Below are 57,671 nucleotides of genomic sequence, written 5' to 3' on the forward strand. Positions count from 1 at the left end.
TACGCAGATGTAGAAGATTCCAAATCGTTTGGTTGCAATCCGCTCACATTGTATGTGTCTAGGACTTGTTGTTGCAATTCTGCTGTTTTCTTAGGATCTGCTTTCAACGCCTCTACTGGGCTTACCCAGTCAAGAGCATGCAAGTGATAGAAATGCACAATATGATCATGTACATCTAAACAACTATGCATCATATTACGGATATAGTTGGCATTTTTAGGAATTTGAATACCCAATGCATCTTCTACAGCACGAAGAGCTGCCAAAGCATGCGTAGAAGTACATACGCCACAAATACGTTGCACAAAGGCCCATACATCACGAGGATCACGATTTTTAGCTACTAATTCAATGCCACGCCAAGCTGTACCACTGGATAGGGCATCTTGTACTTGACCTGTTGCTTCATCAACACTAACTTCTACACGTAAGTGACCTTCAATACGGGTCACTGGATCTACTACAACTCGTTTCATTATTGGTCACTACCTTTCTCGTCAGATTCTTTTTGTTTTGCTTCTTGTTCAGCTAAATATTTTTTCTCTTCTTGGATGGAATCATATTTATGTTTCGCTAACGTAATACCACCGTGAGCGATAACTGCACCAAAGGCGCCAAATCCTGCTACTGTACCTAATGTATCCACATCAGTGATGGTATTTGGTGTATGAATATGAGGTAATCGTTGGTAAAAGTTGTCATTGTCCCAGAATCCCTTTTCAGAGCAACCAATACAACCATGTCCAGATTGAATTGGATAGGACAACCCATTCCACCAACGTAAATTACCACAGGAGTTATATGTTTCTGGTCCACGGCAACCTACTTTATATAGACACCAGCCAGCTTTCGATGCATCATCATCGAAGTGTTCCACGAATAAACCAGAATCAAAGAAAGGACGGCGGTAGCAAGTATCATGGATGCGATTTCCATAGAATTGTTTTGGTCTTCCTTCTACGTCAAGAGGTGGAATTTCACCAAATAAAGCATAATGCATAATCACGCCAGTCATCACCTCTGGAATCGGAGGGCATCCTGGTACTTTAATGATTTTTTTGCCTTTTACGATAGAAGAAACAGATACTGTATTCGTTGGGTTTGGCTTTGCTGCTTGAATACCACCCCAAGCTGCACAAGAGCCATATTCGATGATGAACGCAGCCCCTTCAGCGCATTCTTTCAATACATCTACAAATGGACGTCCACCAACTTGGCAGTACGAGCCATTTTCATCCAATGGCACACCACCTTCAACAGCCAATACATACTTACCTTTTTTACTTTCTAACAAGTGATGTAAATGATGTTCAAATGGTTCCCCTGCTGCGGCAGCCAAGGTATCATCATACTCTAAGGCAATCATATTTAAAATCACATCAGATGCGAAAGGCGATGTGGATCGAATGAAAGACTCGTCACATCCTGTACATTCATGACCATGCAACCAAATCACCGTAGGTAATTCTTTTGTTTCTGCCGCTGCCACGACTTTGTTTGTCAATGCTGGCGGCAACCCTAAAATAGCAGTTAAAGCTACACAGGATTTCATAAAAGTACGTCGGCTTAATTTACGTTCTTGGAATAATTTCCAAAGACTATTCAATGATTCTTTCACAAAAAAGCCCCTTTCTTGCAATAACTTTATAGCATCTCTACAAATTAATATACTATCCATAGTATATCATGAAAGATATTCCTTCTATAGAACATTAATCACTAATTTGTAAAAATATTTTTATATCCTCTATTTATAGTTTCAATAATTTACGTACAGAAGCTGCCTTCTTATAGCCTCCTACGCGATCTTTCTCTTTTCCTTTTTTATAGCAGATAATTGTTGGTACACCTTGCACATCTTCTTTTAAAGCAATCTCTTTAGCTACGTCAATATCAATAGCAATCATGCGTGCTACACCTTGCAATTCATCATGTAACACATCCAGTTCTTCTTTCATAGATTGACAAGGAGAACACCATTCTGCTGTAAAGCAAGCTAAGACGATTTCATCCTCACCTTTTACAACAGCTTTAAAATCTTCATAGTTGTTAATCGATTCTAGTTTCATCACAATACCTCCTACAATAACAAAACCGCTCCGAAGAGCGGTTTTGAGCAAGCAATCAATAAGCCGAGTTCTGTCCTGCTTTCGCAGTGGCGATTATCTTTCTAGGCGCATAGTTGCCTATACGCTCAAGCGGCACAACCCGAAAGGTAGGCGGGCAACCCTTAACCCTTTCCTATTCGGCCTTGCTCCGGATGGGGTTTACCGAGCATACATGTTACCATGTACCTGGTGCGCTCTTACCGCGACCGTTCCACCCTTACCACCCAAAGGTGGCGGTTTACTTTTCTGTGGCACTATTCCCTATGGTCACCCACGCCGGCCGTTAGCCGGCATCCTGCCCTATGGAGCTCGGACTTTCCTCAAGTCAAGTAGACTTGCAATCGCCTTTCATACTTACTGTTTAAGTCTAGCATAGACCACCGAGAGGGTCAATACCTCTCTTATACATTATAAACCGAAAGTGCTTAGACTTCAAAGAAAAAATCTCTTTGCACTTTACTTTCTATGACCTCTACTTCTTGAGTTGTGAAAATTCTTTCTATCATTCGTTTCAATACTGTTTGGCTCATGTATTCTGTACCATAATGGCCCGCATCAACAACTGTGATTCCTAATTCTTTTGCTAGTTGCATATCATGGTATTTGACATCCCCAGTAATATACACATCTGCTTTTTGCTTAGCTGCTATCTTAATGAACTCCGCTCCACTACCCGTGCATAGACCTACACGTTGAATGGATGATTGCTTAGCTCCACCCCAACGCAATGTACTATGAGGGAATGCAGATTGTAATACTTCTTTGAACTCCTCTATCGATAGTGGTTGCGGTAAATTCCCAATGCGACCAATATAGTGTGCATCATACGCATTCTCTAAGGCTACTATATCGTAGGCAATTTCTTCATACGGGTGGGCTTCTTTCATAGCCGCTAACACCTGACCCAATAGATTTTTAGGCACTACCGTTTCCACACGTTCTTCTGGCACAGTTTCAATCACCCCTACCTGACCAATGAAAGGGTTCGTCCCTTCTAAGGGCAAAAATCTCCCTTCTCCAGCAACAGAAAAACTGCAATGACTGTACGCGCCGATATGACCTGCCCCCGCGTTGCCCATAGCTTGGCGAACTTGTTCACTGTGCGTAATAGGTACATAGACAGCCACTTTATAAGCCACGTCACGTCCCGTTTCTTCTAACCCTTGTATATCTTGTAACCCTAGTCGTATAGCCACTTCGTCATTAAGCCCGCCAGCTGTAACATCCAAATTCGTATGCGCACTATACACATTAATCGTATGGCATAATAGATCTCTAATCATCTTACCTTGTATCGTATCCGTGTTGATAGATTTGATACCTTTAAAAATCATCGGATGATGTGTCACAATCGCATCTACCTGTTGCTCTATCGCTTCTGCTACTACTTCTGACGTCACATCTAATGCCGTTAACACACGTTGCACGGTTGAACTCATAGATCCCACTTGTAATCCGCAATTATCCCAAGACTCTTGCAACTGCAATGGCGCTTGACTTTCAATGGCTCGAGCAATATCTTTCATAGTTACCATATATACCTCCTATCCACCATCTCAAGGTATGATGTAACGTTCCATACTCATCAATGGTTATACTTTTTTAATGGTGAAAGTTTCACCTGTACCTATTGTAAAATACCTTGTAATGCCTTCATTTCTTGTTCCATCACCTGAATAGCATCACTAGATTTCGCTGTATCACGCATATGCTGTAGGATAGATTGCAACGTTTCAATTCTACGTTGTATGTGCTGCGTCCAAACTTCAGATTGTTCTTGTTGTAACAAAGCACCATATTCCCATAACATCGAATCTCTAGGTAGCTCATTATACACGGAAGTAGCGCCTCGTTGTACTAACCACATGTCATAATATTGGTTACCCTCTACTAAGCATGCTTCTTGGACAATACCATACCCTTGATCTACTAAAAATTGTTTCAACTCTCGTCGATGGCTTTGTGGTTGTAATACATAGGTATATAACAATTCAGGACCTACCGTAATGATGTGTTGCATCAATTCTCCGCCCATGCCGCAGATGACTGCGCAGTCTACTTCTCCTTCTTTTGTGACAGCTAATCCATCGCCTAATCTACATGTAATATAATGTTCTAATTTCCGTTCTTTTACCAATTCTTTAGCAGATTCCAAAGGGCCTTGATTCACATCAATAGCGATAACTTGTGTAGCCACTTTTTCTTCTATGCAAGCCACTGCTAAATACCCATGATCGGTACCCACATCTGCCACCGTTTGACATTGTGGAATCATATGTAATACTTGTTCTAATCGTTTTGAAAGTGCCATATCTGTAATCTTCTCTTTCATTATACAATGAACATCTATAGATAACAAAAACCATCTCACAATGTGAGATGGTTTCTTATGGTGGGCCCACCTGGATTTGAACCAGGGACCGACCGGTTATGAGCCGGTTGCTCTACCCCTGAGCTATAGGCCCTCGTTTGGTGCGGATGATGGGACTTGAACCCATACGAGCGTACGCTCACCACCCCCTCAAGATGGCGTGTCTGCCATTCCACCACATCCGCATGAGGATATGTATATGGTGCCTCAGGGCAGAATCGAACTGCCGACACACGGATTTTCAGTCCGTTGCTCTACCGACTGAGCTACCGAGGCAAATATATAAATCGATATATTTGCTTAAAAATAGGTAAAAAAAATGGCGACCCCGATCGGATTTGAACCGACGATCTTCGCCGTGACAGGGCGACATGTTAACCGCTACACCACGGGGCCGTGTACTGAGTACTTATATACTATACCATAGGTATTACATCTTGGCAATACCTATGGTCAATTATATATATTCCTAAAATGCATACTAATTCTATTAATAACAATTTGGTTTTCTATCACGAAACACATTAATTTTAGAGCGAATCTGGTCTACAATGTCTAAATCAATAGTTACTATATGAGTTTGTGGCTTTTCATCACATTCTAATAACACTTCACCCCAAGGGTCTACTACCATCGAGTGACCTGCCATTGGTAATTTACCAATAGTTCCACAACCATTAACACTACAGAAAAACATTTGATTCTCTATAGCCCTAGCTTGATTTAATATTTGCCAATGATGTAAACGTAACAATGGCCATTGAGCTGGCAAAAAGAATAATTCTATCCCTTGTAATGCTGATTTACGAATTAGTTCGGGAAAGCGAATATCATAACATGTGGCACTGGAACAAAGCACACCATCTAATGTAAAGTTATGAATCGAATTTCCACCTGTGAAATATTTATTTTCTTTGGCAGGACTGAATCCATGCATCTTATCATACGTAGATAGCACTTCCCCTTTACGGTTGTATACATAGGTTCTATTGTAGATAGAGTCTCCTTCTTTAACAGCCACTGATCCACCAAAGATATTCACATGTTCTGATTGCGCCAATTCACCCAACAAAGCTTGCGTCCGTTGACCTGATTCATCTGCCAATGCATGTAACTCTGGACCCGTCATAAAGCCCGTATTCCAAGTTTCTGGCAATACTACTACATCAGCCCCCTGCTTAGCCACAGCTCGCACCTTCTCCATTAGAGTCTCAAAATTTTTATCCACTTGTCCAATCTCTGTAGCCAATTGAACAATGCCTACTCGCAACTCTTTCATCATTCCTCCTAAATGTGCCAAGCCATATGATCAGTAAAGTCATTTGGCTCTAATGGCAACGCATGCCGTCGTGGTACATAGGATCCTTTGTCAAAACGATCTACTTTAGGGCGACGATATATAATATGCTCTGGTTCCGTTTCAAAAATGATCACATTCTTTGGTACATCTCGTTTAATGACCAGATTACAGCCTATTTTTGAACCTTTTCCTACCGTAATATCACCTAGCACTTTTGTGCCTGCACCGATAAGCACATCATCTTCCACCGTAGGATGACGTTTTATCTTACGAGAATCCATCCCTCCAAGAGTCACCCCATGAAACAGTGTCACATTATCTCCTACAATAGCAGTTTCACCAATGACAACCCCCATACCATGGTCAATAAATAAGCCTTTACCAATTTTCGCACCTGGGTGAATTTCTATGCCCGTTACTCGACGTGCATGTAATGCTACTCGCCGGGCCAAAGTAAACCAACCTTTTCGATATAGACGATGCGCAAAAAAATGCCAAAATAATGCTGTTATATGAGGATATGTCCACACTACCATATACCAAGAGGTAGCAGCTGGATCAGATTGTAATACACGCTGTATATTGTATCGAATAGAATTCCATACCTCTCTCATAAATTCCTCCCTATACACAGATAGCATGGCCTAGACCATGCTATCTTTTGTATCACAATCGATTAAGAATGAATCCAATCTACACTTTCAAATTGAATCATAGATAGATATTTTTCTACTCCATCTGGAGCTACCACGACAACGTCTACATCTGGGAATTTACGACCATATTGACGAGCCACAAAAATCGCAGCTGCTGATGAAATACCAATACCAATACCAGTTTCACGCATGAAGTTAGCTACTTCTTCGATGGCATCTTCATCGGTTACTGTTTGTACTTCATCCATCAAAGAAGAGTCGAAGTTTTCTGGAATAAATCCAGCTCCAATACCCTGAATTTTATGAACCCCACCAGTACCGCGAGAAATAACTGGAGAGCCTTCCGGTTCTACGGCCACCGCTTTAATATATGGGTGTTGCTCTTTTAAAGCTTTTGTTACACCTGTGAAGGTGCCACCTGTACCAATGCCAGCTACGAAGATACCTACGTTAGGCACATCGCGCAAAATTTCTTTCGCTGTTGTTTCATAATGTGCATGTGGATTTGCTGGGTTAACAAATTGCCCCAAAGTCACTGCATTAGGATAGTTATCAAGAATTTCTTGTGCCTTTCCAAGAGCACCTTTCATACCTAATTCTTTTGGAGTTAAAATTAATTGTGCTCCATAGGCTTTAATTAATTCACGACGTTCCTTACTCATACTTTCAGGCATAATAATGATTGTTTTAATGGACAACATAGCACCTAGCATAGCTAAAGCAATACCGGTATTACCACTTGTGGCTTCTACAATAATAGTATCGTTTTTAATTAAGCCTTTTTCTTGCGCATCTTGCAACATACCAAGAACAGCACGATCTTTTACACTGCCACCGGCATTGTATTTTTCTAATTTCACATATACATTAGTATCTGGAATTCGATAAATTGGTGTGTTTCCAATTAAGTCAATTGCATTTTTTACAACAGCCATACTTATTCTCCTCTACTTAGACTTCAATATAAAACACTTAATTTTATTCCTATTCTATAGATAGGATTTGATTTTGTCAACTACATTCTTCTCAAAATTTTACTTATTTTGATTGAAAGCCACCATGCCCCATACGAATGCAATCTTCTTTTGTGATTCGTACATCTGCTAATAAACGTGGCGTTATCACATCAAAAGCGCTCGGATTATTGTACAATACACCACCTGGTACCCCCAGTACTGGCGTACTATCTTCCAAATACGCAATGCACACCATCGAGCCTGGCAACACTGGTAGCCCATAAGTAACTACTTCTTTCGCACGACGTGCAATGGCACCTGGAGTTAAATCATCAGGATCTACACTCATACCACCCGTGCAGAATATAATCTCTGCCCCTTGGGACTTTACTTTGTCTATGGCCTCCACAATTTGATCTGTATTATCTGGCACAATTTCATGAGCTACCAGTTCCACACCATAATCCGCTACACGGTCTTGGATAACCGCTGTGAAAGCATCTTGAATGCGCCCTGCAAAGACTTCACTACCTGTAGTAACAATACCCATTTTTTTACGCACAAATGGATAGACTTGTAAGATAGGCTCCTTACCTTCACGTAATCGTTTCGCTTCTTCTAACTGCCATGCTTCTAATAATAATGGAATACATCGCATACCTGCTACCGGTTTCCCAGCTTTTACAGGTGTGCCGTGTAATCTTGTAACAATGGTCAACTCCCCAATACTATTGATCTCATGCAATCCTTCCACATCCACGGTCAATACACCATCATGATTTGCCAAGGCTTCAATTTTGCCTTGTTGTACTGGGGTAGGGCTGAGAGATGGATGTTCACAAAAACGATATAATTCTTCTGCTACTTGCTCCTCATGAACCAAATTATAGTCGGATTCTTCCATTACATAAATATGCTCTTTTCCTAATTGCAATAATAATTCCACATCTTCCGCTCTGATGATGTGTCCTCGTTTAAATGGTGTGTCTTTTACTTCTCCAATGACGATGCGCACAATATCGTGGCATAGTGCTTGACCCACTGCATCTTTTACATGTATTTCTTTCATTCTAGTATCCCCACATTCGTTTACCAATGGTGAAAGCTAGCCCGCACAGGCCATACCCAACCAATACCTGTCCACCCATGTAGGATAGCATATACCACAAACCTTTCTCTTGCAGCATATATCCTTCAAAGATAAAGGTAGAAAAGGTTGTCAGCCCACCTAAAAACCCTGTAATACATAACAGTTTAACCCAAGGTGACACATTAGGTTGTCCTTCAATATATGCCATGCTCAATCCAATAAACATGGAACCTATGATATTTACTAGCACCGTTCCCCAAGGATACAGTGTTCCTTTCGTGACCATATACTGTCCAATGCCATACCGCGTCATGGCACCAATAGCCCCACCAATAGCCACTGCTATATATACATTCATAATCAAACTCCTTTATTCCTTTATTATACACCACCCTAAGCGGATTATATACTAAACCGCGAATTTTTCTCTCTCGATTTATATATAAGTTGTTATAGTTACACCCTATATTAGAAGTACCCACTATTTTTTTCACTATATGTCGTACCAACATTGTACACACATGACATCTCTCATGTAGCATAAGCTAGTACGTATACTAGATTCATACACGCTCCATACCAATATAACTCCTACTACGTGTTACAGAGAGCTTATCTATAAGAGCTATACTAAAGAACGCCCACATAGACTACCTAGCTCAACTACTTTGATACAACAAAAAAGAACTGCCTATTTCTAAGCAGTTCCTTTATATACATTAGTTTCCAGGATTTTTTACTAAATCTTGACCCGCAATACCAGGGCGCGTCATTTCTTTCGGAGAAAGAATATAATCCATTTCTTCTTTCGTTAACAATCCTTGTTCTAGAATGATTTCCTTTACGCTACGGTCAGTTTCCAACGCTTCTTTTGCCAAAGCAGAGGCATTTTCATAACCAATATGCGGCAACAAAGCTGTTACGATACCAACAGAACGTTCTAACCAATATTCGCATTGTTCTTTATCCACTTCAAGGTCAACTAACAATTTATCTACAAATGTGTTGACCGCATTTTTTAAGTAGCACATAGAGTTGAACAAGTTATAAGCAATCACTGGTTCCATAACATTTAATTCGAATTGTCCATTTTCTACGCCAAGAGAAATTGTCAAATCATTACCGATAACTTGGTAACAAGTTTGGTTCAATACTTCCGCAATTACTGGATTTACTTTGCCTGGCATGATGGAAGAGCCCGGTTGACGTGGAGGTAATTTTAACTCACCAATACCACAACGAGGGCCAGATGCCATTAAACGGAAGTCATTAGCCATTTTAATTAATACTAGGGCTGTTACTTTCAATCCAGAAGAAATATCCGCAAATACATCTGTATTGTTTGTAGCATCAATTAAGTTGTCCGCCGTAATGAACGGTTCTCCTACCACACGGGATAATTCATCTACAACAGCTTTGATATACGTAGGCTCTGCATTCAAGCCTGTACCCACAGCAGTAGCTCCCATATTCACAGTATGTGCTTCTAACATAGCAGATTTGATACGACGAATACCACGGCGCACGCCAGATGCATAAGCACCCATTTCTTGACCTAATGTAATTGGCACCGCATCTTGTAAATGAGTACGACCCATTTTTAAAATTTCTTTATACTCTTCAGCTTTTTTATCTAGTTCATCTGCTAAACGACGAAGTGCCATTAATAAAGGCTTACTTTTCATAATCGCACATACTTTGATAGCTGTTGGGAAGGTATCATTTGTAGATTGTGCCATATTCACATGGTTATTCGGAGATACGATGTCATATTGACCTTTTTCATACCCTAAAATTTCCAAAGCACGGTTCGCTAATACTTCGTTCATATTCATATTAAAAGAAGTACCTGCTCCTCCTTGGATAGGATCTACAGGAAATTGATCATTGAAATTACCACGTACCACTTCATCTGCAGCACGACTAATCGCTTGACCTATTTTTTCATCTAAACGACCAGTACTCATATTCGCTAAAGCACAAGCTTTTTTTACCATAGCCATAGCTTTTACGAAATCTAAGTCAATTTGTTTACCTGTAATAAAAAAATTTTCAATACCACGTAATGTTTGTACCCCATAGTACAACTCATCGGCTAATTCTAATTCACCTAGAAAATCATGTTCTTTTCTCATAGTATACCTCATTTCATATAATATCATGTGTATCTACTGTATAAGCTTTGTGTATATGATATACCTGTATTATATCATGTATCTTGTATACAAAATAGGTGCATGCTTTCTAGTTCCGAATAATGCCTCCTTGTATATCTAATAAAATAACTAAAACTCATAGCAATCATTAATTTTATTCATTTTTATATATTTCTATAGACTATATAAGAATATATATGATATAAAATTTATGTTGTAAATACATCCAGTTCTATATGACAAGGACCCTCTGCTATATAGGAAACATATAAAAGGTAACTCCAACTACACTCCAGAAGAATAAATGTGGTTCCAACCGCACGCAAAAAAGCCTGAAAAGTGGTGCCAACCAGGAGCCAACGAACTCAAACTATACCCTTTTAAACCCCTTTTAGAAAACAAAAAACCCAGTAACTAAGTTAGCTACTGGGCTTATATTTGTATTGAATTATTCTGCTGTGAATGGCAACAACGCGATAGCACGAGCACGTTTAATTGCAAGTGTCAATTTACGTTGATGTTTAGCACAAACACCAGAAATACGACGTGGAAGAATTTTGCCACGTTCAGTCGTGAAACGACGAAGTTTAGCAATATCTTTGTAGTCGATTTGATCAGCATGGTCAACACAGAAGTTACATACTTTTCTTCTTGGTTTTCTGCCTCTATCTCTTCTCATTGAGAAACCTCCTTTGATATAGTTGTGGAGTTCTTAGCTTAGAACGGAATTTCTTCACCTGCGCCTGCACCGGAACCTGCACCAAAATCATCAAAATTGGATGCACCACCGTCAAAGGCATCAAATGATTGCGTATCTAAGGCTTGTCCCACGAAATTAGCAACTACTTCTGTTACATATCGTTTTGTACCATCTTGTGCTTCGTAAGAACGAGTCGCAATACGACCTTCTACAAAACAACGGCTGCCTTTACGCAAGTTTCCCGCAGCTTCTCCTAATTTTCCCCAAGCTACACAATTTACAAACGCTGTTTGTTCCTTAGTCTCGCCATTTTGATCCACATATGTATTGGATGCAGCTACTGTGAAAGTAGCAACAGCACGACCAGTTTTTGTGTAACGCACCTCAGGGTCACGAGCTAAATTCCCTAAAAGTTGTACAGAATTCATATCCTCAACCTCCTTAGGCTATTATTCTTCGTGTTTTACAATCAGGTGTCTAAGAACGTTATCGTCGATTTTAAGTACGCGGTCGATTTCTTTGATTTCGCCAGGAGCTGCTTCAAAGTTAATCAATACGTATACGCCATCAGTATGTTTATTTACTGCATACGCTAAACGGCGTTTACCCCAAACGTCAACTTTCTCAACTGTACCGCCAACACGAGCAATTAAAGCCTCAATTTTATCAAAAGTAGCTTTGTTTGTCTCTTCATCAGCTGGTTTCACAATCACCATGACTTCGTATTTGTTCATACAAAATCACCTCCTCTTTCGGACTAACGCCCCTATCTTACATAGGGGTAGGAAGATGCTTACCATCAATAAGCCTTATTATTGTACAACATTCTAGTCTGAATTGCAAGAAAAATATGAAAATAGACATAGTCCCCAAGGAGCCATGTCTATTTCATTAACATACTAATTATGTATATTATGCTTCTGCTTGTTTTGCTAATTTAGCGTAACTTTCAGCTTCTACTTCTTCTTGTGTTCTAAAATCTTGTGGTAATGTAGATAATCGAATCCAACTACGAATTGCCTCTACTAATACAACAAGAATCATAATAAACATAGCTACAGAGAAGGCCACTAAAATCCATTTACCAGCTGGAATATAGTTGAAGAATACGTTTTCAATATCAGCAGCGACTGCTACAATCGCCATAAGAATAGTTGGAACACCTGTTACCCAAGCATACCGTTTTTTCCCTAAACGCATGATGATTGTTGTACTTACTGCCAATGTCATCGTACCTAATAATTGGTTAGATACACCGAATAATGGCCAAATTGTGCCAATGTTGCCTTGTAATACTAGGTATCCCCACATGATACAAATCAATGCAGCACAACCATATACACCAGGAGCCCAATGTTGGTCATTGAATTTAGGCCAGTATAAGCCAAGTAATTCTTGTAATAAGTAACGACCTACACGAGTACCTGCATCAATCAAAGTCATGATGAACAAGGCTTCAAACATAATACAGAAGTGATACCAATAGCCCAATAAATGATCCATATTAGGTAGGCGAGAGAAGATATGTGCCATACCTACTGCTAAGGATACAGCGCCACCAGGACGATGCATCAAGTCTTCCCCTACTAGAGCTGATAACGCTGGTAATTCATGCACTTGAAGTCCCAAGGCTCTAAAAGATTCTGCCGTAGAGTTGATTGCAAAATAATCATCTGGATGCAGTGCAGTAGCTGCAATCATTGCCATCATAGAAATGAAAGATTCTGTTAACATACCACCATAACCGATAGGTAATACTTCTCTTTCATTTGTTAACATTTTAGGTGTTGTACCTGTTGCGATAACCGTATGGAACCCAGATAAAGCACCACAAGCAATGGTAATGAAAATATATGGGAATACAGAACCTTTCAATACAGGACCGCCACCCCAAATATATTCTGTCACTGCTGGCATTTGGATTTCAGGCATAACGATTAGAATACCAAGTGCTAAGGCTCCTATAGTACCAATTTTTAAATAGGTAGATAGGTAATCACGAGGAGCTAATAACAACCAAACTGGTAATGCTGCTGCGAAGAAGCCATAGACAGCTAACATAATTTCAATTGTTTTCAAATCATAAATAAACCAAGATGCATATTCGCTAGCCGCTACATTGGGACCATAGATAATAGCTGCAAAAATAAGACCAACCCCAATGATTGTTGCTTCTTGAATTTTTCCCGGACGCAACCATTGTAGATAAATACCAATAAAAATTGCAATAGGAATTGTTGCAAACACTGAGAAAAATGCCCAAGCAGAGCCGTGAAGCGCATTGGCTACTACTACTGCCATACCTGCTAATGTAATAACAAGCAAGAATAACGTCGCTAGCATAGCACCTAAACCTGCAATTTTGCTAATCTCTTCACGTGTAATATCCGCAATGGATTTACCATCATAACGAATAGATGCAAATAGAATAACCATATCATGGACTGCACCAGCAAATACGGAGCCGATAAGAATCCACAGAGTACCTGGCAAGTACCCAAATTGTGCTGCAATTACCGGTCCTACTAAAGGACCTGCCCCAGCAATTGCTGCAAAATGATGACCAAATGTGACCCATTTATTCGTAGGCACATAATCGTGTCCATCATTGTGAACCATAGCCGGCGTCATTCGATACTTGTCTAAAGTTAATACCTTCGCCGCTATGAATGCCCCATAAAAACGATATCCTAACATTAAGATACACGCTGAGGCAATAACTAAATAAATACCATTCATGACCATACATACACCCCCTAAATGTTGGATGAGTCACGCTATATATACCCATTCATTGCATGACATCACCCTATGATCTATGCAAAAAAGTAAATTGGTATTTCTGATTTAATTATAGTTACAAATATCATCCATGTCAATTTACTATTTCTCATAATGGTACTGATTTAGTCTTAAAGAAATCCCGTATTTACAATACATTCTAGGCTTATGAAGTTTCTTTATTCTCAATATAATAAGATTTCATGCCCTTTCAGAATGCACAAAACACCTTACATTGTATGCCCAGAACAGCTTTCCAAGTATGTTTTATAGTCATTTACAACGTTGATAAATGATTCCCGACCCATAGCTACATTCAAAGCATTTCTCCATCTTGCTGCCTCTGGCAATCCTTTGATATAAAAGCTAGCATGTGTTCGAATCTCACGAGTCGCCAAATCTACACCTTTGTAGTGGCACAACAAATCATAATGACGAATGAGCATAGCAATACGCTCCGAGCCTGTTGGATTCTGATTATACTGCCCTGTTTCTAAATAGTCTTTAATTTGACGGAACAACCACGGATTCCCCTGCGCCGCTCGCCCTACCAAGATCGCATCACAGCCGGTGTATTCCAACATCGCTTTCGCACTTTCTGGAGAGTTCACATCACCATTACCTATCACTGGAATCTGCAAAGCAGACTTCACCTCTTTAATGTAATCCCAATTGGCCTTACCACTATACATCTGTTCACGAGTACGACCATGCACAGCTACCGCAGCGACTCCTACGGATTCCATACGTTGTGCCATATCCACTACATTGATAGATGTATCATCCCATCCAAGGCGCAATTTAACAGTCACTGGAATATGTACTGCTTTCACAGCTGCCTCCGCCACCTTCATGGCTAACTTTGGAGTCTTCATTAACGCAGAGCCATCTCCAGAAGATACTACCTTTTTCACAGGGCAGCCCATATTAATATCTACTATAGGCGCTCCCGCTGCCTCTACTACTTTTGCTCCAATGGCTATGGCTTCTGGATCTGACCCAAAAATTTGCATAGAAACAGGCTGTTCTACCGCTTCCATATAGAGCAATTCTTTTGTATGTTCATTATTGTATTTAATCCCCATGGCACTCACCATTTCCGTACACACGAAAGAGGCTCCCATTTCTTTTGCTAATAAGCGATAGGACACATCGCTAAATCCAGCCATGGGTGCTAACCCAATACGGCCAGGAATTATGACATGTCCTATGTGCCAGGATGTATTATTGATTTCTTTCATAAATAAGTCGTAATCCTTCTAATGTCATCATTGGATCAATATGGTCAATCACATCAGTTTCAGCACTAATGAGAGGCGCTAAGCCTCCAGTGGCTACCACTTTAGTGTCCTCTGGCATTTCTCGTTTCATACGAGCTACAATGCCTTCCACTTGTCCAACATATCCAAATAATACGCCTGCCTGCATAGCACCAACTGTGTTGCGACCAATGACAGGACCAGGATTTTTAATTTCAATTCTTGGTAACTTAGCAGTGCGACCAAACAGGGCTTCTGCAGAGATGCCAATACCAGGAGATATAGCCCCACCTAAGTATATACCACCGTCTAATACAGCAGAATACGTCGTCGCTGTGCCAAAGTCAATGATAATTAAGTTTCCACCATACTTTTCATAAGCAGCCACCGCATCTACAATTAAATCGGCTCCTAGTTCACGAGGGTTTTCGTATTTAATAGAAATACCTGTTTTAATACCAGGGCCTACGAATAATGGTTTTTTGTGAAAATAGCGCAAACACACACGCTCTAACGTAGGGTTCAACGGAGGTACTACAGAAGAAATAATGACAGCTTCCACATCCTCTTTATTCACCTTTGGATCATGAAGAAATAAATTGCTCAACAACATGCCATATTCATCAGTAGTTCTCCCACGATCTGTAGAAATGCGCCAATGAGCCATAATTTCTTTTCCCTCATATACGCCTAATACGATATTCGTATTCCCTACGTCTACAACTAATAACATCTTAATATCCTCCTCCAGTGGAGCGTATAGACACATCTCCTGCTATGATACGTTCCTCTCGTCCATCCTCTAATTGAACGATCAAATTTCCATCTCTATCTAAATCTTTAGCATACCCTATATAATCTTTATCTGGCGCTTTTACTACTACTTCTTTATATAAAGTTACACTATACTCTTTCCATTCTTCCAAAGTAGAGTCAAAGCCTTCTTGACACACCTTTTCATACTGATCCTCTAAGGCTTTTAAAATTACAGCGAAGGCCTCTTTGCGATCTATCTCTATCCCAGCTATAGCAAAAGACATGACTTTATCTTTCAGATCCTCGCTAACTTCTTCTATCGTCGTATGCGTATTGATGCCAATCCCTAAGACAATATAGTTAATCTCTTCCATAGTGCCATTCATTTCTGTTAGAATACCCACCATTTTACGAGACCCTACCAATATATCATTCGGCCATTTGATGCCCGCCTCTGAAAGCCCCAAGGTGCGGAATGCTTTCACTAAGGCAACTCCTGCCATTAAAGTACATTTTGACGCTTCCATAGGTAAGAACTTGGGTCTTAGAATTAAGCTAAACCAAAGCCCTTTCCCATAGGGAGAATACCAACCTCTAGATAAGCGACCACGACCGGAAGATTGTTCTTCTGCACATACCACTGTACCTTCTGGAACTCCATCCATAGCCAAGGCCTTTGCGATACTATTTGTGGAATCTAACCGTTCTTCATATACATAATAACGGCCAAAGGATTTTGTTTGTAATACCCCTTCCATCTCTTCAGGACTAATCAGATTCGGCTCTTCTAGCAACCGATACCCTTTTTTTGTAAAAGATTCTATCACATAGCCTCGTTTACGTAGTACTTCTATATGCTTCCAAATCGCTGTACGTGACACCTGGCAAGCCTCTGACATCGCTTGTCCAGATACAAATTGATCTCTGTTTTCTTTTAAAAAGTCTAGTATTTCATCTCTCACGGCTTGTCGCCTCCTTACCTTTATCGAGGTTTACAATACGATTGTACAGAGGTCCTACATAAAAAGCAAGTCTTTTCTAAGCAATTCACCATCCATAGCTATGCCAATTTGGTACACCTACAAAAAGGGATCTCATAATACACCTTGATTAAATCTAATATGCACAAAAGGTACCTTCCCCTAGGGGAAGATACCTTCCTATTAGCATCTTAGATTATTCTTTTGATACATCAATTTTATCTGGCATCACGATACCTGCCACTTCTAGAGGAGTTTTCTTACTATTCTCTTCCTCTTCTGCTTTTGCTTGTACTTCTTCTGGACTTAGTAAAGTACCATAGCGATACAAGTTTTCCACTTGCTTAGCATCAATTGTTTCTTCTTCTAATAAAGCTTTCGCCATATTATGTAAGAAATCAATATTTTCTGTTAACAAGTTCATTACATCACCGTATGCTTCTGCTACAATGCGATGCATTTCATTGTCAATTTTTTCAGCTACTGCTTCACCATAATTACGTTCAGAGCCTAAGCTTTTACCTAAGAAGACTTGTTCTTGATGTTCACCAAATACCAATGGTCCTAGCTCATCACTCATACCCAAACGAGTAATCATTTCGCGAGCAATGTTCGTCACCATTTGTAAGTCTCCAGAAGCACCACTACTGATTTCTTTCAGTACAATCGCCTCTGCACAACGTCCACCTAAAGCCACGCGAATCTGTGCTAGCAATTGGGAACGTGTCATATAGTTTTTCTCTTCTTGTGGAAGCATCATAGTGTAACCACCTGCGCTACCACGAGGAATGATTGTTACCTTATGAACTGGATCTGCATTGGGCCATAAATGAGCTACAATGGCATGTCCAGATTCATGGTAGGCTGTCAATTCACGCTCTTTTTCACTTACCACATGACTTCTGCGCTCAGGACCATAGCTTACTTTCTCACTAGCCTCTTCTAAGTCATGCATGGAAATGGATTTGCGATCTTGACGAGCTGCTAACAACGCTGCTTCATTTAATAAATTGCTCAAATCAGCACCAGTAAAACCAGGTACTTTTTTCGCAATCGTTTTTAAATCCACATCTGGATCCAACGGTTTATTACGAGCATGAACTTGTAAAATTGCCTCACGACCACGAAGATCTGGACGACCCACTGTCACTTGGCGGTCAAAACGACCTGGACGTAATAAAGCTGGGTCTAAAATATCTGGGCGATTTGTAGCCGCAATGGTAATAATACCTTCATTGGCACCGAAACCATCCATTTCTACCAACAATTGGTTCAAGGTTTGCTCGCGTTCATCATGACCGCCACCAAGACCTGCACCACGTTGACGACCTACTGCATCAATTTCATCGATGAAAATAATGCATGGTGCATTTTTCTTAGCTTGACTGAATAAGTCCCGCACACGAGAAGCACCCACACCAACGAACATTTCTACAAAGTCAGATCCACTAATGGTAAAGAATGGAACTCCTGCTTCCCCTGCTACAGCACGTGCTAACAAGGTTTTACCTGTCCCTGGAGGGCCAAACAATAGGACCCCTTTAGGAATTTTAGCGCCGATCGCATTAAATTTACCAGGATTACGTAAGAATTCAACGACTTCTTCCAATTCTTGCTTAGCTTCATCTGCACCAGCCACATCTTTAAAGGTCACATTAACTTTACCTTCTCCCTGCATTTTAGCACGAGATTTGCCAAAGTTCATGACGCGACCAGATCCACCTTGTGTAGACTGCATCATAAAGAACCAGAATCCAATAATCAATACAATTGGTAAGGCAGATGTTAATAAGCTAACCCACCAAGCTGGTTGCTCAGGTGGTTGCGCCGTTACATCCACACCACCTTCAGACAGTTTTGCAAAAATACCTGCATCACTTGGTGCATAGGTAGCAAATTCTGTACCAGATTTTAATTTACCTGTAATAGAATGATCCCCTGTAATTGTGACACTCTCTACATTTTTTCGTTGCACCTCTTGTAGGAACGATGTATATGTAATTTCTGATTTATTTTTTGTACCTTCAGAAAAAGAGTTAATCGCTGCCACTGCTGCAACAATTATCAACAAATAGAGGAGTACGTTTTTTAAGCCTCGCTTCAAATTTTTCTCCTTTCTCATCTATAATCTAAATTGATACTTATTTATCATATCAAATTTTGTCGAATATATCAACGATTATTGATAGACTTCTTCTTTTAAAATGCCAATATACGGCAATTGACGATATTTTTCATCGTAATCTAAACCATATCCAATGACAAACTCATCTGGGATGACAAAACCTTCATAGTCTACATAAACATCTACTTTACGACGATCTGGTTTATTCAACAAGGAACAAAGACGAACACTAGCCGCTTTGCGAGATTGCAAGTTTTCTAGTAAATAGGACAAGGTTGTACCAGTATCTACTATATCTTCTACTACAATCACATGTTTTCCTTCTACAGGACGATCTAAATCCTTTAAAATACGAACTACCCCACTACTTACAGTACTACTACCGTAACTAGAGCAAGAAATAAAATCCATTTTTACATCGCCTTCAATATGACGTGCTAAATCTGTAAAGAATACAATGGCCCCTTTTAATACACCTACAAGGACAATTTCTTTACCTTTATAATCTTCTGTAATTTGACGACCTAATTCCGCCACTCTTTTTTGAATTTGTTCTTCCGAAAGCAATAATTCTTTCACTTCTGGTATCATAGTAACTCCTTATTAGTTAGCTCTATTTCTTTTCTATGTCACTACATAGAACAACCTTAATTGTATCATATGACGTCAAAACTTGCACCTGACGGAAACGAAATTCTTTTCCCTTTGGACCTTTGACTAAAGAACATAAATCATCTATAACTGCCTGATTCAATTGTTCTGGTTTCACATAAAGGCTTAATACTCGTTTCCATAGTCGGCTCACTAAGGCATCATGCTCACCCATCAGCCCTCGTTTATCCAACACTATGCCATTTTCATCATGACTGACATAGTCCGATTCTAACCGTGTCACCTCTTGCTCAAAATAAGAGGTATCACATTGCGCCAATGCACCTAATCGATACAAGGCATTTACTGTTTGTGGATACCTTTCCGTACAGGTAGGTATCAGGACTTGTCGAATCCAATTCCTATCATAGGTCGTATCTTGGTTAGACGCATCTTCTCCATGAAAACACTGCAACCACTTAGCATAGTCTTGTAATACCTGTTTAGGTAAAGATATACAAGGCCTCCACAGATTTTCTGTGATAGTTTTCATTCCTTGTAAACCCTCTAGACCAGTTCCACGTAACAAGTGAGCTAAGATTGTTTCCCCTTGGTCATCTAAATGATGGGCCGTCACAATATATTCATATCCCTTATCTTCTGCAATATCTTGCAGATGAGTATACCTCAATTGACGCCCCATCATCTCAAAGGATATACCTTCCTCTTTGGCCTTATCACCGACATGTTCATGCACTGTATAGCAGGGCATTCCAAATTGTAAGGCATACCATTCTACTAACTCCACTTCTTCTAAAGCCTCTACTCTAAGTCCATGGTCCATAGTAAATACGCCTACATTCGTGAATCCCTCTATATAAAAATAATGTAATAAGGCTATAGAATCTACCCCACCGGAACAGGCTAACAATAGAGGGGTATCTTTTGTTATTGAGTCCCCCATCGCTGCTGTCACTGCCTGCCGAAACCGCAATACAGTAGCCCACATATCTCCATATAAGGCTTTCTCTCGACTACGATTCATAGGGATAGTAGATTGATACATACGGTGTCGATACATATGATACTGATCAATACAATTCTCTCCATAGTATCTATTCAACACGGTACGACTGTTATCTACTTGCTCAGCCAATTCTTCCATCGTCAGCAAGGGCACAACCATCTCCACATATTTGCGTGTTTCATTGGCCTTTTCCACTTCTATACTGGTGTGCAAATCTCCTTGACTTTCATAGGCATCTAACAAACTAGTCACCAAAGGCGCCCAAGAATAATAGGATTTATTTTGCACCATATTGCGCTTGCCACCCTTCTAATCCATCAGCTTCACTGACCACAATCGATCCAATTTGATAGGTATCCATAAGAGATGTAATAATCTCGGCCCCTGGCACAATAATATCTACACGCCCTGGTTGCAAACCTTTCACTTCCAACCGTTCTTCACGACTCATATACCGAAGCTGTAATATCATAGCTTCAATAGTACCGCGGTCCATACGATGTCCCTGTATTCGTCTAGGATCGTAACGTTCCATTTGCAAATCTATCGCCGCCAAGGATGTTGCAGTGCCACCAATACCAATAAACTCGCCAAACATTCCTTCAATGGGTAGTTCATCCCACATGCGCACAGTTTCTTCCCATACACGTTGTGGTCCCTCCCTAGATATATCTTGCATACGCACAGCACCAGCAGGATAGGATTTTGTAAAGTACACATGGTTCGCATCACCCAAGGCAATTTCCGTACTTCCTCCCCCTACATCAATAGTAGCATAGTGAAAGTCTGGATTTTCATAAACCGTGGCCCCTATAAATCCATAGGTAGCCTCTTCTTCACCACTTAGTACACGGTACTCCATAGGACACACTTGCTTGGCTTTCTCTAAGAAGTCCTTGCCATTTCCTGATTCTCGAATGGCACTCGTAGCAAGACCAATGCGGATAGTAGCCCCATAGTGAGTAAGTACCTCTTCTATTTCTTTGAGAGCCTGAACACCACGCTCCATAGCTTCCTCTGTTAATAGTCCATTACTATGACGTTTACCTAATCGTGTAGTCCATAATTGCTTCGGTTCATTCTGCCACTGCGAACCATCATAGGTCCCCAACAATACCCGAAACGAGTTAGAACCTAAGTCCACAATTCCAATCCGGCTGCCTTGTTCTACTATACATTGTTCCATTTCTATCGCTCAACTTTCTATCCTTAGTTATTTATAATCATATCTATAGTCTATCCATGGTATACACAAAAAAAGTGATACTCTTGTATCACTTTCCCTTATCGAACATAGGGAACTTCCCCTGGCTTAACTAAGCCTAGTTCTTCCCGTGCTACACCTTCGATATGTTTATCATCTTCTAATAACTTTTTTTGTTCTGATAAATCTTCATTTTCTTTCTTTAATTCTTGCAACTGCTGTTCAAGTTGATGTTTTTCTTGATGTAAACTATAGATTGTATATACTTGCTGCACTACTACTATGGCAAACAAGATAAACAAGGCTAAGCGAACTTTGTCTAATTTTCTATTTACTTTTCTCTTTGCCGATCCTTTCGGTTTTCCATTTACATTTGCCATACCTATCACTCCTGTATTGTATCTATAATTGTATTATAGCATATGTAGGCATTTCCGTGTACACTTCCTATAAAAGAGTGCGACTACTACGATGCCTCCATGATATACAATAAAAAGCGACCCCACTAGGAGGTCGCTTTTTATATGTGAATGTAAGGATTAACTATTCACCTTTGTAGTTCAATACTTTTTGAGTTACAGGTGTTGCATGTTTTTCGAAGTATTGAAGAGCTACTTCTGGGAACATAGCGTATGTTAATACGTCTTCTTCTGTTACGCCAGTAAAGCCTTTAGCTTCAAGATCAGCACGCATTTTTTCCATTTCTGGAGCTACGTCATCAGCTGGACGATGAGTGATAGGAGTTTCGTCGCCAATGATTAATTCTTTGATTTCTGGTTTTACAGCTGCTGGAAGTTGACCGTATTTACCACGAACTAGGTCTTTTACTTCAGCTGGTGTAGTGTTGTAACGAGGCAATCCTTGGGATTGGAACAACACGTTCATCATAGCCATTGTACCAACGATTTGAGATGTTGGAGTTACCAATGGAGGGAAACCAAGATCTTCACGAACGCGAGGCATTTCATCCATTACGTCGAAGAATTTGTCAGCCATACCCATTTCTTTCAATTGATTTTGAGTATTGGACAACATACCACCAGGAATTTGGTAATGACGAACTTCTGGCAATACTTCATGAGCTGGAGTCAAGCCGAATTCATCAGCGATTTCTTTACGAACACCACGGAAGTATGTAGCTAATTCACGCATTTTAGCAAGATCTAAACCAGTGTCGTATGGAGTGTTTTTGAAGATTTCAACGATAGATTCAGTAGCAGGTTGGCTAGTTGCATGGCCGAATGGGCTCAATGCAGTGTCGATGATATCAACACCAGCTTCAACTGCTTTTAAGTAAGTAGCAGATGCTAAACCGCAAGTGAAATGGCTATGTAAATCGATATCGAATTTTTCGCCAAATTCTTTGCGCAAATCTTTTACTAAGGATTCTGCATCGTATGGAGCTAATAAGCCGGACATATCTTTGATGCAAAGGGAATCAATACCCATTTCTTTCAATTCTTTAGCTACTTTTACGAAGCTTTCGTTAGTGTGTACAGGGCTGATTGTGTAAACCATAGTACCTTGTACATGAACGCCTGCTTTGTTACCAGCTTCGATAGCAGCACGCATGTTACGAGGATCGTTCAATGCGTCGAAAATACGGATGCGGTCCATACCGTTTTCTTTTGCTTTGCGAACGAATGCTTCTACTACATCATCAGCATAATGTTTGTAACCCAATAAGTTTTGGCCACGAAGTAACATTTGCAATGGTGTGTTTTTTAAGTTTGCTTTTAATGTACGAAGACGTTCCCATGGGTTTTCATCCAAGAAACGGATACAGCTATCAAATGTTGCACCACCCCAGCATTCCAAAGCATCATAACCAATTTCATCCAATTGTTGTAATGCTGGAAGCATATGGCTCATACGCATACGTGTAGCCAAGATAGATTGATGACCATCACGAAGAACTGTTTCTACTAATCTTACTCTTTTTGCACTCATAATCCTTCTCCTTCACATTGACCCTCCCCTATCAAGACTCTACCACCTGATAGAAAGGGAATTATTAAATACATGAGTAACAGTTATCTCATGTATAATGTACATAACTATATTAGACTACTAAACGCCATCTTTGTCAACCTAAATACATGCTTTTTAATCATATGAATTTTATCGATGTAGTTACATGCATAGCCACTATTTTAGAGGGGTTTCACCACTTTTGTTTCGATATTCATTGTCAACTGATGTATATCTATTTCACTTTTTTAGGCGCTGTTTCTAACACAATATGTTGACCATTTCGTTTTACCTGAATAGAAAAGTCTTTTACATCCTCTTTAAAATAATCCATTTTTATCGCTAGCAACAACTTGCCAATTTCTGTTTTTATCCGCTCTGTTAAAAACTCTTGATAAAAATCATCTTCCGTTTTATGTGACTTTACTTTGGCCCCTAGTTTGTTACCTGTACTGGCATTATCTTTCAATATAGCAGTCTCAAAGGTTTCTGTTTCCACAAACCCTTTCATCATGTCCGCATCACTTAATCCTTTTTGGATTTTAAATTTCGCCATTTTTTAGTTCCTTCTTTCCATATGTCCCACAATTTTGTTTCTATTATGACTAATTGTTATAGCTTTTTATGAAAGACAGTGAATTTTATTACTGAAAGTTACATGTATCGTATAATTCTTTATTGCTTTTTCTCAGAAGAACCGCTATCTTTAGCAGTCTCTTTATCCTTTAAGATAGAATCTACAGTAATTTCTGATAATTCTATTGGGTTATCATAGGTATAAACTTTATTAAAACCTACCCCTAGTTTACCTTCATAGGCCTCTAAGGCACGATTTTTATCATCCACTTTAACAATGTAAATCAATTGTCCTTGGGTAACACCGATTAAACGGAATTTTCCTGGAGGGTTGATGGCACGCCATCCACCTTCTGTACCATTGAACATAAATACATCTCCAGTACGTACATTATCATAGAAGAACCGATCTTCATTGTAGAACATGCCGATACGCCCAATATCAGACGCTTGCATATAGACACGACGCGTATCATAGTTTGCATCTGTACGATATACACGATATGCACCGTCTCCGACACGGACCTTCATGTAGACTACATTCGTTGCCGCAGAGTACGCCACATCTGTAATACGCGATCCATTAGGAACAGAATTAATAGTTGTATCAATTTCATGTTCTGGTGCTTCTGGGTCAATACGAGCTAACATCACATCATTATGACGGCCACCAAATAAACCAACAATGGCTAAATTACGATCTGACATCCATTCAAAATAAGATACTTCCCGTTCTTTTAAATCCAAAGTAACAGGAGCTTCTTTACCAGCCGTGTATATATCCACACGATTTTGTTCCACTACAGCCATATATTTATGGTCATGAGAGTAATAGCGAGTTCCCTCTTTCACATCTGGAAAGTTTTTATCTACTTCCTCGCCATTGATCACCTGAAAATTTGTAGTAGGCGCTAAGTATACTTGGTCTAAATACAGGTAGACACCACCTTGCAAAACTAAGCCTAGTAAAAAGGCTGTTGTTACTTTTCCAAAGGTATTCATAGACTCTCCTATTTCACGATAAATACAGTAGGAATCATGCGTTCACCTAACAAATCTGCAGGCTTGTTCACAGTTTTACCATTATAGAACAACGTGGTACTAGAACCACCATCCAGATTGGCAGCAATCACAGCCCCTTCTTGGTATAAAATATCTTGCACATCACGCAAAGTAGCTCCAGCAGAGTAGGCTTGACGTCCATCAATGACTAAGAATAGGACCGTCCCATCTTTCTTTTGAGCAATGGCTGTTCTAGGTCCAATGCCCCAGCCACCATCACCATCAGTAATCATCTTCTTACCATTTACGATAAGCGGTGGACCGAAAGTTAAACCTTCTTTGGCTCCCATCTCTTTCAATTCACGCTTGTTGTACGTACCAGCAATTAAGTTACCAGATTTCGTAAAGCCAATGAAATCTACATCTTCATCAGGTCCTACATCTTTACCTAATACATACTCTCCATCATGCAGGATAAATCCATACGGAGAACGCCCTGTTCCTGTCCCATTAGGGTCATGGAATCCACCCCCATTAATAGCCGCTACTGCCCCATTTAAACGAGCAATATTACTAGTCGTCTCGCCTTTTTCATTAAGATGAGGTGCTGTAGCTACCTGAACTCTTCGTGGATCTGGAATTTCTAATAAATATCCCGTATACCGATTAGACTCAATTTTACGCAAATTCAATGTAGTATCTTCTTTTACATCAAACTTAAATAATTCTTGGTTTTCACCAGTCCCAACTGTACCCACAATTTTTTGTATTTCTTCAGGCGTATAGAGCCACGTAATATAATGTGGATGTCGAGACCGTAAAATAGCGCCTACTACGGTGCGTTTAATGTTATCAAAAGGGCCAAACAACACCACGATAGGTGATGTAATAGCTGTAAATATAAACATGAGAAGGATAAATTTTACCCATCCTTTTCTAAAAAAAGAACCCATATAATATGCTCCTTTATCTATTCCTATCCTATACTGCAGATATACTGTTGTCGTAATACCAACAGGCCTAAGTAAATACGATAGGCTATGTGTAATGTCTGTTAAGACTCCAATACTCGTAACTCTTCTATTCGATCAGAAATAGATACTCCTTCATAGGAAAAGTGAGGATACACCTCTCGCAACGGTTCCAACACAAATTGGCGTTCCCAAAAATAGGGATGAGGTACCACTAAATTAGGTTCTTCTACACACACAACTTGACCTGCTTCAGTTTCTATCCACACAATATCTAAATCTAATGTCCTAGGTCCCCAATGGATCTCTCTCTGTCTACCCGCTAAACGCTCAATATGCCATATAGTTTCTAGCATGGTCAGAGGTTCTATGGTGGACTTTACTTTCAGAATCCCATTTAAAAATGGTCCTTGTTCCACTGGCCCCCATGGTGGCGTTTCTATCCAGTTCGAATGCTCTACACTAGTTACACCTTGTATACCTACTAGTTGATTCACCGCAAATGCTAAATATCCTTCTCGGTCACCTAGATTAGAACCGATACCAATATAATAGGTATACATTATAATTGCCCTCGTGTAATCACTACTTCTACATAATCTAGCACACCGGGGATCGGCGCTTCTGGCTTGCGCACTGTCACTGAAAGCCCTACAATCCCTTGATAGGTATTCCATAAATCATCTGCAATGAGTGTACCCACCCGTTCAATCAGTCGTTGTGACGGTCCTTCTACAATAGCTTTTGTCCGTTCGTATACATCTGCATAATTAATAGAATCTTCAATACTGTCAGATTGTCCAGGTTTCGTCAAATCTACACCAATAGAAATATCCACAAAGAATCGTTGACCTAATTCATTTTCGCTTGGTAGATTACCATGATACCCATAGAATGCCATGTTTCTCAAATTAATTCTGTCCATTACTCACCTCGTAATAGTACATCTGCTACGGTAATTGCCCTCTTATGCATTTCCACATTATGAACTCGCACCATATCTACACCTTGAATCATCCCTGTAATACAAGTAGCTACCGTTCCTTCATCTCGTTGATCCACGGGAATATCATTTAGTATGGTTCCGATGAAACGCTTACGGCTAGGCGCCAATAAAACAGGATATTCATACACTGTAATTTCTCCTAACCGTTGGATCACTTCCACATTTTGAGCATAATCTTTGCCAAAACCAATGCCTGGATCAAGCCAAATATTTTGTGGTTTTACTCCTTCTTTCAAAGCTAGATCCACCGAGGAGAAGAAAAATGCCTTCATATCATCGATAATGTCATCGTAATCAGTACTATTTTGGTTATGCATAATAATGACTGGCACATCATATTTTGCCGCTACCGCTGCCATGTCCTTATCATATTTTAAGCCCCATATATCATTCAATATATGAGCCCCCTGCGATAAGGCAAAATCAGCTGTTTCTGCTCGGTATGTATCCACAGATACAGGTACAGTGGAGCATTCTAGAACTGGCAACAGTACTTCTTTCATACGCTCTAATTCTTCTGCTACAGAGATTTGTGTATGCCCAGGACGCGTAGATTCTACGCCTACATCAAGAATATCTGCCCCTTGTTCTATCATTAGTTTTGCATGGGCTACGGCTGTGTCAGAAGTATTGTAACGACCTCCATCAGAAAAAGAGTCTGGAGTTCCATTCAAAATTCCCATAATTAATGTACGGTCTTTTAGCTCTAATTGTTTACCATCTTGCCAGTTGTACTTGCGGTACTTAAACATGATCGTTACCTCCTAATAACACCAATGCTTCCTCGCGTAATGTCCCCATGGGTTCTAATATACCTGTAGCCACTATTGTTTTTGCTACAGTTTCCTGTGCCACTTCACCTTTCATAAGCATGCATAAATGGGTGGCTTCTACCATTACCATGGCACCCAATACATCGCCATCTTCCACTAAAGATGTGGCAATGTCATGGGTCAATCGTTCTTGTAATTGTGGGCGCTTGGCATAGACATCCACTAATGCTTTCAATCGGCCCAAGCCAAATACTTTACCATCTCGTGGTTGATACACAATATGTACTTTGCCATAGAAAGGCATTAAATGATGTTCGCAAATCGAATAAAAGGGGATGTGATTCACTGATACAAGGCCAGTATGCTCCGTAGGATACACATCACCTAATGCCTCTTTTCCAGTGCTATGACACCCAGAAAACAAGCCTTCAAACAGCGTAGCTACACGTTTGGGCGTATCTGTCATGCCCTTTGTCTCTAAGTTGATATCAAGACCTTCTAATAATTGGCGCACACCCATTATAGCTTGTTCTTTCATAGTCATCTCCTAAATAATTTTCGTGGTCCAATCTTCGATAGTCCAAATATCCGTTACCCAAGATTCGTAAAACTCAGGCTCATGACAAACTAGGACTATGGTCCCTTTAAAAGCTTGTAATGCCCGTGCCAATTCTGCTTTTGCATCCACATCTAAATGGTTCGTCGGTTCGTCCAAGACAAGCACATTATAGGACTCTTGCATCAATTTACATAGGCGAACTTTTGCATTTTCCCCTCCAGATAAGACGCGCATTTGACTGGTAATATGCTCATTGGTAAGTCCACAACGAGCCAAAGCCGCACGCACCTCAGAATTAGTCAAGGACGGATAGGCATCCCAAATATAGTCTAAAGCCGTTTTAGAATTATCTCGACTGTCTTCTTGAGCGAAATATCCAATTTGTAAGAACTCACCTTTTTCTATCTTGCCAGATAGAGCTGGAATCATACCTAATAAGGTTTTTAATAAGGTTGTTTTACCTAACCCATTCACACCTTGGATGGCAATTTTTTTCCCTCGCTCAATGACTACTTCAACTGGTCGTGTCAAGGGCTCATCATAGCCCAAGACAAGATCCTTCGCATCCACAATAAAACGGCTTGGGGTGCGTCCCTCTTTAAATCCAAAAGATGGTTTTATCTTTTCTTGTGGTTTCTCCAAGATTTCCATTTTTTCTAACCGCTTTGCTCTCGAGTTTGCCATACCACGAGTCGCTACACGGGCTTTATTTCGCTGAATGAAATCCTTCATATCTGCCACTTCTTGCTGTTGTCGCTCATAGGCACGTAAGGCTTGTTGTTTTTTTACTTCGTAGGCAGCTAGGAATTGGTAATAGTCTCCTGTGTATCGTGTGAGCTGAGCTTGTTCAATATGGTAAATCACATTCACCACAGAATTTAAAAACTCCACATCATGAGAGATTAAGATAAAGGCATTTTCATAATTTTGTAAATAGTTTTGCAACCATTTAATATGGTCCACGTCTAAATAGTTTGTCGGTTCGTCCAACAACAGTATAGTAGGTTGTTCTAACAACAACTTTGTGAGCAACACTTTCGTCCGTTGACCACCACTGAGATCCATCACATCACGGTCTAGACCGATATCCATCAAGCCTAAACCCTGCGCAGTTCGTTCAATGGTAGCATCGATTTCATAGAATCCACGCTGCTCTAGCATCTCTTGCCACTCTCCAGTGAGCTCCATAAGCTCATTCATTCTGTCCTCAGAGCAATCGCCCATCTCTAAATAGGCATCTTGCAGTTGTTGTTCAATACCGTATAGAGAATCGAAAGCCCCTCGTAATACATCACGAATGGTCATCCCTTTCTCTAATACACTGTGCTGATCCAAATAACCCACCGTCACTTGATTGGACCATTCCACTTTTCCTTCATCAGGCATCAAGTGCCCTGTTATGATATTTAAAAATGTTGACTTTCCTTCTCCGTTGGCGCCGATCAGGCCTACGTGTTCGCCTTTCAGCAAACGGAAGGAGGCATCATCTAGTATTTGTCTTGCCCCAAATCCATGGGTTACATTGGTTACAGTTAAAACACTCATATTCATTCTCCAAACTAACGTTATGTATCCTTTTATTATACGTTAACATGACAATAATTTCTAGTTTTTAAACATCTGTCCTGTTATTTTTATATTTTCTGTGTATTTACGCATGACACTGTGAAAGTGTATACTAATAGTATTCTAATACTAACAAAAAGGAGTATATCCCATGAATCATGTACCTACTATCTTATCTATACAAGATATGAGCTCTGTAGGCCGTTGTTCACTAACTGTATTCATACCTTTAGTGAGCGCTTTACGGTGCCAACCTATCCCATTACCAACAGCGGTACTTTGCAATCATTTAGAATATCCTAATTTTGAAATGGTGGACATTACGGATCACCTTGAAAGTTTCTACAACTGTTGGAATAAAAATAATATCACTTTCGATGCCATCCAAAGTGGTTTTCTCGCATCACCTGAGCAAATTCGTCTTGTTGAAGATGCCATCGAACGATTCGGCAAAGATAAATTAGTTGTCGTAGATCCCGCTATGGCAGATGACGGCAAACTCTATTCCATCTACAACGAGGAAATGGTGAAAGAAATGCGTAAACTCATCACCAAAGCTTTCATCATCAAACCGAACTACACAGAGGCTTGCTTCCTCTTAGACATGCCCTATGACCCTACACCACAATCGGAAGAGGTTATCTATGATATGTGTCGCAGTTTACATGCGCAAGGCCCAGAATATGTGGTCTTATCTAGCTTACCATCTGAGGATTCCGCCCTCATCGCCGTCTATCGGGGTAGTACAGATACTATCACTTGGGTATCCAATCCATTAGTACAAGTGAAAGCACACGGAACGGGGGATACTTTCACAGCTATCTTGACGGCCCTCGTACTACGTGGCTATAGCCCCGAAGAGGCATCTCGCATTGCAGGCCAATTTACCACAGAGGCAGTACAGTTTACCCACGAGGAAATCGGTTCTCTTCGTGACGGCTTAGCTCTTGAATTACTATTAGATCGTTTAATTTCTATTCCAGACCCACAATAAGGAGGTTTTATGAACACTTACAAAACAAACAATGATATGACCCAAGCTACTAACACAGCAAAATCTCAGCATACAAAACCGACCACATCTACTAGCTCAAGATCCACAACAAAAGATATTATCTATATCGGATTATTATCCGCCTTGTGCATCGTGTTTACGACTATTAAAGTACCTTTACCAACAGGTGCCATGGTACATCTTGGTTCCGCTGCCCTATTCTCCATAGCATCCGTATTCGGCGGATTCTATGCAGGGCTCGCTGGCGCCATCGGGTCTGGCATTTTTGACCTCATCATGGGCCATTCCCAATACACCTTATTCTCCATCGTAATCAAAGGACTAGCGGGCGTGATTGTAGGTGTATTAACAGTAGGTTGGAGACCTTCCATTCCTGCTCGTTCCATATCTACCCCTCGCATCTTATTAGCTATGCTAGTAGGTGCTATTTGGACAGCTGCAGGGTATTTCGTAGCATGGTGGGTTGTACTGGATAGCTATATCGCTGCCGTCACAAGACTCCCTGCATCCTTCCTAACTAGTGGCATCGGCATCTTAGTAGCCTTGCTATTAATCTCGATCCTACGCCGTATCCCTCGTAAATAATTTGTCATACCATTGAAAGTATGGTATACTAGACACAACAAAAGAGAGCCAATAACGTGTCGAAGGCGTTAGGCTCATCTCGAAAATACTTGAGAACGAAAATTGCCTAACGTGTTGAGGTGGCTAGACCTCATTCGTTAGGCTTTTCACTTACATGTTTAAGTAAGTTAAAAATGCTATAACAAGCATAAGAAATTGTATCAATAAAGATAAATATTCAAATGGTGTCATAGTATCACCTCCTCCCATTATAGGAAGAGACGAGCCCAACACACGTTACTGACTCTCTTGTTTATAAGTATAGCATATTTTGTGCAAATTGTTTATATTTTTAAAAGTAAATCTCATGAGGAACGTCCTTATGTGTAGTAGCCTTGTGGCGTTCTTTACTATCCAAATAGCACTAATATATGAAGAGCAGTGCGTGTTCCTGAGCAAACATTATGAAATACCGTTTGCGAAGGAATATGCACTGCTCTTCCCTTTATATAATTCAGTTACAAACGCCACAGGCTACATAACTTAACCAGCGACGATCTTGGCCATGAACTTCTTATTATTAATAATAAACCGTTCATGTGTGCCACGGCCGATAACTTTTTCACCTTCTTTAGCGACTACCTCAAAGGTTACTTTTCTACCGTCCACTGCTACTACCGTTGCCATTGCAGTTATAGTTGCACCTAATGGGCTAGCTGCTTCATGGCTTGTTTCTATGCGAATCCCCACGGATCCTTCACCGTCTCCTAAATCACCTTGAATCCCTGTATAGGCTGCTTTCTCCATCAATGCCACCATCGCAGGTGTGGCAAATACAGGTAACGTACCACTCCCCATATACTCCGCTGTATTATTAGCTTCCACTACCACCGTAGCCATACCAACTTGTCCAATCTCGATTGCCATAGAAACTCCTTTCTAATATTAACAGTAATACAGACTATCATTTGATTTCATTCTAGCACTTTTGAGGGATTTTTTCTATTTTATTTCCCTAAAACATTTTACACTAACTCATAATATTTTCTTCTTAACTACATACATGTATAGATTTTAATCATTTATTACTTTCAAGCTCAAATTTCTTGACTTTTTCCTTCTCTATGTTTACAATGTAAACATAGAAGTGAGGTGATTATCGTGGCTGTTATATCTGTACGTTTTAATGAAGCAGAAGATAAAATTGTTCGTCAATATATTGAAAGTAAAGGAGAAAACATCTCTCAATATATCAAAACTATGTTATTAGAGCGAATTGAAGATGAATACGACATTTCTATCGTCAATGAATATTTACAAGAAAAAGATTCTATGGAGTTCCTAACATTTGAGGAGGCTACTAAAGAATGGGATATCAAGTAATTATTCCAGTTAAGTTACATAAGAAAATAAAAAAAATGGATTCTTCTACTCAAAAATTATTATACTCATATATTAAAAGAAATCTTTGTGGTACAGAAGATCCTCGTATACATGGGAAGCCTTTAAAAGCAAATCTTAAAGGCTTTTGGAGATATCGTATACTTAATTATCGATTAATAGTAGAAATTAAAGATGACACATTAGTTATCATTGCCGTTGATTTCGATCATAGAAATAAAATTTACACATAAGCAAAGTGGGTACCACGTCTTTCGACGTTGGTACCCACTTTTTGGTATGCATAATTTAGTACTAACTATTGATATTTAGTTTTATGCCATCCCCATGCGTTGCATAAGCATTTTAATTTGTGCTTTCATTTCTGCATTTTCTGCATCTTTTCTAGCATTTTCTGCTTTTAATGCAGAAATTTCATCTTGCATTACATATACAGAGGAGATTGGACCACCTTTGTAACGTTCTGGGATATTGTCATCATCACCAGTACCGAAGCGATATGTGGCACCGATGTTTGCCATGCTCTTACCAGATCCCATTGTAATTCCTGCATTGAACATAAAGTTTTCATTTGCATAGTGTGCAATACCTAATGCTAATGCTTGGTTTCCATCATAAGAGCCGATACCTGCCATGATTTGAGATTTTCTCAATGGATCGTAGCTTAATGGATTCATGGCTGCTAATGCTGCAGAATGTGCACCAACTTCGCCTACACGTTGGGAAGTTTTTTCTAAAGCAGCGCCAAGTTTATTTGTCACTTCTTTGACTTGACCAACAGTAACTGCATCTGTATCTGCAACACCTGGAGCAACATTGGTAATACGATTACCACCATTGTTTAATCCGTCTTTTGTTAAGCTTACAGATTTCGTAGGGTCACCTGTACTTGGAGCAATGCTAAGACCTGCACCATCCATTTTTACAGAACTATCTACTACAGGGTTTCCATCTTTATCTTTTACAACATTACCGTCTTTATCTTTTTTGTAGTTGTTGTAATCAGAACCATTCAAGCCAGTGATTTTACCGTCTTTGATTTCTACTTTAGATACTGTACCATCCGCATTTTTACTTAGTATGGACAATCCTTTATCAGTAATAGTGGTAGTATTAACTCCTGCTTTTGTCGGAACACCGTTTGCATCTGCTGGAGCACCAAATGTACCCATGTTAGCTGTTACACTACCTTTTTCGGCATTCAATTCTACTTTAGTATCACCGTCTTTTTTACCTAAAGTAATCGTTCCTTCAGGTCCATTTACTTCAATAGCTTTTGCATCTTTGCCTGTTGTAATAGTTCCTTTAGTACCGTCCATTTTTACAGCTTCAGGAGAATCTTTATCACCCAAAGTAAGTGTATTGGCATTTACATCTTTTGCTGTTACTGTTTTAGCTGTTACGCTACCGTCTTTACCATTGATACCTACTTTGTTTTCACCTGTACCTGCTGTGATAAGCGCTTTTGTACCATCCACAGAAACTGCATTAGCACCTGTACCTGCTGTAATTGTGCCTTTATCGCCATCTAAGGATACGGCTTTATCATCTTTACCTGCAGTAACTTTATTAAAAGCACCATCTTTTGCTTTTACAGTTTTAGCTGTTACGCTACCATCTTTACCGTTGATACCTACTTGGTTTTCACCTGTACCGGCTTTAATAGTGGCATCTGTACCATTGATAGCAACAGCATTTGCACCTTTACCAGCTGTAATAGTACCTTTATCGCCATCTAAAGATACGGCTTTATCACCTTTACCTGCAGTTACTTTGTTTGCTTGTACACTACCGTCTTTGCCATCAAGTTTAACTTGTTTGCCGTTTGCACCGTCACCAGCTGTAATAGTGCCATCAGCACCATTCATTTTAACTTCTTTGTCACCTTTACCAGTAGATACAGTTCCTTTAGGTCCATCTAATTTAACTTGCGTATCACCAGTGCCTACAGTCACATTACCATCTTTACCATCTAGCTTAACTTCCTTGTCGCCTGTTCCAGCTGTAACACTACCGTCTTTACCGTCGATTTTAACAGCTGTTTTACCATTTGGATCACCAGCCACAATAGTTCCTTCGTGTCCATCAAGTTCTACGCCTGGATCATTAGAATGATCTCCATCAGGATCATTTGCATCATGTTTACCAAGTGTAACTTTTTCACTCAATGTTGCATGGAATGTTTTAACTCCATTTTCCATTGTAGAAGTCACAGTAATGTTTTTATCACCTTTAACATCGACGCCTTCGCCAGCTAATTCTTTGATTTTGTTTTTACCGGCCTCAGAAAGTCCTTCCATATTTTTCAATTTGTCAACATCAGCCGCTGCTCCAGCTGCAGTATGGTTTAAGCGATCATTGAGAAGCGTTAACGCATCGCCTACATTATTTTTTGGAGCAGGTTGACCATCTTTATCTGTCAAGTTGTATGTAGGAGCTGTGATTGTTCCATCTTCACCTACTGTAGCACCGCCACCAAGAGCTTCTGCTAATCCACTAGCCGCTTTGTGCAATTGGTTACCAGTCACAGCATCTTTGGAGCCAGCAGCAATTTTACCATCTTTTAAGTTAGATAATGTAGTTGGACCACCTTTACCATCTGGATTCACGACGCTAGCTTTTAGGTTATCTCCTTCTACAGCTTTAGCTGCACCTACTTTATTACCATCTTCACCTACGTCTTTAGCTAAGTAGTATTTACCATCATTAGCTTTTACTAAACGTTTACCATCAGCATCAGTGTATACAACTGACCCAGCTTCACCATTACGTAAAGCATTCACTTTATCTGTCAAGGATTTACCATTCAAGCCATCTTGACCAGTTAATCCTTTATCAGCTGCCGTAGCATCTGGATCATCTGCTGCTTTACCCGTAGCAGCTTTACCATCACGTCCATCAGCAGCTGTGTCCCCTAATTTAGAAATGTTAGCTAACTCTTTTTTTACTTTATCAGATAAACCAACTGTAATGGTATCGCCTTTAGCTTCCGTTGTAATCTCATCAGTGGCACCTTTTACTTTTAAAGTTTTCTCTTTTAAGTTCAAGGATAATTTAGTAGCACTATTATTATCATCGTCAGCTGCATCTGTGCCTTTATCATCGATTGTTGTATCGCCAGCGAAGGACAATGTTGTATTAGCACCTAAGTCAGTTTTTAAGGCCTCCAATTTGCCTGCCATAGAATCATTTGTTACTACGTTATCAGTAATATTTTTTTCAATATCCGCAATTTTTTTATCAGCAGCAGCGATTTTTTCACCTTGTGCCGTCACTTTTCCATCGATACCATCCACTTTAGTGGTTAATCCGGCGAGATCCTCTTTTGCTTTATTAGCAGTTCCTTCTACTGTATCTACTTTAGTTTTAAGATCTCCCAAGCCATTTTTATTCTCTTCCACACCAGCTTTTAGTTTAGTAATATCACCTTCAGCTGCAGTGACTTTACCGGCTACTTCATCTAATTTTGCTTTAGAGGCAACGCCTTTAATCGTAACATTTTCATCAGCAATTTCAGTATTTTCACCATTTGCTTTTTTCAATGTCACAGTACCGTCATTATCTACTTCATATTCGCCTTTTACCACGTGTAATTCAGCAGATTTATCAAGTTTGCCTTCTTTTAAATCATTGACACCCGTATTAGCAGCTGCTTTTGCTTCATCTACAGCCTTTTTAAGAGCTGCCGCATTTTCAGCTTTTTCTGTTTTTAAACGTTCATTTAATTCAGTTTCATCAACTTTATTACCTAAGGCAGTTACCATTTTATCAAGTGCTGCACCATCTACTTTGCCAGATAATACATCTTTCAAGTCATTAATGGCTTTTAAGTCAGCCTTTTTAGCCATTTCTTCTCTGAAAGTATCATCACTTACTTTCGTAGCTAATTCAGCGTTGACTTCACCAATTTTTGTATCTAAATCAGCTTTACTTGCTTTTTTATCTACTTCTGTTTTTAAATGTTCTAAAGCAGTTTTACTTGCAATACCAGTGATTGTTACAGCTTCTTCTGTTTTGACAGTACCGGTTCCATCTACTTTATCTAATGTAACACTACCGTCACTATTTACCGCATAGGAACCCTTTTTAACATGTAACTCAGCGGATTTATCTAGTTTATTGTTTGTTAAATTAGTAACATCTGCTGCATTTGCTTTTTTATTTAATTCTGTAGTTAGATCATCTTTATTTACTTTTTTATCTAATGCTTCTTTTACTTTGCCTGCCGTAACAAGCTTATTCGCATCACCACTAGCAGTCACGTCATTAGCCAAGTTAGGTGTTACAGTTACTTTACCATCTGCACCAGTCGTTACAGAAATTGCATCCCCATTACTACTTGTAATAGAGTTTACTTCACTCTTAGATGCAATCGTTACAGCATTGCCATTCGCTGTTAAAGTAATATTTTTACCAGCTACTAATTTTACTTTATGAGCTTCTTCATCACCTTCAGTTGTTGTAGGCACTAAATCTGTAGTGCTTGTTCCATTTACTACACTTACTGTACTTACTGTGTTATTGCGTAATGCTTTTAATTGTTTTACGTTGACTGCATCAGTATCATTAGTACCACTTGCTACACTGATAATACGACGAGTGATACTGCTTCCATTACCTACAGAAACAACGCCATGATCAGTGTTATTTACAGCATCTTTTGTTAAGTAACCAGTAGTAGCTGTGCCATCCGCTTCAGTAGTAGTAGATCCTTCACCTAATGCGACAGAGTTCGCTAAAGCTGCTTTCGCTTTTGTACCAATACCGATAGCATTTTCCGCTTCTGCATGAGCCGATGTACCAATGGCCACGGCACTCACTCCAGAAGCCAATACTTTGCCTACATCACTATTACCATTATTATCATTACTAGAACCAATTGCTACAGCATTTTTTGCTGATACACGTGTAAAGTAACCAACTGCTGTACCATATTGAGCATTTGCATCCACACTATTTCGTGCACCAACAGCAACTGCTTGGTTGGCATAATTGTCAGACTTATAACCAATATTTGTAGCACCGGCTTGACGTACATTGATATCAAAACCAATACCGACTGCTTTATTAGTTTCTACGTTTACATTAGTACCAATAGCTGTGGCACCATGTTCTTTTGCAAATGTAGATAAACCAATGGATACAGCTCCAGTACCTGTTGCTTTAGCACTAGAACCAATGGCTATGGCATTACCACTATTAGCTACTGTTTTAGATCCAATCGCAATAGATTGCGTTCCAGACGCCGTTGGTGCTTCTGCTGCATCAGCACCAGCACTACCGATAGCAATGGATTGCACACCGCTAGCAGATGCATTTTTACCTGCTGCCACTGCACCTGTTGCGGAAGCACTAGCCCCATTACCAGCTGCTAATGCACTATCTTCTGTAGCTTCACTGGATTTACCAACTGCTGTAGCATTAGCGACTGTAGCTTTCGATTGATCACCCACTGCTACTGTGCTATCTGCTGTGGCTTGCGCTTGGTTACCATAGGCAACTGCTGCTGTTCCAGTGGCGTTGGATTGGTTACCAATACTAATAGCCGTGTCCTTCGTAGCATTCACTTTGTTACCAATCGCAATAGCAGACAAAGCTGTCGTCACCGCTTCATTACCGATGGCCACGCCTCTTTCACCTGTGACAGCACGACTTAAACGACCAATGGCGATAGAACTTTGCATACCTGCTTCTGCACGAGTACCGATGGCAACACTATCACTACCTAAAGCTTGTACTTTCCCAAAATTGGCGCCAGAACCAATAGCTACTGCATTTTCTGCACTGGCAGTGATTCCATTCCCCATTGCTACAGAAAATCGCTTCGTAACAGTGATATTTTTACCAACACCTACAGAGCTATCTCCGCCTACTTCAACCTTAGTACCTAATGCTATTTCTGCACCATCTTTTACGGTCCCTTCAGGAATTGCCGCTTGTACATTTGTCACTTGTGCACTCACTGCCAAGGCTGCTAATACACTAGCTACAGCGATTTTCTTTTTACCTGTAGTGTTTTTTGCTACTTCTGAAACTACGATGTAGCACTGCTTAGACTTACTCCAAATAACTTTGAATAACTTGTTCATTGTGATAATCCTCCCTTTTTCTGGTCATCAAACCTTGAACTATATATATATTTATATTTGTTAAATATAAACTGCCTCATTTATCGATGTAACTTATACATCACTACATAGTCAATAACATATCACTTTTACATGTTTCAATCTTAAATTTTATTATAAAGAAATACATTATCTACTTCTTATTATACATATCTTTACTAAAAGTACTAGTATAATTTTGATTATTTTATTCACTTTTTGTAATATTCAAAACTTTTTTTATCACTCCAAGTCTATATTATGCCATACTGCACACTTCGTTAAATCTTTAAATGCAATTACAAAAGCATTGAGTTTCAACGCTTTTAAAATCCTATTATGTTTTATACTTTTAATTATATACATTTTATCGGTTTTTTTCAATATTGCATATTTCATCATTTTACAAAAAATCACTATCAACTACTGTAGTCTATTTCTAACATGTAAAATGGACACCACGTCTTTCGACGTGATGTCCATTCTTTTATAGAGCGACAAGCTATCTCCTATTGAGTTATTTTTTGGCTAACATTTCAATACGTTCCATAAGCATTTTCATTTGCTCTTTCATTTCAGCATTTTCTGCTTTTAATGCACTTACTTCGTCTTGCATTACATAGACAGAAGAAATTGGACCGCCTTTGTAACGTTCAGGAACCGCACTATATTCTCCGCCAAATCGATATGTCACACCTGCATTGACCATGTTGCTACCATCGCCAACGGCAACACCTACATTAAATAGAGTATCTTCGTTCGCATAATGAGCCACACCTACTGCTAAGGCTTTGTTACCTTTATAGGATCCAACGCCTGCCATGACTTGAGATTTTTTAAGAGGATCATAGCTCAATGGATTCATCGCTGCTAATGCCGCTGCATGAGCACCTGCCTCATTCACACGGTTATTTAAAGCATGTGCTGCTGCACGTACTTGACCTACTGTGGCTGCATCCGTATTAGCTGTACCTGCTGCTACATTGTGAATTTGATTACCACCATTGTCTAGACCATCCGCTGTTAAGGAAACAGTCGGTTTATCTAAACCTTTCACTGGTGCAATTGTAATACCTTCGCCATTGACTGTAGTTGTTACTAGACGAATCGGATTACCATCTTTACCTAATTGATGTTTCACAGATCCATCTGCATTCTTAACAATTTCTTTAGAACCATCTGGATTTGTTTTTATTTCAGGTAAGTAGTAGTCGTAGGATGTGGAACCATCTTTCATTTTCACATCTTTCGCCAATTTCACAGTCATCGTAGCTGGTTTACCATCTTTTGCCTCAGTAGATACTACACCAATGTTATCATCAGTTAATACTTTAGTAGATCCACCTTTAATAGCCAACGTATCGCCTAAACCTACAGTCACTGTGCTACCAGTATCACCTACAAATACTCGACCACGCGCCAAGGTATCCGTTACATCTTTCACTTGACCTTGCGTTGCCACCACACTGCGATCTGCTTCAGTCACTACTTTCGCTGGATCCCACTTCGTATTTGTCAAACCAGATACTGTACCATTTTTGATTTCTACTTTAGATGTAGTACCATCAGGGTTCTTAGTCGTTACTGCTATACCATCTGCTGTAACAGTTGTATTAGTTCCTGTAGAATCTCCTAATTGAACTGTCTTAGCATTTACTGTATTAGCTTTCACTGTATCAGCTGCTACTGCTTTGCTTGTAACAGTACCTGTTGTACCATCTACAGTAATTTTCTTATCACCAGAACCAAATGTAACTGTGTCATTCAATTTTGCTGTGAAAGTTTTTACTCTAGTAGTTGTATCAGTACTTGGTGTGACAGTAATACCATGTTCACCTGTTACATTGATCAAATTAGTAATTGTATCCTTACCAGTATTTGTCAGGTTGTTTAAATCTTTTGTTGCAGAATTACCTTTTAAGCTTTCAATCTCTTTATTTGCTTTTGTGATATCACTCGCATTTTTTGCAATGGCTGTTGTGTTAGCACCAATTGCTTTTGTATTAGATTGAATAGTAGCTGCATTGTCTTTAATTGCTTTTTCATTAGTAGCAATTTTGCCTTCTGCTGTAGTAACACGGTTTTCTACTGTTTGAATACGATCTGTGTTAGCTTTAATAGCATCTGCATTTTTCTTGATATCTTGGGTATTTTTCTTAGTATCTTCTACATTTTTCTTGATATCTTCTGCATTTTTAGCAATCGCTTTTGCATTTTCGCCAATTTGTTTTTTATTCTCTGCAATACCTTGTTTATTAGTATCGATATCTTTTCTATTAGCTGCAATATCTCTTGCATTGTCAGCAATTGCATTTTTATTGGCAGCTATGGCTTCTTTATTAGAATCAATTGCTTTCGTATTCGCTGCAATATCATCTTTTGCCTTAGTCATATCACCTTGAAGCGTTGTGATTTTGCCTTCTGCACTGCCCAAGCGTGTATTTAGATCAGAAATCTTACCCAGTTCCGCTTTCGCATCTGCTGTTAAATCCACTGTGTATTCACGTTCACCCTTAGCATTTAAGGTACCACCAGTAACAGAAACACTACCATTATCAGCTGCTTTTACAGTTGTATCACGACCGTTTACAGTGTATGTTGTATTACCATCTTTTGTTTCAGATGTTACAGTCACATTATTACCAGCTGTAACTTTTACTGCATCTCTTGCTGCTGTTTTTGCTAAATCAGCCACTTTATCCTTACCATCTTGAGATAAGTTGCTTAAGTTTTTATCTGCTGCATTATCGATAGCATTACGAGTTGCTTCATTCAAGCCGAATACAACTTTACCATCTTTATCAGCTGCAATTGTGATACCTGCTTTTGCTGCTTCAGCAGTAGCTGCTGTACCATCACCAGATACGAAGTTCAAGCCTTTTTGTAATGTTACAGTCTTAGCCTCTGCATCTTCTGCACTATTAGCACGATATGTGATAGATGCCTCTAAATTAGGGGCTACTACTTTCGCATTGCCAAAGTCGACTGTAGCTGGTGTAGCAGGGTTAGTACCTTCTGCGTCTTTTTTAGGTTTCAAGGTAATGGTAGCATCACCATTTTTAATCACTAGGTTATCTTTGCCATTACCAGCGATTTCTTTGATATTGCCAAGGTTTTCTGCTAATTTTACATCAAGATCATTGTTATTTTTCACAACTTTGATGTTGTTTGTTTCAGCATCTGTGCGTGTGAAGTTATCAGCACCTTTAATTGTTAAAGTTTCACCTAAGTTACGATGTACTTTACCAGCATCTGCTGTGTCATTACCTGTGAAATCTAATCCTTTATTAGCAAGTGCAGTGTTTGCATTATTGATACGACCATCTAATTTACTAATCGCATCGCCTACATTCTTAACTGGTTCTGTACCTGTACCATCATCTTTTGTGATGTTGTATGTAGGTCCTGTGAAAGTGCCATTTTCTACTTTAGCACCACCACCTAATGCAGTAGCTAGATCAGTTTTAACAGTGTTCAATTGTCCGCCGTTCACAGCTTCTTTAGAATCTGCTGCTACTTTTCCATCTGCGATGTTGGACAAGGTAGTTGGCGCTGTAGTTTCACCATTAGGATTTACCACACGAGCTTGTGGAGTTGTCACTTCTTCTGGTTTTTTACCTTTGTTTTCCTCAGCAGTTTTTACAGTACCGTCAGCTTTTACTTCATCAGCTTTATAGTATTTACCATCTTTTGCTTTTACCACACGGTCGCCAGCATCATTAGTGTACACCACAGATCCAGCTTCGCCATTACGTAATGCATTCACTTTTTCAGTTAATGTTTTGTCGTTTAAGCCGTCTTTACCAGTTAAACCAGTTGCACCAGATGTACCATTTACACCATCACGACCATTAGATGCTGTATCGCCAACATTATTAATGGCATTTAATTTTGCTTTTACTGTATCAGATAAGTCTAATGTGTAGGCACGAACTTTAGTTGTAGCATCTAGGTCACCACCAGCAATAGCTAAGCTATCTGCATTCACTGCTACTGTTGTATCATTAGCATTTACTTTATATGTAGTGACACCTGTAGTAGTCGTTGTATCAGTTGTAACAGTTGTGTTAATACCATCTGCTACGGTAACTGCTGCTTTAGCTGCTTCACCTGCTAATTCTTTAACTTTGTCTTTACCAGCATCAGATAAATTACTTAAGTTTTTATCCGCTGCGTTGTCAACTTTTTCACGAGTCGCTTTATCTAAGCCAAACGTTACTTTACCATTATCTTCTGCGGTAATAGCTAAGCCAGATTTAGGACCTTCTGCAGTAATCGTAGCATCTGTACTTGCTACGAAATTAAAGCCATCAGCTAATTTAACAGATTTAGCATTTGTTGCTGCTTCATCGTTGGCACGATATTTGATGGACGCATCTAAGTTAGATGCTACTACTTTTGTATCGCCAAAATCGACAGTAGCTGGTGTAGCAGGATTAGTACCTTCTGCCTCTTTTTTAGGTTTCAAGGTAATGGTAGCATCACCATTTTTAATCACTAGGTTATCTTTGCCATTACCAGCGATTTCTTTGATATTACCAAGGTTTTCTGCTAATTTCACATCAAGGTCATTGTTGTTTTTCACAACTTTGATGTTGTTTGTTTCAGCATCTGTACGAGTGAAGTTTTCTGCACCTTTGATTGTCAAAGTAGTACCTAAGTCACGGTGTACCTTGCCAGCATCTGTTGTATCGTTACCTGTGAAATCTAATCCTTTAGTAGCAAGTGTAGTGTTCGCATTGTTGATACGACCATCTAATTTAGAAATCGCATCACCTACATTATTTACTGCTTCTGTCGTATTGCTACCATCATCTTTGGTGATGTTGTATGTAGGGCCTGTGAATACACCGTTTTCTACTTTAGCACCACCGCCTAATGCTGTAGCTAAATCAGATTTAACAGTGTTCAATTGTCCACCGTTTACAGCTTCTTTGGAGTCTGCGGCTACTTTGCCATCTGCGATGTTGGACAAGGTAGTTGGCGCTGTAGTTTCTCCATTAGGATTTACCACACGAGCTTGTGGAGTTGTCACTTCTTCTGGTTTTTTACCTTTGTTTTCCTCAGCAGTTTTTACAGTACCGTCAGCTTTTACTTCATCAACTTTATAGTATTTACCATCTTTTGCTTTTACCACACGGTCACCAGCATCATTAGTATATACCACAGATCCAGCTTCACCATTACGCAATGCATTCACTTTATCTGTTAATGTTTTATCATTTAAACCATCTTTGCCAGTTAAGCCTTGTGCACCAGATGTGCCATCTTTACCATCACGACCATTAGATGCTGTATCACCAAGTTTAGCTAATTTGTCTGTCACTTTTTCATCTAAGGATAAAGTAATAGTTCCATTGTTAGCCACAGTTTTGATTTGATCAGCTGTACCAGCTACTTTTAAAGTACCTGTGGCCAATGGTAAGTTCAAGTGATCTTCACCATTTGTTGCACCTTCGTTAGTATCACCAGCATAACGTAGATTTGCATTATTAGTCACTGTTGTATTTAAGTTCTTAATCGCATCATCTACATATTCTTTATTCGCTGCATCGCCATTATCTGTCGCTTTCGCTACATTAGTGATTTTCATACCACCAGCATTGATACCATCTTTACCGATTGTTACAGTTTTCGTTTCACCAGTTGCTCCATCTGCACCTGCTACAGTATTAGCGATAGATACACCATCTGCGCCTAAGGTAATTTTGCTACCTGGTTTTCCGTCTGCATCAGCATTAGTGATGGAAGTAATATTTTTCAAGTCACTAGCAAGTTTTACATTTAATGTATCTTCTGCAGTAGCATCTTTTTTCACAGTGATATTGTTTTGACCGTGGATGTTTAAAGTTTCTCCTAATTTACGAGTTACTTTATCTGCTGTTGCATCATCACCAGCGAAAGTCATACCTTTATCAACGATACCATCTACTTTTCCTTCTAAAGTTGTTACTTTTCCTGCTGTTTCAGAGATTTTTGTATTTTGTCCCTTGTTCGCTGCATCTAGTTTTTCGATGGCCTCTTTAATAGTTCCAGCATTTTCAGCAGTACCTTCCGCATTAGTAATACTGAAAGTTGGTCCTGTAATTTTGCCATTTTCATTAATTGTTGTACCACCGATGATAGCACCAATTTCAGATTTAGCAGTATGTAATTGACCACCGTTTACAGCATCTTTGGAATTAGCTGCTACTTTGCCATCAGCGATGTTGGACAATTTAGTTGTACCACCAGTTGTCGTACCATCTGGGTTAACCACACGAGCTTCTACAGTAGTAGCCGGTTGTGCATTGTTTACTACATTGCCTGTTTTATCTACATCTGTAGTTTTATAGTAATTACCGTTATTTGCTTTAACTAGACGTTCACCATTTTCATCTGTGTATACCACAGATCCAGCTTCGCCGTTACGTAATGCATTTACTTTATCTGTTAAGTTTGTACCATTTAAGCCGTCTTTACCAGTCGCACCTTTATCACCAGCATTACCTGCATCACCAGCTTGTCCATTAGCCGCTTTACCATCTCGTCCATCTGCTGCTGTATCACCAAGTTTATCTAACTTATTTGTTACTTTTTCAGCTAAGGACAAAGTAATCGTTCCATTGTTAGCTACAGTTTTGATTTGGTCAGCAGTACCAGCTACTTTTAAAGTACCTGTGGCCAATGGTAAGTTCAAGTGATCTTCACCAGCTGCTACACCTTCGTTAGTATCACCAGCATAACGTAGATTTGCATTATTAGTCACTGTTGTATTCAAGTTCTTAATCGCATCATCCACATATTCTTTATTCGCTGCATCGCCATTGTCTATCGCTTTCGCTACATTAGTGATTTTCATACCACCAGCATTGATACCATCTTTACCGATTGTAACAGTTTTAGTTTCGCCAGCTGCTCCATCTGCACCTGCTGCAGTATTAGCGATAGAAACACCATCTGCTCCTAAGGTAATTGTAGAACCTGGTTTACCTGCTCCTGCAGCATTACTAATAGATTTAATATTGCCAAGGTTTTCTGCTAATTTCACATCAAGGTCATTATCAGTTTTAACCACTTTGATGTTATTTGTTTCAGTTGCTGTACGAGTGAAGTTATCTGCACCTTTGATTGTCAAAGTAGTACCTAAGTCACGGTGTACTTTCGCAGTTGTATCGTTACCTGTGAAATCCAAGCCCTTGGTTGTAAGTGTATTAGTTATATTCGTACTACCATCAGTGATTTTTTTAGATAAATCATTGTAATTGTTAGTAACTGTGTCACCTAAGTTTGTTAATTTTTCTGTAGTTTCAGAAATCTTAGTATTTTGTGCTGCATTGGTAGCATCTAATTTTTCAATAGCATCCTTAATCGTAGTGACATCATCTTTAGTACCAGCCGCATTAGTAATACTGAAAGTTGGGCCTGTAATTTTGCCATTTTCATTAATTGTTGTGCCACCGATGATAGCACCAATTTCAGATTTAGTAGTATGTAATTGTCCACCATTCACAGCGTCTTTGGAACCTGCTGCTACTTTTCCATCAGCGATGTTGGACAATTTAGTTGTACCACCAGTTGTTGTACCATCTGGGTTAACCACACGAGCTTCTACAGTAGTAGCTTTTGTTGCACCATTCAATACATTACCTGTTGCATCTACATCAGTTGCTTTATAGTATTCTCCATCTTTAGCTTTTACTAAACGCGCGCCATTTTCATCTGTATATACTACAGATCCAGCTTCGCCGTTACGTAAGGCATTTACTTTATCTGTTAACGTTTTGTCATTTAAGCCGTCTTTACCAGTTAAGCCTTTCGCACCAGATGTGCCATCTTTACCGTCACGTCCGTTAGAGGATGTATCACCTACTTTTGCTAATTGAGCTTTTACAGTTTCAGCTAATCCAACTGTAATTGTATCTCCTTTTGCTGTCGTAGTGATTTCGTTATTAGCACCATTCACATGTAATGTACCTGTTGCTAAGGATAAACCTACTTTTTCAGTTGCTTTATCTTGTGCATCTTTTGTCACATTACCTGCAAAGTTTAATGTAGCATTACCAGATACAATATTTCCTAAGTTAGAAATTGCATCATCTACATATTTTTTATTTGCTGCATCGCCATCTGCTTCTGCTTTCGTTACATTAGTGATTTTCATGCCACCAGCATTGATGCCATCTTTACCGATTGTAACAGTTTTAGTAGCACCGTCTGCACCTACTGCAGTATTAGCGATAGATACACCATCTGCTCCTAAAGTAATGGTAGAGCCTGGTTTACCTGCTCCAGTAGCATTACTAATAGATTTGATGTTACCAAGGTTTTCTGCTAATTTCACATCAAAACCATCACCTGCAGTATTTTTCACTACATCAATATTATTCTTAGCATTAGCTTCACGAGTGAAGTTTTCTGCACCTTTCACTTTTAAAGCTTCACCAAGATTGCGATGTACTTTATCTGTATCAGCAGCATCTTTATTGCCATAGAAATCTAAGCCTTTATTGCCAAGGACAGTGTTCGCATTATTGATACGACCATCTAATTTAGAAATCGCATCCCCTACATTGTTCACAGCTTCTGTTGTATTGCTACCATCATCTTTAGTGATGTTGTACGTAGGGCCTGTGAATACACCGTTTTCTACTTTAGCACCACCACCTAAGGCTGTGGCTAAATCAGATTTAACAGTGTTCAATTGACCGCCGTTCACAGCATCTTTAGAATTAGCTGCTACTTTACCATCAGCGATGTTGGATAATTTAGTAGGAGCTGTAGTTTCTCCATTAGGATTTACCACACGAGCTTCCACAGTGGTAGCTGGATTTGCATTATTCAATACATTACCAGTTGCATCTACATCAGTTGCTTTGTAATACTGTCCATCTTTAGCTTTTACTAAACGTGCGCCATTTTCATCTGTATACACTACAGATCCAGCTTCGCCGTTACGTAATGCATTTACTTTATCTGTTAACGTTTTGCCATTTAAGCCATCTTTACCAGTTAAGCCTTTCGCACCAGATGTGCCATTTACACCGTCACGACCGTTAGAGGCTGTATCACCAACATTGTTAATAGCATTTAATTTTGCTTTTACTGTATCAGATAAATCTAAGGAATATTTACGTACTTTATCTGTACCTAAATCTCCACCTTTAATCGCAAGTCCATCTCCTGTAACTGCTACTGTTGTATCGTTAGCATTTACTTTATACGTAGTTACGCCTGCAGTTGCTGTATCTTTTTCAACAGTTGTATTAATACCATCTGCTACTTTCACAGCATCTTGTGCTGCACCTTTTGCTAATTCTTTGACTTTGTCTTTACCAGCATCAGATAAATTGCTTAAGTTTTTATCTGCAGCATTATCAATAGTGCTACGAGTCGCTTTATCTAAACCAAATGTAACTACACCATTATCGCCTGTTGTGATTGCTAAACCAGATTTAGGACCTTCTGCAGTGGTAGTAGTGTCTGTAGCTGCTGTGAAGTTAAATCCATCTTGCAATTTAACTGTTTTCTTAGCAGTGTCTTGATTTGATTTATAAGCAATACTTGTATCTAAATTTTTAGCAATTACTTTTGCATCACCAAAGTCGACTGTACCTTTCTCTCCATTAGTTGGAGCTTTTACAGTTACTTTTGTATCGCCATTTTTGATCACCAAATCACTAGTACCATCACCAGAGATTTCTTTCATCTTGACAAGGTTTTCTGCTAATTTCACATCAAGAGCATCGCCATTTTTAACAACTTTGATGTTGTTCTCAGTTGCTGCACGAGTGAAGTTTTCAGTTCCCTTGATTGTCAAAGTAGTACCTAAATCACGATGTAATTTACCAGCATCAGTTATGTCATTACCAGTGAAATCTAAGCCTTTGGTAGTAAGTGTATTAGTTATATTCGTAGCACCATCAGTGATTTTTTTAGACAAATCATTGTAATTGGTAGTAACCGTTTCACCTAATTTTGTTAGTTTTTCTGTATTTTCAGAAATCTTAGTATTTTGTCCTTTATTCGCTGCATCTAGTTTTTCGATGGCCTCTTTAATAGTTCCAGCATTTTCAGCAGTACCAGCTTCATTAGTAATGCTGAAAGTTGGTCCTGTAATTTTGCCATTTTCATTAATTGTTGTGCCACCGATGATAGCACCAATTTCAGATTTAGCAGTATGTAATTGACCACCGTTCACAGCGTCTTTGGAATCTGCTGCTACTTTGCCATCTGCAATGTTGGACAATTTAGTTGTGCCACCTGTTGTTGTACCATCTGGGTTCACCACACGAGCTTCTACACTAGTAGCTTTTGTTGCACCATTCAATACATTACCTGTTGCATCTACATCTGCAGCTTTATAGTATTCTCCATCTTTAGCTTTTACTAAACGTGCACCATTTTCATCTGTATATACCACAGATCCAGCTTCGCCGTTACGTAATGCATTTACTTTATCTGTTAAAGTTTTGTCATTTAAGCCGTCTTTACCAGTTAAGCCTTGTGCACCAGATGTACCAGCTTTGCCATCACGACCATTAGAAGATGTATCACCTACTTTTGCTAATTGAGCTTTTACAGTTTCAGCTAATCCAACTGTAATTGTATCTCCTTTTGCTGTCGTAGTGATTTCGTTTTCAGCACCATTCACATGTAATGTACCTGTTGCCAAGGATAACCCTACTTTTTCAGTTGCTTGATCTTGTGCATTTTTTGTTACATTACCAGCAAAGTTTAAGGTAGCATTACCAGATACAATATTTCCTAAATTAGAAATTGCATCATCTACATATTTTTTATTTGCTGCATCGCCTTCAGCTTTAGCTTCTCCTACATTAGTGATTTTCATACCACCAGCATTGATACCATCTTTACCGATTGTAACAGTTTTAGTAGCTCCATCTTTCGTATTAGCGATAGATACACCATCTGCACCTAATGTAACTGTAGAGCCTGTTGTACCATTTCCACTGCTGATAGATGTGATATTTTTCAATTCACTAGCAAGTTTTACATTTAATGTATCTGCTGCAGTACCATCTTTTTTCACAGTAATATTATTTTGACCGTGGATGTTTAAAGTTTCTCCTAATTTACGAGTTACTTTATCTGCTGTTGCATCATCACCAGCAAATACCATACCTTTTTCAACGATACCATCTACTTTTCCTTCTAAAGTTGTTACTTTTCCTGCTGTTTCAGAGATTTTTGTATTTTGTCCAGCATTTGTAGCGTTCAACTTATCAATAGCATCTTTTAAGGTATTTGCCGTTTCATTTGTGCCATCTGCTTTTGTAATACTGAAAGTTGGCCCTACTACTGTGCCATCTGCATTGACTGTAGTGCCACCGATTACATTTGTAGCTAAATTTCCTACAGCTGCTAATTTACCTTTTGTAGCTGCAGATAAATCTAAGGAATATTTACGTACTTTATCTGTACCTAAATCTCCACCAGTAATCGCAAGTCCATCACCTGTTACCGCTACTGTAGTATCGTTAGCATTTACTTTATATGTCGTTACACCTGCAGTTGCTGTATCTTTTTCAACAGTAGTATTAATACCGTCTGCTACTTTCACAGCATCTTGAGCTGCGCCTTTCGCCAATTCTTTAACTGTAGTTTTTCCTGTATCAGATATATTGCTTAAGTCTTTATCTGCTGCGTTATCAATAGTGCTACGAGTCGCTTTGTCTAAGCCAAATGTAACTACACCATTAGTACCTGTTGTGATTGCTAATCCAGATTTTGGTACATCTGTATCTGCTGCTGTATCTGTAGCAGCTGTGAAGTTAAATCCATCTTGCAATTTAACTGTTTTCTTAGTATCTCCATTACCTGCTTTATAAGCAATACTTGCATCTAAGTTCTTAGCAATTACTTTCGCATCACCAAAGTCGACTGTACCTTTGTCTCCATTAGTTGGAGCTTTTACAGTTACTTTTGTATCGCCATTTTTGATCACTAAATCACTAGTACCATCACCAGAAATTTCTTTCATATTGGCAAGGTTTCCTGCTAATTTCACATCTAGAGCATCGCCATTTTTAACAACTTTGATATTGTTTGTTTCAGTTGCTGCACGAGTGAAGTTTTCCGCCCCTTTAATTGTCAAAGTAGTACCTAAATCACGATGTACTTTACCAGCATCAGTTGTGTCATTACCTGTGAAGTCTAAGCCTTTAGTCACTAATGCACCATTAGCTGTAGTAATACGAGTATCTAATTTAGTAATAGCTTCACCAACATTAGATGCTGTTTCTGTACCTGTACCATCTGCTTTTGTGATGTTGTATGTAGGACCTGTGAAAGTACCATTTTCTACTTTAGCACCACCACCTAATGCTGTAGCTAATTTTGTTACTTTATCTGCAGTATCAGAGATTTTTGTATTTTGTCCCTTATTCGCTGCATCTAGTTTTTCGATGGCCGCTTTAATAGTTCCTGCATTTTCAGCAGTACCATCTGCTTTAGTAATACTGAAAGTAGGTCCTGTTACAGTTCCATCTGTACCAATTGTAGTTCCACCAATCACATTAGTTGCTAAATTCCCTACAGCAGCTAATTTACCTTTAGTAGCTGCAGATAAATCTAAGGAGTATTTACGTACTTTATCTGTACCTAAATCACCACCAGTAATAGCAAGCCCATCACCTGTTACAGCCACAGTCGTATCGTTAGCATTCACTTTGTAGGTCGTTACACCTGCAGTTGCTGTATCTTTTTCAACAGTGGTATTAATACCATTAGCTACTTTCACAGCATCTTGTGCTGCTGTTTTCGCTAATTCTGTAACTTTATTTTTACCATCTTGAGTTAAATTGCTCAAGTTTTTATCTGCTGCATTATCGATAGTATTGCGAGTCGCTTTATCTAAGCCAAATGTAACTTTGCCATTATCCTCTGCTTTGATAGCAAGGCCAGATTTTGGACCTTCTGCAGTAGTCGTGGCATCTTTACTTGCTACGAAGTTAAATCCATCGGCTAATTTAACAGATTTAGCATTGGCTGCTGCTTCATCGTTAGCGCGATATTTAATGGATGCATCTAAATTAGACGCTACTACTTTCGCATTACCAAAGTCCACTGTACCTTTGTCTCCATTAGCTGGAGCTTTTACAGTGACTGTAGTATTACCATTTTTGATTACTAAATCTTGCGAACCAGTGCCAGAGATTTCTTTCATACCTGTTAACTTATCAGATAATTTAACAGCTAATCCAGTCGTACCGTCTTTTTCCACACGAATGTTAGTATTCGTTGTGGTAGATGTGTAATTCGCACCACCTTTTACAGTTAATGTCGTATCTAATGTACGAGCTACCCCTTGATTATCATCGCCGGTGAAAGTAATCGCTTTTGTTCTGAAAGTATTATAGTCGGACTGCAATGTATCTACGACAGATTTTTTAGCAATATCTTTAATCGTAACGCGAGTGCTTTGATCTTGGTTATTACCATTTTGTTGAATCAAAGAAGCTGTACCATCAGTATTTACTGTATACTCCCCTGATTTGATGTGCATCTCAGCTGTTTTATCAATTTTATCATCAAGAGCTGTTTTTACAGTACCTGCCGTTACTAATTTATTAGCCTCTCCTGCTGCATTCACAGAACTTGCCAATTTAGGGTTGATTTTAACAGCCCCATTAGTATTCGAAATATCTAATGCATTCGTATTATCAGTAGCCACTGATTTTACAACATCCTTAGCTTTGATAGTAACCACACCATTGTTATTTTCGATAGCAATGTTATCGCCTGCTTTTAAAGTGACAGCTTTTTTAGTTAAACCATTCACTGTTTGCGGTGTAGCCACTGCCGTAGTATTTCCATCTTGTGTTCGCAATGTCCATTCATCAGACTTTTTGGCTACGTCTTTAATCTCTGTCACTTCATTAGGGACATCCTCGCCTTTACCATTTACATAGTTTAGCGTTATTTTACCATTCGCATCTGGTGTATATGCATCATTTCCTGTTTTAACTTTAATATGGCGCTCCTTCGATTCTAATGCTTTTAATTGTTTTACATTGACCGCATCAAAATCATCAGTACCACCAGCTACACTGACAATACGACGTGTAATAGTACCTGTATCAGAAGTATTTCGTTTGTTACCAACAGATATCACACCATTACCACTATTGTTAGTAGATTCATTAGTTAAATATGCTATTTTAGAGGCACCATCATCCGTTGTTGTTGTAGATCCTTCACCTAGTGCCACAGAGTGTGCTAAGGCAGCATTCGCATTAGTACCTAAAGCCATAGCACTAGATGCTGTCGCCTGTGCAGATGTACCGATGGCAGCCGAATTATAAGCAGAAGCAACAACATTTTGCTTATCATCGCTAGAACCAATACCTATCGCATTTTTACCAGATATATTAACAAAATATCCTAGCGCAGTACCATATTGTGCTCCCGCTTCTACTGAATTTCGAGCCCCCACACTAGTCGCTTGGTTCGCTGCTACTGTAGATGTATAACCAATATTCGTACTTGCTGAATTTGAAACTGTTAAGTCATAGCCAACAGCAGTAGATTTTTCTGCTGTAACTACTGCATTTCTACCAATGGCCACGGCACCCAACGCTTTTGATTTTGATAGGTAACCTACAGAAACGCCATCTGCTGTTGTTGATTCTGTATCAATACCAAGAGAAACAGATCGTTTGCCCTGCGCTGAAGCTCGTAGACCTACCGCCACTGTTTCTATTTCTGATGCTGTGGTATCAGTACCTATTGCTACGGAGTTATCTTTAGCTGCTGATGCGCTATTACCCACTGCGATAGCAGAATTACCTGCTGCACTAGCACCTACACCTGCTGCAAAAGCATGTGAATTCGTGGCTTTCGCACCATTACCAATGGCAGTAGAGGCTTCTCCCGTTCCTTGTGCAGAAGTACCCAATGCGATGGCATCAGTATGACTTGCTACAGCTTCTTTACCAATAGCTGTTGCGCCTGATGCCTTACCTTGTGCTCTTGTACCAATGGCAATGGAGCTTTCACCTGTAGCCATTAACTTTTTATCATCAGCAATGCCGTCATCACTGGAACCAATCCCAATAGCATTTTTTCCACTTACACTTAGAGTATAACCAATTGCTGTTGAATATTGACCTCCTGCTTCAGTTTTAACAGTAGAACCAATATTGACAGACTGATTAGCTTTTGTATACGAGTTATAACCTAGAATCGTACTAGCAGAAGCATTATCACTAGCTTTGATATTCATACCAACTGCTGTAGTATATTCCTTCAAAGACTGTACATTTCTACCCAAGGCTACAGATCCAGCGCCTGTAGACTGTGCAGCGGCACCAATGGCAATAGAAGCTTCGCCAGTCGATTGATTCGTTATATTATTAAATGTACTACCAATACTAATAGAGTTTTTACCAGACGCTAGGCTTTCACTACCTGCTGCAAATGCGTTACTCTCCGTTGCTTTCACCAAATGGCCGATTGCTGTAGAAGACGCTCCTGTGCCTTCTGCAGATGTGCCTATTGCAACCGCATTGTTGCTACTTGCTAAAGCCAAATTACCAATCGCTGTAGACCCTAAATTGTTAGCTTGTGCTGCTGTACCAATAGAAATGGCATTTTCACCTGCTGAATTTAATTTTCTACTACTATTTTCACCGCTAGAACCGATGGCAACTGCATTCTTACCCACCGCTCGCACTTCATAACCGATAGCTGTAGCTCTAGCTTGAGTCGCCTGAGCATCTGTACCTATAGATGTAGCATTTTTATCAGATGCTAAGGCTTTATAACCAATGGCTACTGCTTTTTCTGCTGTGGCTTTAGTTTTTTCTTTATTATCGGAAGCTGTATTACCTGCAGGTGTTGGTTCACCACCATCACCGCCACCGATGGCGATAGCATTAGCTGCACTAGCTGTAGCACCACGACCTAAGGCAGTAGCATTACCACCTGTAGCAATAGTACGGACACCAATGGCAACATCGCCCCATTTATCATAATCATTAATAGTTTTACCATTATCAGTATTGATATCATTATTGGGCACACCATTTTCATTATATACATTAGCGCCCGCTAACGACTGCCACCCTACAGCTATGGCACCATTACCATAACCACGAGAACTAACACCGAATGATGTAGCCCCTGTTTTCTTAGCTCGTGATTGTTCACCCATAGCAATGCCATGAAGGTCTGCCTGTGTATTATATCCTACACTTACCCCATAATCGTCTGTAGCTTGAGCAGTACGTCCAATTGCAACGCCAAAAGAATGACCTATGATCTGAGCTCCCTGCCCCATTACTATATTTGAGTTTCCTTGCGCTTTTGCATCTACACCAATAGCAATCCCTGGCTCAACTCTCCTAGCTCCATCGCCTCCAATAGCTGTTCCATCAGAATAGCTGCCTGAGCCGATTGCAATAGTCCCATCGGTTACAGTATTACCTCCAGCCAACGATACTGATGCTCTTGCTGCTGATACATCCGTTACCAAAGCGTCAGACCCCACAGCCATAGCTGCCAAGATACTAGCCACAACGATTTTCTTTTTACCAGAATGGTTCTTTGCCATTTCAGATACAACAATATAACATTGTTTTGACTTACTCCAAATGACCTTAAAAATTTTGTTCATACTATACTCCTATACACATATGTTTACAATATTTATATAACAAACTAGTGATGCTCACTTACCATACATACTGCTAAGCTGAGCATTTATGGCACAAAAAATTGAATGCTTACGTATTTCATAATCAACTTATTAAAATAGATAAACATTCATTATTATTTTATATATATTTACACACCATCCTTTGGGGACACCTCCTCCAGTCTCTCTTTTCACACTAAAAGCCTAACACAAACTACTTTATTAAAAAAATAATTTTTCCATTCTATTATATACTAATTCGGTGCACATTGGAATAGTTTTTTTTACAAAATTTATTCTCTTTAGCCAAATTTGCATCTAAAAATATCAATGTACCAATATTTTTTGCATCTACTCTTGTACAAATATAGTAAAACTACATAACCATATCGAATTAATTGGAAATAGATATATTTTTTCCTCCTACTTTTATAGGTAATTCTATTTCTCAATTATTCTAATTACATATATATGCCTCTATAAGCTTAACTGTACCAAAACAAGAACATATTACTTACTTTGCATAAAAACTCAATACAAAACTACCAAACCATCTTCAAATACAAAAATTTCAACTATCTTGGACACCTGTTTCTTTTCATTCACCAAGTTTTGCCAATACCGTCAAAGTCAAAGTTCATGACTGCGTCATAAGCATCCTAGATATCTCAACAATAGAATCCTCTAGGCTTATTCGCCACGGAAATAGAGTAGTATTTTTTCTTATACTATACTACAGATACAGATAAGAAGAGCCATCAACGTGTGTACGGCGTTAGGCTCATCTCAAAATTTGGGAATATGATGACGCCTAACATGTTGAGGTTAGCAGACCTCTTTGCGTTAGGTATGTTCATAAATCAGAGAATTTAGAATCCAAAAAAGGACAACACATAGTGTTGTCCTTTTTCAGTAGGCGATGCCTCCATCACCAAGAGCTCTTAAGAGCCATATCTAAGTATCTATTATAATATCAGAATTACTATATTCAGTCAACTTATTATTTATAGAGTATACTGCATTTTCTCTATAGTAGTCAAACATTTGTGACACAACATCCTAAAGTTTTATTCAAGAAGTACTCTGCTATATATTCATTGGGTGATTTAAACCCCAATACTTTCTGTGCTATGTTATTATATCTACTTGCATATCGTTGGTGTGCTTTTAAGAAAGCGTTAAAGCTCCTAAACTTTCTAGTATAGAATCTCTCCCCATCAACCTTATGGCTTCGCTCTACCTTTCCATTTTGCCATGGAGAAAATGGGCGTATTAGCTTATGGTTTATCCCTAATTTACGTAATACGCGATCAAACAAACACTCTCGTTCCTTAAGACCATAATTAGTAAACTCTCGTCCATTATCTGTCTGTATCATATGTATTTTAAAGCCCATCCGAGCCTCCAAATTTACTAAGAATCTACTCGTATTAGTTACACTCTTCTCGTCTACAATGGATA

42 protein-coding genes, 4 tRNA genes and 1 other RNA gene (2 of these 47 cut by a window edge) are annotated in these 57,671 nt (G+C 39.3%); 4 read left to right on the forward strand and 43 right to left on the reverse strand.

Features of this window, described 5'->3' with window-relative positions:
* From EO113_RS03465 to EO113_RS03645, 37 genes are all read right to left on the reverse strand, one after another.
* A protein-coding gene (locus EO113_RS03465) for a nickel-dependent hydrogenase large subunit (RefSeq protein WP_127135567.1) crosses the window boundary here: on the reverse strand, positions 1-476 show its beginning. 1,426 nt of this gene lie to the left of the window's left edge; the window shows 476 of its 1,902 coding nt (coding positions 1-476); its start codon is at positions 474-476; its stop codon lies off the left edge, out of view.
* A complete protein-coding gene (locus EO113_RS03470; RefSeq protein WP_127135568.1) occupies positions 476-1,618 on the reverse strand; it encodes a hydrogenase small subunit in 1,143 nt (380 codons plus the stop codon). The genes EO113_RS03465 and EO113_RS03470 overlap by 1 nt, the downstream gene beginning before the upstream one ends.
* A 133-nt stretch (positions 1,619-1,751) precedes the next feature.
* Positions 1,752-2,069: a co-chaperone YbbN gene (locus EO113_RS03475; protein WP_009353085.1), complete on the reverse strand. Its 318-nt coding sequence runs from the start codon at positions 2,067-2,069 to the stop codon at positions 1,752-1,754.
* Between the two features lie 43 nt (positions 2,070-2,112).
* Positions 2,113-2,466: RNase P RNA component class A (gene rnpB, locus EO113_RS03480), an RNA gene on the reverse strand.
* A gap of 67 nt (positions 2,467-2,533) precedes the next feature.
* Complete coding sequence (locus tag EO113_RS03485; RefSeq protein ID WP_127135569.1) at positions 2,534-3,643, reverse strand: Nif3-like dinuclear metal center hexameric protein; 1,110 nt, start codon at positions 3,641-3,643, stop codon at positions 2,534-2,536.
* 92 nt (positions 3,644-3,735) lie between these two features.
* A complete protein-coding gene (locus EO113_RS03490) occupies positions 3,736-4,440 on the reverse strand; it encodes a class I SAM-dependent methyltransferase (protein WP_127135570.1) in 705 nt (234 codons plus the stop codon).
* Between the two features lie 58 nt (positions 4,441-4,498).
* A tRNA-Ile gene (locus EO113_RS03495) sits at positions 4,499-4,573 on the reverse strand.
* Between the two features lie 5 nt (positions 4,574-4,578).
* Positions 4,579-4,664 (reverse strand) — tRNA-Leu (locus tag EO113_RS03500).
* A gap of 15 nt (positions 4,665-4,679) precedes the next feature.
* A tRNA-Phe gene (locus tag EO113_RS03505) sits at positions 4,680-4,755 on the reverse strand.
* 44 nt (positions 4,756-4,799) lie between these two features.
* Positions 4,800-4,875 (reverse strand) — tRNA-Asp (locus EO113_RS03510).
* 94 nt (positions 4,876-4,969) lie between these two features.
* Entirely contained in the window at positions 4,970-5,758 is a 789-nt protein-coding gene (locus EO113_RS03515) for a carbon-nitrogen family hydrolase (RefSeq protein WP_127135571.1), read from the reverse strand.
* Between the two features lie 8 nt (positions 5,759-5,766).
* On the reverse strand, positions 5,767-6,393 hold the full coding sequence (epsC, locus tag EO113_RS03520; RefSeq protein ID WP_009353111.1) for a serine O-acetyltransferase EpsC: 627 nt from the start codon (positions 6,391-6,393) through the stop codon (positions 5,767-5,769).
* Positions 6,394-6,455: 62 nt separating this feature from the next.
* The gene (gene cysK, locus EO113_RS03525) at positions 6,456-7,370 is read right to left on the reverse strand and encodes a cysteine synthase A (RefSeq protein ID WP_009353107.1); all 915 of its coding nucleotides are present in this window, start codon (positions 7,368-7,370) and stop codon (positions 6,456-6,458) included.
* Positions 7,371-7,473: 103 nt separating this feature from the next.
* Positions 7,474-8,460, reverse strand: coding sequence for a molybdopterin-binding protein (locus EO113_RS03530; RefSeq protein ID WP_127135572.1), 987 nt, complete (start codon positions 8,458-8,460; stop codon positions 7,474-7,476).
* A 1-nt stretch (position 8,461) separates the two neighbouring features.
* The gene (locus tag EO113_RS03535; protein ID WP_009353071.1) at positions 8,462-8,839 is read right to left on the reverse strand and encodes a CrcB family protein; all 378 of its coding nucleotides are present in this window, start codon (positions 8,837-8,839) and stop codon (positions 8,462-8,464) included.
* A 361-nt stretch (positions 8,840-9,200) separates the two neighbouring features.
* A complete protein-coding gene (locus EO113_RS03540; RefSeq protein WP_009353123.1) occupies positions 9,201-10,616 on the reverse strand; it encodes an aspartate ammonia-lyase in 1,416 nt (471 codons plus the stop codon).
* 469 nt (positions 10,617-11,085) lie between these two features.
* Positions 11,086-11,316, reverse strand: coding sequence for a 30S ribosomal protein S18 (rpsR, locus tag EO113_RS03545; RefSeq protein WP_009353119.1), 231 nt, complete (start codon positions 11,314-11,316; stop codon positions 11,086-11,088).
* Positions 11,317-11,354: 38 nt separating this feature from the next.
* Positions 11,355-11,765, reverse strand: coding sequence for a single-stranded DNA-binding protein (locus EO113_RS03550; protein ID WP_009353084.1), 411 nt, complete (start codon positions 11,763-11,765; stop codon positions 11,355-11,357).
* A 21-nt stretch (positions 11,766-11,786) separates the two neighbouring features.
* Positions 11,787-12,071, reverse strand: coding sequence for a 30S ribosomal protein S6 (rpsF, locus tag EO113_RS03555; RefSeq protein WP_009353064.1), 285 nt, complete (start codon positions 12,069-12,071; stop codon positions 11,787-11,789).
* A 178-nt stretch (positions 12,072-12,249) separates the two neighbouring features.
* Positions 12,250-14,082, reverse strand: a complete 1,833-nt coding sequence (locus EO113_RS03560; protein ID WP_009353099.1) for a carbon starvation protein A — start codon at positions 14,080-14,082, stop codon at positions 12,250-12,252.
* 266 nt (positions 14,083-14,348) lie between these two features.
* A complete protein-coding gene (gene dusB / locus EO113_RS03565; RefSeq protein ID WP_126940723.1) occupies positions 14,349-15,359 on the reverse strand; it encodes a tRNA dihydrouridine synthase DusB in 1,011 nt (336 codons plus the stop codon).
* Entirely contained in the window at positions 15,343-16,110 is a 768-nt protein-coding gene (locus EO113_RS03570; RefSeq protein ID WP_009353081.1) for a type III pantothenate kinase, read from the reverse strand. Before EO113_RS03570 ends, dusB begins: the two co-directional genes overlap by 17 nt.
* A gap of 1 nt (position 16,111) precedes the next feature.
* Positions 16,112-17,095 carry a biotin--[acetyl-CoA-carboxylase] ligase gene (locus EO113_RS03575; protein ID WP_127135573.1) on the reverse strand — a complete coding sequence of 328 codons (984 nt, stop codon included), beginning with the start codon at positions 17,093-17,095 and terminating at the stop codon, positions 16,112-16,114.
* 214 nt (positions 17,096-17,309) lie between these two features.
* Entirely contained in the window at positions 17,310-19,217 is a 1,908-nt protein-coding gene (gene ftsH, locus EO113_RS03580) for an ATP-dependent zinc metalloprotease FtsH (RefSeq protein WP_126940725.1), read from the reverse strand.
* A gap of 75 nt (positions 19,218-19,292) precedes the next feature.
* Positions 19,293-19,829: a hypoxanthine phosphoribosyltransferase gene (gene hpt, locus EO113_RS03585; protein ID WP_009353069.1), complete on the reverse strand. Its 537-nt coding sequence runs from the start codon at positions 19,827-19,829 to the stop codon at positions 19,293-19,295.
* A 22-nt stretch (positions 19,830-19,851) separates the two neighbouring features.
* Complete coding sequence (gene tilS, locus EO113_RS03590) at positions 19,852-21,147, reverse strand: tRNA lysidine(34) synthetase TilS (RefSeq protein WP_127135574.1); 1,296 nt, start codon at positions 21,145-21,147, stop codon at positions 19,852-19,854.
* On the reverse strand, positions 21,134-22,042 hold the full coding sequence (locus EO113_RS03595; RefSeq protein ID WP_127135575.1) for a phosphatase: 909 nt from the start codon (positions 22,040-22,042) through the stop codon (positions 21,134-21,136). Before EO113_RS03595 ends, tilS begins: the two co-directional genes overlap by 14 nt.
* A 98-nt stretch (positions 22,043-22,140) precedes the next feature.
* Positions 22,141-22,440, reverse strand: a complete 300-nt coding sequence (locus EO113_RS03600; protein ID WP_126940729.1) for a septum formation initiator family protein — start codon at positions 22,438-22,440, stop codon at positions 22,141-22,143.
* Between the two features lie 163 nt (positions 22,441-22,603).
* On the reverse strand, positions 22,604-24,010 hold the full coding sequence (locus EO113_RS03605) for a pyruvate carboxylase subunit B (protein ID WP_009353080.1): 1,407 nt from the start codon (positions 24,008-24,010) through the stop codon (positions 22,604-22,606).
* Between the two features lie 256 nt (positions 24,011-24,266).
* The gene (locus tag EO113_RS03610; RefSeq protein ID WP_009353121.1) at positions 24,267-24,587 is read right to left on the reverse strand and encodes a hypothetical protein; all 321 of its coding nucleotides are present in this window, start codon (positions 24,585-24,587) and stop codon (positions 24,267-24,269) included.
* Positions 24,588-24,706: 119 nt separating this feature from the next.
* Positions 24,707-25,609, reverse strand: coding sequence for a hypothetical protein (locus EO113_RS03615; RefSeq protein WP_127135576.1), 903 nt, complete (start codon positions 25,607-25,609; stop codon positions 24,707-24,709).
* An 8-nt stretch (positions 25,610-25,617) separates the two neighbouring features.
* Entirely contained in the window at positions 25,618-26,517 is a 900-nt protein-coding gene (locus EO113_RS03620; protein WP_009353110.1) for a phosphodiester glycosidase family protein, read from the reverse strand.
* A gap of 146 nt (positions 26,518-26,663) precedes the next feature.
* A complete protein-coding gene (gene folK / locus EO113_RS03625; RefSeq protein ID WP_127135577.1) occupies positions 26,664-27,143 on the reverse strand; it encodes a 2-amino-4-hydroxy-6-hydroxymethyldihydropteridine diphosphokinase in 480 nt (159 codons plus the stop codon).
* Complete coding sequence (gene folB / locus EO113_RS03630) at positions 27,143-27,505, reverse strand: dihydroneopterin aldolase (protein ID WP_009353117.1); 363 nt, start codon at positions 27,503-27,505, stop codon at positions 27,143-27,145. The genes folK and folB overlap by 1 nt, the downstream gene beginning before the upstream one ends.
* Positions 27,505-28,338: a dihydropteroate synthase gene (gene folP, locus EO113_RS03635; RefSeq protein ID WP_062401365.1), complete on the reverse strand. Its 834-nt coding sequence runs from the start codon at positions 28,336-28,338 to the stop codon at positions 27,505-27,507. The genes folB and folP overlap by 1 nt, the downstream gene beginning before the upstream one ends.
* Entirely contained in the window at positions 28,331-28,897 is a 567-nt protein-coding gene (gene folE, locus EO113_RS03640; RefSeq protein WP_127062020.1) for a GTP cyclohydrolase I, read from the reverse strand. The genes folP and folE overlap by 8 nt, the downstream gene beginning before the upstream one ends.
* A 9-nt stretch (positions 28,898-28,906) precedes the next feature.
* Complete coding sequence (locus EO113_RS03645; RefSeq protein WP_062401361.1) at positions 28,907-30,463, reverse strand: ABC-F family ATP-binding cassette domain-containing protein; 1,557 nt, start codon at positions 30,461-30,463, stop codon at positions 28,907-28,909.
* A gap of 172 nt (positions 30,464-30,635) precedes the next feature.
* On the opposite strand from EO113_RS03645, the gene EO113_RS03650 reads away from it, so the two are divergent.
* Together EO113_RS03650 and EO113_RS03655 are read left to right on the forward strand one after the other, a co-directional pair.
* Positions 30,636-31,478 (forward strand): pyridoxamine kinase, encoded by an 843-nt coding sequence (locus tag EO113_RS03650; RefSeq protein ID WP_127062016.1) that lies wholly within the window; start codon positions 30,636-30,638, stop codon positions 31,476-31,478.
* A 9-nt stretch (positions 31,479-31,487) separates the two neighbouring features.
* The gene (locus EO113_RS03655; protein ID WP_127135578.1) at positions 31,488-32,084 is read left to right on the forward strand and encodes an ECF transporter S component; all 597 of its coding nucleotides are present in this window, start codon (positions 31,488-31,490) and stop codon (positions 32,082-32,084) included.
* A gap of 150 nt (positions 32,085-32,234) precedes the next feature.
* On the opposite strand, the gene EO113_RS08305 is transcribed toward EO113_RS03655, so the two are convergent.
* Together EO113_RS08305 and EO113_RS03660 are read right to left on the reverse strand one after the other, a co-directional pair.
* Entirely contained in the window at positions 32,235-32,333 is a 99-nt protein-coding gene (locus EO113_RS08305; RefSeq protein WP_370106508.1) for a putative holin-like toxin, read from the reverse strand.
* Positions 32,334-32,606: 273 nt separating this feature from the next.
* Positions 32,607-32,990 (reverse strand): thioesterase family protein, encoded by a 384-nt coding sequence (locus EO113_RS03660; RefSeq protein WP_127135579.1) that lies wholly within the window; start codon positions 32,988-32,990, stop codon positions 32,607-32,609.
* Between the two features lie 234 nt (positions 32,991-33,224).
* Between EO113_RS03660 and relB the strand changes: the two genes are divergently transcribed.
* Together relB and EO113_RS03670 are read left to right on the forward strand one after the other, a co-directional pair.
* Positions 33,225-33,446, forward strand: coding sequence for a type II toxin-antitoxin system RelB family antitoxin (relB, locus tag EO113_RS03665; protein WP_127135580.1), 222 nt, complete (start codon positions 33,225-33,227; stop codon positions 33,444-33,446).
* Positions 33,431-33,697: a type II toxin-antitoxin system RelE/ParE family toxin gene (locus EO113_RS03670; RefSeq protein ID WP_127135581.1), complete on the forward strand. Its 267-nt coding sequence runs from the start codon at positions 33,431-33,433 to the stop codon at positions 33,695-33,697. The genes relB and EO113_RS03670 overlap by 16 nt, the downstream gene beginning before the upstream one ends.
* Before the next feature lie 81 nt (positions 33,698-33,778).
* Here EO113_RS03670 and EO113_RS03675 read toward each other — a convergent pair whose 3' ends face one another.
* The 4 genes from EO113_RS03675 to EO113_RS08235 form a co-directional block, all read right to left on the reverse strand.
* Positions 33,779-39,553 carry a YadA-like family protein gene (locus EO113_RS03675; protein WP_127135582.1) on the reverse strand — a complete coding sequence of 1,925 codons (5,775 nt, stop codon included), beginning with the start codon at positions 39,551-39,553 and terminating at the stop codon, positions 33,779-33,781.
* A 535-nt stretch (positions 39,554-40,088) separates the two neighbouring features.
* Entirely contained in the window at positions 40,089-56,189 is a 16,101-nt protein-coding gene (locus tag EO113_RS03680; RefSeq protein WP_127135583.1) for a YadA-like family protein, read from the reverse strand.
* 1,057 nt (positions 56,190-57,246) lie between these two features.
* Positions 57,247-57,606, reverse strand: coding sequence for an integrase core domain-containing protein (locus EO113_RS08230; protein ID WP_370466833.1), 360 nt, complete (start codon positions 57,604-57,606; stop codon positions 57,247-57,249).
* A 53-nt stretch (positions 57,607-57,659) separates the two neighbouring features.
* Positions 57,660-57,671 carry the end of a helix-turn-helix domain-containing protein gene (locus EO113_RS08235; protein ID WP_240633659.1) on the reverse strand. The gene runs 525 nt beyond the window's last position, so 12 of the gene's 537 nt are visible here — the last part of the coding sequence; its start codon lies off the right edge, out of view — the gene reads right to left on this strand; its stop codon occupies positions 57,660-57,662.

The organism is Veillonella sp. 3913 (genome assembly GCF_003992235.1).
GTDB lineage: Bacteria > Bacillota > Negativicutes > Veillonellales > Veillonellaceae > F0422.

What these genes read in the sequence shown, in the direction of transcription:
- EO113_RS03550 (WP_009353084.1), bottom strand. Translation starts at nt 11,765, where the DNA reads ATGAATTCTGTACAACTTTTAGGGAATTTAGCTCGTGACCCTGAGGTG.
- rpsR (WP_009353119.1), bottom strand. Translation starts at nt 11,316, where the DNA reads ATGAGAAGAGATAGAGGCAGAAAACCAAGAAGAAAAGTATGTAACTTC.
- folK (WP_127135577.1), bottom strand. Translation starts at nt 27,143, where the DNA reads ATGTATACCTATTATATTGGTATCGGTTCTAATCTAGGTGACCGAGAA.
- EO113_RS03610 (WP_009353121.1), bottom strand. Translation starts at nt 24,587, where the DNA reads ATGGCGAAATTTAAAATCCAAAAAGGATTAAGTGATGCGGACATGATG.
- EO113_RS03485 (WP_127135569.1), bottom strand. Translation starts at nt 3,643, where the DNA reads ATGGTAACTATGAAAGATATTGCTCGAGCCATTGAAAGTCAAGCGCCA.
- EO113_RS03650 (WP_127062016.1), top strand. Translation starts at nt 30,636, where the DNA reads ATGAATCATGTACCTACTATCTTATCTATACAAGATATGAGCTCTGTA.
- EO113_RS03515 (WP_127135571.1), bottom strand. Translation starts at nt 5,758, where the DNA reads ATGAAAGAGTTGCGAGTAGGCATTGTTCAATTGGCTACAGAGATTGGA.
- epsC (WP_009353111.1), bottom strand. Translation starts at nt 6,393, where the DNA reads ATGAGAGAGGTATGGAATTCTATTCGATACAATATACAGCGTGTATTA.
- EO113_RS08230 (WP_370466833.1), bottom strand. Translation starts at nt 57,606, where the DNA reads ATGGGCTTTAAAATACATATGATACAGACAGATAATGGACGAGAGTTT.
- EO113_RS03535 (WP_009353071.1), bottom strand. Translation starts at nt 8,839, where the DNA reads ATGAATGTATATATAGCAGTGGCTATTGGTGGGGCTATTGGTGCCATG.
- dusB (WP_126940723.1), bottom strand. Translation starts at nt 15,359, where the DNA reads ATGAAAGAAATCAATAATACATCCTGGCACATAGGACATGTCATAATT.
- EO113_RS03680 (WP_127135583.1), bottom strand. Translation starts at nt 56,189, where the DNA reads ATGAACAAAATTTTTAAGGTCATTTGGAGTAAGTCAAAACAATGTTAT.
- rpsF (WP_009353064.1), bottom strand. Translation starts at nt 12,071, where the DNA reads ATGAACAAATACGAAGTCATGGTGATTGTGAAACCAGCTGATGAAGAG.
- EO113_RS03620 (WP_009353110.1), bottom strand. Translation starts at nt 26,517, where the DNA reads ATGTTTATATTTACAGCTATTACATCACCTATCGTGGTGTTGTTTGGC.
- EO113_RS03600 (WP_126940729.1), bottom strand. Translation starts at nt 22,440, where the DNA reads ATGGCAAATGTAAATGGAAAACCGAAAGGATCGGCAAAGAGAAAAGTA.
- EO113_RS03475 (WP_009353085.1), bottom strand. Translation starts at nt 2,069, where the DNA reads ATGAAACTAGAATCGATTAACAACTATGAAGATTTTAAAGCTGTTGTA.
- EO113_RS03560 (WP_009353099.1), bottom strand. Translation starts at nt 14,082, where the DNA reads ATGGTCATGAATGGTATTTATTTAGTTATTGCCTCAGCGTGTATCTTA.
- EO113_RS03605 (WP_009353080.1), bottom strand. Translation starts at nt 24,010, where the DNA reads ATGAGTGCAAAAAGAGTAAGATTAGTAGAAACAGTTCTTCGTGATGGT.
- EO113_RS03615 (WP_127135576.1), bottom strand. Translation starts at nt 25,609, where the DNA reads ATGAATACCTTTGGAAAAGTAACAACAGCCTTTTTACTAGGCTTAGTT.
- cysK (WP_009353107.1), bottom strand. Translation starts at nt 7,370, where the DNA reads ATGGCTGTTGTAAAAAATGCAATTGACTTAATTGGAAACACACCAATT.
- EO113_RS03530 (WP_127135572.1), bottom strand. Translation starts at nt 8,460, where the DNA reads ATGAAAGAAATACATGTAAAAGATGCAGTGGGTCAAGCACTATGCCAC.
- tilS (WP_127135574.1), bottom strand. Translation starts at nt 21,147, where the DNA reads ATGGTGCAAAATAAATCCTATTATTCTTGGGCGCCTTTGGTGACTAGT.
- folB (WP_009353117.1), bottom strand. Translation starts at nt 27,505, where the DNA reads ATGGACAGAATTAATTTGAGAAACATGGCATTCTATGGGTATCATGGT.
- EO113_RS03675 (WP_127135582.1), bottom strand. Translation starts at nt 39,553, where the DNA reads ATGAACAAGTTATTCAAAGTTATTTGGAGTAAGTCTAAGCAGTGCTAC.
- EO113_RS03570 (WP_009353081.1), bottom strand. Translation starts at nt 16,110, where the DNA reads ATGTTATTAGTTGTAGACGTAGGGAATACGAATATCGTATTAGGCGTA.
- EO113_RS03670 (WP_127135581.1), top strand. Translation starts at nt 33,431, where the DNA reads ATGGGATATCAAGTAATTATTCCAGTTAAGTTACATAAGAAAATAAAA.
- folP (WP_062401365.1), bottom strand. Translation starts at nt 28,338, where the DNA reads ATGTTTAAGTACCGCAAGTACAACTGGCAAGATGGTAAACAATTAGAG.
- EO113_RS03645 (WP_062401361.1), bottom strand. Translation starts at nt 30,463, where the DNA reads ATGAGTGTTTTAACTGTAACCAATGTAACCCATGGATTTGGGGCAAGA.
- EO113_RS08305 (WP_370106508.1), bottom strand. Translation starts at nt 32,333, where the DNA reads ATGGGAGGAGGTGATACTATGACACCATTTGAATATTTATCTTTATTG.
- EO113_RS03655 (WP_127135578.1), top strand. Translation starts at nt 31,488, where the DNA reads ATGAACACTTACAAAACAAACAATGATATGACCCAAGCTACTAACACA.
- folE (WP_127062020.1), bottom strand. Translation starts at nt 28,897, where the DNA reads ATGAAAGAACAAGCTATAATGGGTGTGCGCCAATTATTAGAAGGTCTT.
- EO113_RS03595 (WP_127135575.1), bottom strand. Translation starts at nt 22,042, where the DNA reads ATGGAACAATGTATAGTAGAACAAGGCAGCCGGATTGGAATTGTGGAC.
- hpt (WP_009353069.1), bottom strand. Translation starts at nt 19,829, where the DNA reads ATGATACCAGAAGTGAAAGAATTATTGCTTTCGGAAGAACAAATTCAA.
- EO113_RS03490 (WP_127135570.1), bottom strand. Translation starts at nt 4,440, where the DNA reads ATGAAAGAGAAGATTACAGATATGGCACTTTCAAAACGATTAGAACAA.
- EO113_RS03660 (WP_127135579.1), bottom strand. Translation starts at nt 32,990, where the DNA reads ATGGCAATCGAGATTGGACAAGTTGGTATGGCTACGGTGGTAGTGGAA.
- EO113_RS03540 (WP_009353123.1), bottom strand. Translation starts at nt 10,616, where the DNA reads ATGAGAAAAGAACATGATTTTCTAGGTGAATTAGAATTAGCCGATGAG.